The 57,671-nt window shown below is 57.9% G+C and carries 49 protein-coding genes and 1 riboswitch (2 of these 50 only partly in view); of the genes, 21 read left to right on the top strand and 28 right to left on the bottom strand.

Features of this window, described 5'->3' with window-relative positions; genetic code table 11:
* From nadC to hofC, 4 genes are all read left to right on the top strand, one after another.
* On the top strand, window positions 1-444 hold the 3' portion of the coding sequence (nadC, locus tag ACUW6V_RS13510; RefSeq protein ID WP_454038475.1) for a carboxylating nicotinate-nucleotide diphosphorylase. The gene continues 447 nt to the left of window position 1, outside the view; the window shows 444 of its 891 coding nt (coding positions 448-891); the start codon falls outside the window, past its left edge; the stop codon is at window positions 442-444.
* A gap of 252 nt (window positions 445-696) precedes the next feature.
* Window positions 697-1,131: a prepilin peptidase-dependent pilin gene (gene ppdD / locus ACUW6V_RS13505; protein ID WP_004388382.1), complete on the top strand. Its 435-nt coding sequence runs from the start codon at window positions 697-699 to the stop codon at window positions 1,129-1,131.
* 14 nt (window positions 1,132-1,145) lie between these two features.
* Window positions 1,146-2,528 carry a type II secretion system protein GspE gene (gene gspE, locus ACUW6V_RS13500; protein ID WP_454038474.1) on the top strand — a complete coding sequence of 461 codons (1,383 nt, stop codon included), beginning with the start codon at window positions 1,146-1,148 and terminating at the stop codon, window positions 2,526-2,528.
* Window positions 2,521-3,720: a protein transport protein HofC gene (gene hofC / locus ACUW6V_RS13495; protein ID WP_454038473.1), complete on the top strand. Its 1,200-nt coding sequence runs from the start codon at window positions 2,521-2,523 to the stop codon at window positions 3,718-3,720. The genes gspE and hofC overlap by 8 nt, the downstream gene beginning before the upstream one ends.
* 39 nt (window positions 3,721-3,759) lie before the next feature.
* Here the strand turns inward: hofC and ACUW6V_RS13490 are convergent, their stop codons facing one another.
* On the bottom strand, window positions 3,760-4,803 hold the full coding sequence (locus tag ACUW6V_RS13490) for a GMP reductase (protein ID WP_007892866.1): 1,044 nt from the start codon (window positions 4,801-4,803) through the stop codon (window positions 3,760-3,762).
* A gap of 263 nt (window positions 4,804-5,066) precedes the next feature.
* On the opposite strand from ACUW6V_RS13490, the gene coaE reads away from it, so the two are divergent.
* The 3 genes from coaE to yacG are packed head-to-tail and all read left to right on the top strand — an operon-like array spanning window position 5,067 to window position 6,640.
* Window positions 5,067-5,687, top strand: a complete 621-nt coding sequence (gene coaE / locus ACUW6V_RS13485; protein ID WP_105578382.1) for a dephospho-CoA kinase — start codon at window positions 5,067-5,069, stop codon at window positions 5,685-5,687.
* Window positions 5,687-6,430, top strand: coding sequence for a cell division protein ZapD (zapD, locus tag ACUW6V_RS13480; protein WP_004388387.1), 744 nt, complete (start codon window positions 5,687-5,689; stop codon window positions 6,428-6,430). The genes coaE and zapD overlap by 1 nt, the downstream gene beginning before the upstream one ends.
* 9 nt (window positions 6,431-6,439) lie before the next feature.
* Window positions 6,440-6,640: a DNA gyrase inhibitor YacG gene (yacG, locus tag ACUW6V_RS13475; RefSeq protein WP_007864373.1), complete on the top strand. Its 201-nt coding sequence runs from the start codon at window positions 6,440-6,442 to the stop codon at window positions 6,638-6,640.
* Here yacG and mutT read toward each other — a convergent pair.
* The 23 genes from mutT to leuO form a co-directional block, all read right to left on the bottom strand.
* Window positions 6,637-7,029, bottom strand: coding sequence for an 8-oxo-dGTP diphosphatase MutT (mutT, locus tag ACUW6V_RS13470; protein ID WP_012125760.1), 393 nt, complete (start codon window positions 7,027-7,029; stop codon window positions 6,637-6,639). The genes yacG and mutT overlap by 4 nt on opposite strands.
* Window positions 7,030-7,089: 60 nt before the next feature.
* Window positions 7,090-9,795: a preprotein translocase subunit SecA gene (gene secA / locus ACUW6V_RS13465; RefSeq protein ID WP_012125761.1), complete on the bottom strand. Its 2,706-nt coding sequence runs from the start codon at window positions 9,793-9,795 to the stop codon at window positions 7,090-7,092.
* A gap of 57 nt (window positions 9,796-9,852) precedes the next feature.
* Entirely contained in the window at window positions 9,853-10,356 is a 504-nt protein-coding gene (secM, locus tag ACUW6V_RS13460) for a secA translation cis-regulator SecM (RefSeq protein WP_071601446.1), read from the bottom strand.
* A gap of 277 nt (window positions 10,357-10,633) precedes the next feature.
* Entirely contained in the window at window positions 10,634-11,551 is a 918-nt protein-coding gene (gene lpxC / locus ACUW6V_RS13455) for a UDP-3-O-acyl-N-acetylglucosamine deacetylase (protein WP_004388392.1), read from the bottom strand.
* A 101-nt stretch (window positions 11,552-11,652) separates the two neighbouring features.
* The gene (gene ftsZ / locus ACUW6V_RS13450) at window positions 11,653-12,804 is read right to left on the bottom strand and encodes a cell division protein FtsZ (protein WP_004388393.1); all 1,152 of its coding nucleotides are present in this window, start codon (window positions 12,802-12,804) and stop codon (window positions 11,653-11,655) included.
* Between the two features lie 63 nt (window positions 12,805-12,867).
* Entirely contained in the window at window positions 12,868-14,124 is a 1,257-nt protein-coding gene (gene ftsA, locus ACUW6V_RS13445; protein ID WP_004388394.1) for a cell division protein FtsA, read from the bottom strand.
* Entirely contained in the window at window positions 14,121-14,951 is an 831-nt protein-coding gene (ftsQ, locus tag ACUW6V_RS13440; protein ID WP_004388395.1) for a cell division protein FtsQ, read from the bottom strand. Before ftsQ ends, ftsA begins: the two co-directional genes overlap by 4 nt.
* Window position 14,952: 1 nt before the next feature.
* Window positions 14,953-15,873: a D-alanine--D-alanine ligase gene (locus tag ACUW6V_RS13435; RefSeq protein ID WP_097649879.1), complete on the bottom strand. Its 921-nt coding sequence runs from the start codon at window positions 15,871-15,873 to the stop codon at window positions 14,953-14,955.
* The gene (gene murC / locus ACUW6V_RS13430) at window positions 15,866-17,332 is read right to left on the bottom strand and encodes a UDP-N-acetylmuramate--L-alanine ligase (protein ID WP_007892894.1); all 1,467 of its coding nucleotides are present in this window, start codon (window positions 17,330-17,332) and stop codon (window positions 15,866-15,868) included. The genes ACUW6V_RS13435 and murC overlap by 8 nt, the downstream gene beginning before the upstream one ends.
* Before the next feature lie 67 nt (window positions 17,333-17,399).
* Window positions 17,400-18,467 (bottom strand): undecaprenyldiphospho-muramoylpentapeptide beta-N-acetylglucosaminyltransferase, encoded by a 1,068-nt coding sequence (gene murG, locus ACUW6V_RS13425; protein WP_069681575.1) that lies wholly within the window; start codon window positions 18,465-18,467, stop codon window positions 17,400-17,402.
* The gene (ftsW, locus tag ACUW6V_RS13420) at window positions 18,464-19,708 is read right to left on the bottom strand and encodes a cell division protein FtsW (protein ID WP_004386400.1); all 1,245 of its coding nucleotides are present in this window, start codon (window positions 19,706-19,708) and stop codon (window positions 18,464-18,466) included. The genes murG and ftsW overlap by 4 nt, the downstream gene beginning before the upstream one ends.
* Window positions 19,708-21,024, bottom strand: coding sequence for a UDP-N-acetylmuramoyl-L-alanine--D-glutamate ligase (gene murD, locus ACUW6V_RS13415; RefSeq protein ID WP_004386401.1), 1,317 nt, complete (start codon window positions 21,022-21,024; stop codon window positions 19,708-19,710). The genes ftsW and murD overlap by 1 nt, the downstream gene beginning before the upstream one ends.
* 2 nt (window positions 21,025-21,026) lie before the next feature.
* Window positions 21,027-22,109 (bottom strand): phospho-N-acetylmuramoyl-pentapeptide-transferase, encoded by a 1,083-nt coding sequence (gene mraY / locus ACUW6V_RS13410; RefSeq protein WP_004386403.1) that lies wholly within the window; start codon window positions 22,107-22,109, stop codon window positions 21,027-21,029.
* The gene (murF, locus tag ACUW6V_RS13405; protein ID WP_454038472.1) at window positions 22,103-23,461 is read right to left on the bottom strand and encodes a UDP-N-acetylmuramoyl-tripeptide--D-alanyl-D-alanine ligase; all 1,359 of its coding nucleotides are present in this window, start codon (window positions 23,459-23,461) and stop codon (window positions 22,103-22,105) included. The genes mraY and murF overlap by 7 nt, the downstream gene beginning before the upstream one ends.
* Window positions 23,458-24,945, bottom strand: coding sequence for a UDP-N-acetylmuramoyl-L-alanyl-D-glutamate--2,6-diaminopimelate ligase (gene murE, locus ACUW6V_RS13400; protein WP_038879633.1), 1,488 nt, complete (start codon window positions 24,943-24,945; stop codon window positions 23,458-23,460). Before murE ends, murF begins: the two co-directional genes overlap by 4 nt.
* Window positions 24,932-26,698 (bottom strand): peptidoglycan glycosyltransferase FtsI, encoded by a 1,767-nt coding sequence (locus tag ACUW6V_RS13395; protein ID WP_007783870.1) that lies wholly within the window; start codon window positions 26,696-26,698, stop codon window positions 24,932-24,934. Before ACUW6V_RS13395 ends, murE begins: the two co-directional genes overlap by 14 nt.
* 15 nt (window positions 26,699-26,713) lie before the next feature.
* A complete protein-coding gene (ftsL, locus tag ACUW6V_RS13390; RefSeq protein ID WP_004386407.1) occupies window positions 26,714-27,079 on the bottom strand; it encodes a cell division protein FtsL in 366 nt (121 codons plus the stop codon).
* Window positions 27,076-28,017, bottom strand: a complete 942-nt coding sequence (rsmH, locus tag ACUW6V_RS13385) for a 16S rRNA (cytosine(1402)-N(4))-methyltransferase RsmH (protein WP_007847244.1) — start codon at window positions 28,015-28,017, stop codon at window positions 27,076-27,078. The genes ftsL and rsmH overlap by 4 nt, the downstream gene beginning before the upstream one ends.
* A gap of 3 nt (window positions 28,018-28,020) precedes the next feature.
* A complete protein-coding gene (gene mraZ, locus ACUW6V_RS13380; protein ID WP_004386409.1) occupies window positions 28,021-28,479 on the bottom strand; it encodes a division/cell wall cluster transcriptional repressor MraZ in 459 nt (152 codons plus the stop codon).
* A 579-nt stretch (window positions 28,480-29,058) separates the two neighbouring features.
* Window positions 29,059-30,063 (bottom strand): catabolite repressor/activator, encoded by a 1,005-nt coding sequence (cra, locus tag ACUW6V_RS13375; RefSeq protein WP_004386410.1) that lies wholly within the window; start codon window positions 30,061-30,063, stop codon window positions 29,059-29,061.
* Between the two features lie 178 nt (window positions 30,064-30,241).
* Window positions 30,242-30,733, bottom strand: a complete 492-nt coding sequence (gene ilvN, locus ACUW6V_RS13370) for an acetolactate synthase small subunit (protein ID WP_004386411.1) — start codon at window positions 30,731-30,733, stop codon at window positions 30,242-30,244.
* A gap of 2 nt (window positions 30,734-30,735) precedes the next feature.
* The gene (gene ilvI / locus ACUW6V_RS13365; protein WP_004386412.1) at window positions 30,736-32,460 is read right to left on the bottom strand and encodes an acetolactate synthase 3 large subunit; all 1,725 of its coding nucleotides are present in this window, start codon (window positions 32,458-32,460) and stop codon (window positions 30,736-30,738) included.
* A 398-nt stretch (window positions 32,461-32,858) separates the two neighbouring features.
* A complete protein-coding gene (leuO, locus tag ACUW6V_RS13360) occupies window positions 32,859-33,803 on the bottom strand; it encodes a transcriptional regulator LeuO (protein ID WP_007864271.1) in 945 nt (314 codons plus the stop codon).
* A 616-nt stretch (window positions 33,804-34,419) separates the two neighbouring features.
* Here leuO and leuL point away from each other — a divergent pair.
* The 5 genes from leuL (at window position 34,420) to leuD (ending at window position 39,286) form a co-directional block, all read left to right on the top strand.
* A complete protein-coding gene (gene leuL / locus ACUW6V_RS13355) occupies window positions 34,420-34,506 on the top strand; it encodes a leu operon leader peptide (RefSeq protein WP_100207198.1) in 87 nt (28 codons plus the stop codon).
* Between the two features lie 98 nt (window positions 34,507-34,604).
* Window positions 34,605-36,176 (top strand): 2-isopropylmalate synthase, encoded by a 1,572-nt coding sequence (gene leuA, locus ACUW6V_RS13350; RefSeq protein WP_007847237.1) that lies wholly within the window; start codon window positions 34,605-34,607, stop codon window positions 36,174-36,176.
* The gene (gene leuB, locus ACUW6V_RS13345; RefSeq protein WP_004386417.1) at window positions 36,176-37,267 is read left to right on the top strand and encodes a 3-isopropylmalate dehydrogenase; all 1,092 of its coding nucleotides are present in this window, start codon (window positions 36,176-36,178) and stop codon (window positions 37,265-37,267) included. Before leuA ends, leuB begins: the two co-directional genes overlap by 1 nt.
* Before the next feature lie 2 nt (window positions 37,268-37,269).
* The gene (leuC, locus tag ACUW6V_RS13340) at window positions 37,270-38,670 is read left to right on the top strand and encodes a 3-isopropylmalate dehydratase large subunit (RefSeq protein ID WP_080321739.1); all 1,401 of its coding nucleotides are present in this window, start codon (window positions 37,270-37,272) and stop codon (window positions 38,668-38,670) included.
* Between the two features lie 10 nt (window positions 38,671-38,680).
* Window positions 38,681-39,286: a 3-isopropylmalate dehydratase small subunit gene (gene leuD / locus ACUW6V_RS13335; protein ID WP_004386419.1), complete on the top strand. Its 606-nt coding sequence runs from the start codon at window positions 38,681-38,683 to the stop codon at window positions 39,284-39,286.
* Between the two features lie 171 nt (window positions 39,287-39,457).
* Here leuD and ACUW6V_RS13330 read toward each other — a convergent pair whose 3' ends face one another.
* Window positions 39,458-40,636: a sugar efflux transporter gene (locus ACUW6V_RS13330; protein WP_109996238.1), complete on the bottom strand. Its 1,179-nt coding sequence runs from the start codon at window positions 40,634-40,636 to the stop codon at window positions 39,458-39,460.
* Window positions 40,637-40,755: 119 nt separating this feature from the next.
* The gene (sgrT, locus tag ACUW6V_RS13325; RefSeq protein WP_007847224.1) at window positions 40,756-40,920 is read right to left on the bottom strand and encodes a glucose uptake inhibitor SgrT; all 165 of its coding nucleotides are present in this window, start codon (window positions 40,918-40,920) and stop codon (window positions 40,756-40,758) included.
* Between the two features lie 86 nt (window positions 40,921-41,006).
* On the opposite strand from sgrT, the gene sgrR reads away from it, so the two are divergent.
* The 4 genes from sgrR (at window position 41,007) to thiQ (ending at window position 46,095) form a co-directional block, all read left to right on the top strand.
* On the top strand, window positions 41,007-42,671 hold the full coding sequence (gene sgrR, locus ACUW6V_RS13320) for an HTH-type transcriptional regulator SgrR (protein ID WP_454038471.1): 1,665 nt from the start codon (window positions 41,007-41,009) through the stop codon (window positions 42,669-42,671).
* 35 nt (window positions 42,672-42,706) lie between these two features.
* Window positions 42,707-42,808: riboswitch (TPP riboswitch) on the top strand.
* A gap of 32 nt (window positions 42,809-42,840) precedes the next feature.
* Window positions 42,841-43,824 carry a thiamine ABC transporter substrate binding subunit gene (gene thiB, locus ACUW6V_RS13315; RefSeq protein ID WP_454038470.1) on the top strand — a complete coding sequence of 328 codons (984 nt, stop codon included), beginning with the start codon at window positions 42,841-42,843 and terminating at the stop codon, window positions 43,822-43,824.
* Window positions 43,800-45,410 carry a thiamine/thiamine pyrophosphate ABC transporter permease ThiP gene (thiP, locus tag ACUW6V_RS13310; RefSeq protein WP_454038469.1) on the top strand — a complete coding sequence of 537 codons (1,611 nt, stop codon included), beginning with the start codon at window positions 43,800-43,802 and terminating at the stop codon, window positions 45,408-45,410. The genes thiB and thiP overlap by 25 nt, the downstream gene beginning before the upstream one ends.
* Window positions 45,394-46,095, top strand: a complete 702-nt coding sequence (thiQ, locus tag ACUW6V_RS13305) for a thiamine ABC transporter ATP-binding protein ThiQ (protein ID WP_076728611.1) — start codon at window positions 45,394-45,396, stop codon at window positions 46,093-46,095. The genes thiP and thiQ overlap by 17 nt, the downstream gene beginning before the upstream one ends.
* Here thiQ and ACUW6V_RS13300 read toward each other — a convergent pair.
* Both ACUW6V_RS13300 and araC read right to left on the bottom strand, forming a co-directional pair.
* Window positions 46,089-46,859, bottom strand: a complete 771-nt coding sequence (locus ACUW6V_RS13300; protein ID WP_454038468.1) for a DedA family protein — start codon at window positions 46,857-46,859, stop codon at window positions 46,089-46,091. The two genes, thiQ and ACUW6V_RS13300, sit on opposite strands and share 7 nt — an antisense overlap.
* Before the next feature lie 116 nt (window positions 46,860-46,975).
* On the bottom strand, window positions 46,976-47,821 hold the full coding sequence (gene araC, locus ACUW6V_RS13295) for an arabinose operon transcriptional regulator AraC (RefSeq protein WP_004386427.1): 846 nt from the start codon (window positions 47,819-47,821) through the stop codon (window positions 46,976-46,978).
* 339 nt (window positions 47,822-48,160) lie between these two features.
* Between araC and araB the strand changes: the two genes are divergently transcribed.
* The 5 genes from araB to rapA all read left to right on the top strand — a co-directional run.
* Entirely contained in the window at window positions 48,161-49,873 is a 1,713-nt protein-coding gene (araB, locus tag ACUW6V_RS13290) for a ribulokinase (protein WP_454038467.1), read from the top strand.
* A 10-nt stretch (window positions 49,874-49,883) separates the two neighbouring features.
* Entirely contained in the window at window positions 49,884-51,386 is a 1,503-nt protein-coding gene (gene araA, locus ACUW6V_RS13285) for an L-arabinose isomerase (protein ID WP_029039497.1), read from the top strand.
* Window positions 51,387-51,471: 85 nt separating this feature from the next.
* Window positions 51,472-52,167 carry an L-ribulose-5-phosphate 4-epimerase gene (araD, locus tag ACUW6V_RS13280; RefSeq protein ID WP_004386431.1) on the top strand — a complete coding sequence of 232 codons (696 nt, stop codon included), beginning with the start codon at window positions 51,472-51,474 and terminating at the stop codon, window positions 52,165-52,167.
* A gap of 133 nt (window positions 52,168-52,300) precedes the next feature.
* Window positions 52,301-54,661: a DNA polymerase II gene (gene polB, locus ACUW6V_RS13275; protein WP_454038466.1), complete on the top strand. Its 2,361-nt coding sequence runs from the start codon at window positions 52,301-52,303 to the stop codon at window positions 54,659-54,661.
* Between the two features lie 133 nt (window positions 54,662-54,794).
* Window positions 54,795-57,671, top strand: the 5' portion of a protein-coding gene (rapA, locus tag ACUW6V_RS13270) for an RNA polymerase-associated protein RapA (protein ID WP_454038465.1). Its footprint extends 30 nt past the window's final position; 2,877 of the gene's 2,907 nt are visible here — the first part of the coding sequence; its start codon is at window positions 54,795-54,797; the stop codon falls past the right edge of the window.

Raw genomic sequence — 57,671 nt, 5'->3', positions numbered from 1 at the left:
GACACCCGCAAAACCATTCCGGGCCTGCGCAGCGCGCTGAAATACGCGGTACTGTGCGGCGGCGGCGCCAACCATCGCCTTGGCCTCTCCGATGCGTTTCTTATTAAAGAAAACCATATTATCGCTTCCGGCTCGGTGCGCCAGGCGGTGGAAAAAGCGTTCTGGCTGCACCCTGACGTGCCGGTAGAAGTCGAGGTGGAATCGCTTGATGAGCTGGACGCCGCGCTGAAAGCCGGTGCCGATATCATCATGCTCGACAACTTTACCGTCGATCAGATGCGTGAAGCGGTAAAACGTACTGCGGGCCAGGCACGGCTGGAGGTTTCCGGCAACGTCACGCTGGAAACGCTGCGCGAATTCGCAGAAACCGGTGTGGATTTCATCTCTGTGGGTGCATTGACTAAACATATTCGCGCGCTCGACCTCTCCATGCGTTTTCGCTGACTCATGCCGGGCAGGTTTTCGCCTGCCCTCTCCTTTCCTTGCCGTTATCTTCCTGTGTCCTCTCTTTTTTGTCTCCGTGTTTTTTCAACACTCTGTTGTTTATGAAAGGATTTGCGAGATGTTACGCAACCGCGTTGCAGTTTCATGTAACAACATAATCTTCTTCTGAAGACAGATTCCTGAATCGGTTTCTTTGTCTGGAGCAGCCTTTTACGGCCTGCCAGAGTGGCGTCACCCAAACAAGGAGGAACCATGAACAGACAGGGCGGCTTTACACTCATTGAACTGATGGTGGTGATCGGCATAATCGCCATACTTAGCGCCATTGGCGTACCGGCATATCAGAATTACCTGCGCAAAGCAGCGCTGACGGACATGCTGCAAACCGTTATCCCTTATCGCACCGCTATTGAGCTGTGCGCTATCGATCGCGGTGGGCTTAGCAGCTGTGATGCAGGCGCAAACGGCATTCCGGCCCCCAAAACCACCCGTTATGTGAGCGAAATGACTATCGCACAAGGCGTGATAAGCGCCACCGGGCAGGATAGCCTTAACGGCTTATCGGTGACGCTCACACCGCAGTGGAACACCACTAACGGTATGGAAGGCTGGAAGCGAACCTGTGATACCAGCGATACCGCATTGAAGCAGGCCTGCGAAGACGTCTTTCGCAGCTCGTTACCTTAAGCGAGGACGCTGCAATGCCAATCGATTACCTGCATACGTTATGCCAGCGCTATAACGCTCTGGTACTGGATATCGATGACGCCACGGTGCATATCGCCGTGGCGGGCGAACCCAGTAATGAGCTGATGGATGCGCTACGTTTTTCCACGCACCGGCATATTGATATTGAATGCTGGAGCCCCGAACGGCTGGAAAAAGAACGGCAACTGGCGGCAGAGCCGTTACGCCAGAAAGCTCAGGAGGAAACCGCTTCTGTGGTGGAGCTGGTTAACCAGACGCTGCAACAGGCGCTACAGCGGCGCGCTTCCGATATCCACTTTGAGCCTGCCGAAGCGCACTACCAGGTAAGATTTCGTATCGACGGCGTTTTACATCCATTGCCGCCGCTACCTGCAGCGCTTGCGGATGCGCTGACGGCGCGTCTGAAAGTGCTGGGTAATCTTGACATTGCGGAGCGCAGGCTCCCGCAAGACGGACAATTCAGCATCGAGCTTGGCGGGCGAACAGTCTCTTTTCGCATCTCTACCCTGCTTTGCCGCTGTGGCGAAAAGGTGGTTTTGCGTCTGTTACAGCAAACGGAACAACCACTGGAAGTCCAGGCACTGGGGCTGTCGCAGGCGCAGCAGACACTTTTTTGTCAGGCGTTACAGCGCCCTCAAGGGTTAATCCTGGTGACTGGCCCGACAGGGAGCGGTAAAACCGTCACGTTGTACACTGCGCTCAATACACTTAATGCACCACAGGTAAATATCTGTAGCGTGGAGGACCCCGTCGAAATTCCTGTAACGGGCCTGAACCAGACGCCGGTGCTGCCGAAGGCCGGACTGACTTTTCAGGCGGTGCTACGGGCGTTGCTCAGGCAAGATCCTGACGTAATCATGATTGGTGAGATTCGCGATCTCGAAACTGCTGAAATTGCGGTTAAAGCGGCGCAGACCGGGCATCTGGTGCTCTCCACGCTTCACACTAACTCTACAACCGAAACCCTGGTGCGGCTTGAACAGATGGGTTTGCCGCGCTGGATGCTTGCCTCCGCACTTGAGCTGGTCATCGCACAACGGCTGGTCAGGAAGCTTTGTCCTTACTGCCGCGTCTTTTCACAGGAACCAGTGACGCTCCCGGCTTCGCTCTGGCCGCGCCCGATTCATCCCTATAAGGCCTGTGGGTGTGAGCGCTGTTACGGCGGTTATTACGGGCGTATCGCGCTTTTCGAGCTGCTCAGCATTAATGCCGCGCTGCGCCAGACTATCGCCAGCGGCGCACCGCCTGAAGAGATCGCTTTACAAGCGCGGGCGCAGGGCATGACCACTCTGTTTGAGCATGGGTTACAGGCTGTTGAAGCGGGGCTGACGACGCCTGAAGAGCTTTATCGCGTTTCGGGTATGCCGCATGGATAACTTGTTATGGCGCTGGCGCGGCGTTAATAAAGAAGGCGCAAGCTGCGAAGGCATGGTCTGGGCGTCAGATAAAATCAACGCATCGCTGCAGCTGATGGATGACGAGGTGCAACATTTCATGCTTAAGCGCGCCAGCATAAACCCACGCCACTGGGGCAGCGAACATAAAATTCTGGCAATCCGCCAGTTGGCGGCCCTGCTCCAGGCAGGCGTCAGCCTGACGCAAGGGTTGATGATGCTGGCAAGCCAGCATCCCATCGCACAATGGCGCGCACTTCTTGGGGAGCTTGCGAAACAGCTCGGTCGAGGCGTCGCCTTTTCTGAAACCTTGCGCCAGTGGCCGGCCGTTTTTCCACCACTTTATATCCTGCTTATGCGCACCGGTGAAATGACCGGGAAGCTTGACGTATGCTGCCAGCAGCTGGCGCAACAGCAGGAAGATCAGCAAAAACTGCGTAAACAGGTCATTAAAGCGCTGCGCTATCCGGCCTTTATTTTTAACGTCGCGCTGTTGCTGACACTCGGGATGACCTGCTTTGTTCTCCCGCAATTCACGGCTATCTACCGCTCTTTCAACACGCCGCTGCCGCTGGTGACGCGCGCTGTTATCGCATTGTCTGAAGCTTTGATACAGCACGCCGCCTTGTGGCTCAGTGTTCTGGTGATTACGCCTGTGGTCATTATCAGGCTTCGCCGCAGACCACAATGGCAGCTACGTGAGGCCGCATGGCTGCTGAAGATGCCGCTTTTTGGCGCGCTGATTAGCGGCCAGCAGTTAAGCCAAATCTATACGGTGCTGTCACTCATGCAGCGCGCCGGTATTCCGTTACTGCAAAGCCTGGGAAGTGTAGAAGAGACGCTGGCATCGCCGCTGTGGCAACAGGCTGTCGGGCGTGTTAAAGCAAGCATCGCCGGTGGCCTGTCGTTCTGGAAGGCTCTGGAACAGGAATCCGTTTTTACCGCCCTGTGTATTCAACTGGTTCGCACTGGCGAAGAAACCGGCTCGCTGGATCTGATGCTGGAGAAACTTGCCGAATGGCATCTCGGTCAAACCTCTGAGCGCGCACAAACGCTGGCGGCCACGCTGGAGCCGCTCATGATGATGGTTATCGGATTAATCGTCGGTACGCTGGTGGTGGCGATGTATCTGCCGATTTTCCGGCTCGGGGATGCGATGAGTGGAATGAATTAATGCTGGCGCAAGAAGTGCGCCAGCATAATGTTCAGCCCCTCAGAGACTGTTGAATACGCGGTTTTCCTGCTCCAGCACACGAATAAACGTGGTGCGCTTGGTCAGTTCTTTCAGACGAGAGGCACCGACATAGGTACAGGCAGAACGCAGGCCGCCCAGGATGTCGCGCGCGGTGTTTTCTACCGGCCCACGCAGAGGCAGTTTAACCGTTTTGCCTTCTGCAGCACGATACTGCGCTACACCGCCAACGTGACGATTCATGGCGGACTCAGAGCTCATACCGTAAAAGAGCATGAATTTTTCACCGTTCTGCTCAACGACCGTACCGCCGCTTTCGTCATGACCGGCCAGCATTCCGCCCAGCATGACAAAATCTGCGCCGCCACCGAAGGCCTTGGCCACATCGCCTGGTACAGTGCAGCCACCATCGCTGATGATCTGGCCGCCGAGGCCGTGTGCAGCATCCGCACATTCGATTACCGCAGAAAGCTGCGGATAACCCACACCGGTTTTTACGCGTGTGGTGCAGACAGACCCCGGACCAATACCGACTTTAACGATATCGGCACCCGCGAGGATCAGTTCTTCGCACATTTCACCGGTGACGACGTTACCGGCGATAATCGCTTTATCAGGCCAGGCGGCACGTGCTTTAGCAACGAACTGCACGAAATGCTCTGAATAGCCGTTCGCAACGTCAATACAGATAAACTTTAAGGACGCAGAAAGCGCGAGGATTTCCTTGGTTTTTTCAAAATCAGCGTCGGAAGTGCCCGTAGATACCATGACGTGCTTCAGCACATCCGGAGAAACGGCCTCAATAAACCCTGCCCAGTCCTGAACGCTGTAATGTTTATGCACCGCCGTCAGGATATCGAAACCGGCCAGCGCCTGCGCCATTGCGAAAGTCCCGACGGTATCCATATTGGCAGCGATGATCGGAACACCGGACCATTGAACGCGGGAATGTTTAAAAGTGAACTGGCGCTCAAGTTCAACGTCAGAGCGGCTTTTGAGAGTGGAGCGTTTCGGGCGGATAAGAACGTCTTTAAAACCTAACTTCAAATCTTCTTCAATACGCATGTGCGATTCCTGGTTAATGGCGATGAGCACAGAACATGTGCGGCGGGACAACAGCCAACTCCAGTGACGTTATCATACGCACTAATAATGGCGCCGCAAGACTGCGAAAGCGCGCTTTTTTACGCTACAATCCTATAAATTTACCTTGCGCACGAGGTCGATAAGCGAGCCCGCTAGTGACGTTAATTCGTTCTGCGCAACTATTTGAATAGACTGTTTTTTATATTATCACGCATACTTCAACACTTTGGGATGACGGCTTTATGGTTTATACGGTAGCACTGACGGGCGGTATCGGAAGCGGCAAAAGTACAGTCGCTGACGCCTTTGCCCGTCTCGGTGTTACCGTTGTTGATGCCGACATCATCGCACGCCAGGTGGTGGCGCCTGGTACGCCCGGATTACAGGCCATTATTGCGCGTTTCGGCTCGACCATTTGTCACGCCGACGGCACGCTTAATCGCCGCGCACTTCGCGAAATCATCTTCTCAAGCCCGCAGGAAAAAGCCTGGCTGAATGGCCTCCTGCACCCGCTTATTCATCAACAGACGCAGACTGAAATAGCACGCGCCACGTCGGCCTATGTGCTGTGGGTCGTTCCGCTGCTGATTGAAAACCAATTACACAGCAAAGCTAACCGTGTGCTGGTGGTGGATGTCACCCCCGAAACACAGATACAGCGCACTATGCAGCGCGATGGGGTTTCTCGCGAGCATGCTGAGCTTATCCTCAACGCACAGGCCACACGTGAAGCCCGGTTAGCGGTCGCTGATGACGTCATAGATAATAACGGCTCGCCGGAAACGATAGAGGCTGATGTGGCGCGCCTGCATCAGCGCTATCTGCAACTGGCGGCGCAGGCCGTACCACAGGAAAATAAGTAATGCAGACTCACGTTCTTTTTGAACATCCCCTGAATGAAAAAATGCGCACCTGGCTGCGTATCGAATTTCTCATCCAGCAAATGAAAGCGCTGCTGCCTGTCAGCGATCATGCCTCTGCGCTGCACTTCTTTCGCAACGTCGGCGATTTGCTGGACGTCTTTGAGCGTGGTGATACCCGCACTGAGCTCTTAAAAGAGCTGGAACGTCAGCAGCGTAAACTGCAAAGCTGGGCAGAAGTGCCGGGGGTGGATAACGAGCGCATTGAGTCACTGCGCCACGAACTGAAAGCACGCAGCAGTATGCTGATGGCCGCCCCCCGCCTCGGGCAAACATTGCGTGAAGATCGTCTTATCGCTCTGGTGCGCCAGCGACTGAGCATTCCGGGCGGCTGTTGCAGCTTCGATTTACCACTGCTGCACGTCTGGCTCTGCTCGCCGCAGGAAGAACGTGACGTTCAGGTCAATAGCTGGCTGGCCACGCTACAACCGCTGACGTATACACTGGATATGATCCTCGATCTTATTCGCCAGTCAGCGCCGTTTCGCAAACAAACCAGCCTGAACGGTTTTTATCAGGATAACGGCGATGATGCCGACCTGCTGCGCCTGCAACTTCCGCTTCAGGAAGCGCTTTACCCACAGATTTCCGGCCACAAAAGCCGTTTCGCGATCCGCTTTATGCCGCTCGACAGCGAGCATGGCCGCGTACCGGAACGGTTCGATTTTGAACTGGCCTGCTGTTAAGGAATTATGATGTCAGATGCTACTATTGTTAACTGCCCGACCTGCGGCAAAGAAGTCATCTGGGGCGAAAAGAGTCCGTTTCGTCCTTTCTGTTCAAAACGCTGCCAGCTTATCGATCTGGGTGAATGGGCCGCTGAAGAGAAACGTATTCCCAGCAGCGGCGATCGCTCCGACACCGACGGCTGGAGCGAAGAAGAAAACCAGCCTTAAGACTGCGCGCGAAGCTTAGCAATCACAGGCTCGTTGGCGGGCGGAAATGCCTGCGCATCCAGAGCCTGTTGATGCACCCAATGCCCCGGTTGCCCCTCTTTGCCCCACGGCTCTCCTTCCCAGCTTTCTACCAGGTAAAACCACAGGCTGATGTGGCGGTCCGGGAATTCATAATCCAGCGTTTCAAACAGCGTGGCGGAAGTTACGGTTATGCCGGTCTCTTCCTGAAGCTCGCGGCGAAGCGCCGCTTCAGGCGTTTCGCCCGCTTCAATTTTACCGCCAGGGAATTCCCATTTATTCGCCATATGCGCATCGGCGGCACGTTGCGTAATAAAGATTTCGCCTTTTGCGTTACGCACGATACCTACCGCAATCTGTAATTTTTTCATGCATTTCTTCCTGTAAAAAAGGCGCAGATATCTGCGCCTTTTATGTCGGTTAACAACCGGTTAGCTTAAGCGGCCGTGGCACTGCTTATACTTTTTACCGGAGCCGCACGGGCAAGGATCGTTGCGGCCGACTTTACGCTCGCCGGTCTGCTCAGCGAGTGCTGCAGCGGCAGCGGTTTCGTCGTCCTGATGGCTGAGCTGCTGCATCTGCGCCAGGCGCTCCGCCTCTTCGCGGCGCTGCTGCTCCATCGCTTCCACTTCTTCCGGCATGCGCACCTGCACTTTGCTGATGGTGCTGATTACTTCATATTTCAGCGATTCCAGCATAGCCGCAAACATGGCAAACGATTCGCGCTTATATTCCTGCTTCGGATCTTTCTGTGCATAACCGCGCAGATGAATACCCTGACGCAGGTAGTCCATCGCCGCCAGGTGCTCTTTCCAGAGGGAGTCCAGGGTTTGCAGCATCACGCCTTTTTCGAAGTGACGCATCATCTCTGCGCCTACGACTTCCTCTTTACGCGCATACACTTCTTTCGCGCTTTCCAGAATACGTTCACGCAGCGTTTCTTCGTGCAGCTCTGGCTCTTTATCCAGCCACTGCGCAATCGGCAGTTCCAGATCGAAGTCGTTTTTCAGGCGCTCTTCCAGACCCGGAATATCCCACATCTCTTCCAGCGACTGTGGCGGGATATGGGCATCAATGGTCGCCTTGAAGACATCTTCACGGATGCTGTTGATGGTTTCGCTGATATCCGCCACATCCAGCAGTTCGTTACGCTGGGTGTAGATAGCGCGACGCTGGTCATTGGCCACGTCATCATATTCCAGCAGTTGCTTACGGATATCGAAGTTGCGGCTTTCCACTTTGCGCTGCGCGTTGGCGATGGCCTTGGTCACCCACGGGTGTTCAATCGCTTCGCCCGGCTTCATGCCCAGTTTACGCATCATGTTGGCGACGCGATCCGAGGCGAAAATACGCATCAGCGCATCTTCCATGGAGAGGTAGAAACGGGAAGAACCCGGATCGCCCTGACGGCCAGAACGGCCACGCAGCTGGTTATCGATACGACGCGATTCGTGGCGCTCGGTACCGATGATGTGCAGGCCACCTGAGGCCAGCACCGCGTCGTGGCGTTTCTGCCAGTCGGCTTTGATCTGCGCAATCTGTTCTTCACTCGGCGCTTCCAGCTCGGCGACTTCCGCCTGCCAGCTACCGCCCAGCATGATGTCGGTACCACGGCCTGCCATATTGGTGGCGATGGTAACCGCACCCGGGTAGCCCGCCTGCGCAACGATATCCGCTTCGCGGGCGTGGAATTTGGCGTTCAGGACGTTGTGTTCGATGCCTGCTTTGGTGAGCGCCTGAGAGATAACTTCAGATTTCTCAATAGAGATGGTCCCCACCAGAACCGGCTGGCCTTTGGCGGTGCGCTCTTTGATATCTTCAATGATTGCGTCGATTTTCTCGGCTTCGGTCATGTAGACCAGATCCGGCAGGTCTTTACGAATCATCGGACGGTTGGTCGGTACCACGACGGTATCGAGCTTATAGATAGAGCTGAATTCAAACGCTTCGGTATCTGCCGTACCGGTCATCCCCGCCAGTTTTTCATAGAGACGGAAATAGTTCTGGAAGGTGATAGAAGCCAGCGTCTGGTTTTCATTCTGGATCTCCACGCCCTCTTTGGCTTCCACCGCCTGATGCAGACCATCAGACCAGCGGCGACCCTGCATGGTACGACCGGTGTGTTCATCGACGATAATGACTTCGCCATCTTTAACGATGTAATCAACGTCGCGGGTAAAGAGCACGTGCGCGCGCAGCGCGGCAGTCACGTGGTGCATCAGCATGATGTTGCCCGGCGAGTAGAGCGATTCGCCTTCATCCATGATGCCTTCTTTCACCAGCAGCTCTTCGACTAACACCAGACCGCGCTCGGTCAGGTTAACCTGACGCGCTTTTTCGTCCACAGAGAAGTGGCCTTCGCCCTGGAACGTATCGGAGTCTTCTTTCTCCTGACGTACCAGATGCGGGATGATTTTGTTCACTTTCTTGTAAAGCTCGGAGCTGTCTTCGGCCGGGCCGGAGATAATCAGCGGTGTACGCGCTTCATCGATAAGAATGGAGTCAACTTCATCCACCAGCGCGTAGTGAAGCTTACGCTGCACGCGCTCTTCCGGGCTGAACGCCATGTTATCGCGCAGATAGTCGAAACCATATTCGTTGTTGGTGCCGTAGGTGATATCCGCAGCGTAGGCTTCGCGTTTTGCCGGTGCCGGCATGCCGGACATGTTAACCGCAACGCTCATGCCTAAAAATTCAAACAGCGGGCGGTTGTTTTCGGCGTCACGCTGCGCCAGATAGTCGTTGACGGTCACTACGTGAACGCCTTTGCCGGTCAGCGCGTTCAGATAAGCTGGCAGCGTCGCGGTCAGGGTTTTACCTTCACCGGTACGCATCTCCGCGATGCAGCGATCGTTAAGCACCATGCCGCCCAGCAGCTGAACGTCAAAGTGACGCATGCCGAAGACGCGCTTGCTTGCTTCACGCACCACCGCGAACGCTTCCGGCAGCAGGTTTTCCAGCGTTTCGCCTTTTTCCAGACGCGCGCGGAACTCTGCGGTTTTCGCTTTCAACTCTTCATCGGAGAGTTTCTCCAGCGCTGGTTCCATGCCGTTAATAAGCGCAACGACCTTACGCATACGACGTAAAGTACGATCGTTACGACTCCCAAATACCTTGGTTAACATTTTGATCAACATAATAAATTCTCTGAAGCCTCGCACAGGCAAAAAGTAAATGAATAAGAATGAAAATACTCAGGCGAGGAGACGAGGACCGGCGCGGATACCCTGTACCTGGCGAATCCAGGCAGAGACCGTAAAAGAAAGAGGAGGAAGCAAACGCGGTGCGGGCTGCACCTGCGCGGCGGCAGGCTGTAAATCCTGCGTTAGCATCGCGCTCAGGGTGTCCAGCAGCGCGAGATGCTGTGCATTTAGCGGCAGGCTTTCTTCCATCGCCATCGGCAGCGCCTGAGGCGCCATGGCGAAAGAGAGATGACGGATAACGGTGCGAATGGCGTGCTGCTGCCAGTAATCCACACCGAATGACGCAGAGCGACGCGAGGTTTCACTAATCAGCGCCAGTGAATCAAAACTGCGTAGCGTACCGGTATGGCTGGTGCTGGCCTCGGCAGGCGCGGCGGGTTCAGCGTTGTTATTAAGCGCAGGCAGGCCAAGACTGGCCGCGACCATCCCCAAAAGGAGATGCGGCCAGAAATAGCGTCTTCCAAACTGTCGCCAACGCGTGAATATACCAGGCACTGTAACCCACCGGATAACGCCGGCTTTTGCCCGCGTTATGTTGTCTGTTAATAAGGGGATAAATATTACCATCTTTCCCGCGAGGCGGCAGCAGTATCACTGCGATACCTTACGCAATCCGCACAAGAAACCAGCAGTTAATCATCAAGAGGGAGATGGTAAAGCAGGGTAAAAGGCGAAGAGAAAAATGGCTGTTTAAGAGCAATAAAAAACGACTGGTGAACACAGGCCGGAGAGAGTACCTGGTCTACCAGTCGTCTTTAGTCAGACTATGCTGTTACGCCAGCACCAGCGACGGCGCTTTGAAAGCCAGAGGCAGTTCAGCCTCGTCTTCATAGGTGACATATTCCCAGGCTTCTTGTTTCGCAAGAACCGCCTGCAGCAATTTGTTGTTCAGCGCATGACCAGACTTATAGGCGGTAAACGCGCCGATAATGTTGTGGCCACACATGAACAGGTCACCAATCGCATCCAGCATTTTGTGACGAACAAATTCGTCTTCAAAACGCAGGCCGTCTTCGTTCAGTACGCGATAATCGTCAACAACGATGGCACAATCGAAGCTGCCGCCCAGGCACAAACCACGGGACTGCAGATATTCGATATCACGCATGAAACCGAAAGTACGAGCGCGGCTAATCTGGCGCATAAACGCGTCTGCAGAGAAATTCATGCAGTAGCGCTGGTTGCTCGCATCAATCGCCGGGTGGTTGAAGTCGATGGTAAAGTCCAGCGAAAAACCGTTGTACGGTTTAAATTCCGCCCACTTATCGCCATCTTCAACACGCACGGTTTCTTTAATGCGCACGAATTTCTTCGCCACATTCAGCTCATCAATACCTGCGTCAACGAGCAGGTAAACGAACGGTGCAGCACTGCCATCCATAATCGGGATTTCAGGCGCATCCACTTCGACGATGATGTTGTCGATACCGAGGCCAGCCAGCGCGGCGTTCAGGTGCTCAACGGTAGAAATCCGCACATCATGCTCATTCACCAGGCACGTACAGAGCATGGTATCACGCACAGATTTGGCATCGGCCGGGAAGTCTACCGGAGGATTCAAGTCGGTGCGACGATAGATGACCCCGGTATTTGCCGGCGCAGGGCGCAGCGTCAGGGTGACTTTTTTGCCGGTATGTAAACCGACGCCAGTCGCCTGAACGATACGTTTAAGAGTCCTTTGTTTGATCATCGTATAATCTCGCCAAATAATTCACCTTACCGATAGTGTACATCACAACCGGTGGGCCATTTTAGCACAAAGAGCGAATATGCCCAACTTCCGGCTTATTCTTAATCAGCCTGCTTACGCAGAAACGCCGGAATATCCAGATAATCTGGCTCTTTTGCCGTCTGCGGCGTCGGGTCGTTAACCACTTTAGAAGCCGGTTTCTGCTCCTGGGTCAGCGGCGCCATACCGTGTTGCTGATAACGATCCATTGCAGGCTGCTGCGTCTGCTTATTGGTCACCAGCGTGATTTCAGGACGCTTATCCATGCCGATACCGGTCGCAACCACAGTCACGCGCAGTTCGTCGTTCATATCCGGGTCGAGAGACGTACCGATAACCACAGTCGCGTTATCTGATGCGAAGGCACGGATGGTGTTACCCACGGTTTCGAACTCATCAAGACGCAGGTCAAAGCCCGCCGTGATGTTGACCAGAACGCCGCGCGCGCCGGACAGATCGATATCTTCCAGCAGCGGGCTGGAGATCGCCATTTCGGCCGCTTCTTCTGCACGGTCTTCGCCGCTTGCCACACCCGAGCCCATCATGGCGTAGCCCATTTCAGACATCACGGTACGCACGTCCGCGAAGTCGACGTTCATCAGACCCGGACGCGTAATCAGCTCGGCGATACCCTGCACCGCGCCTTTCAGCACGTCGTTCGCAGCACCAAACGCGTCCAGCAGAGAGATCCCACGACCCAGCACTTTCAGCAGCTTGTCGTTAGGAATGGTGATCAGGGAGTCGACATGACGGGAGAGCTCGGCAATACCCTGCTCGGCAAAAGCCATACGCTTCTTGCCTTCAAAGTTAAACGGCTTGGTCACGACAGCCACGGTCAGAATGCCGAGGTCTTTCGCCACTTCAGCGACAACCGGCGCAGCACCGGTGCCCGTACCGCCGCCCATACCGGCTGCGATAAACACCATGTCAGCGCCATCTAACGCGGCACGCAGCGCTTCGCGGTCTTCTTCCGCAGCGTTACGACCGACTTCCGGGTTTGCGCCCGCACCCAGACCTTTAGTGATGCCGCTACCAATCTGGATGGTCTGGCCGACTGCGGTTTTACGCAGTGCCTGGGCATCGGTGTTGACTGCGAAGAACTCAACACCTTCGATGCGCTCGCGCACCATATGTTCTACGGCATTACCGCCGCCGCCACCGACGCCGATGACTTTAATCACCGCGTCGTTGGTCAGTTCCATAGGTTCAAACATAATGTCTCTCCGTTTTGTGCCTTTCGCCTGAGACCGATAATTTTGTCTGGTCTCTGAAAAAAATTAAAACTCTTTTCGCAGCCAGCTGTTGATCCGTTTGATCCACGAGCCGACTGAAGTCCGTTTTTCCACTTCCGCCTCACCGCTTAAATGCGATTCTTTACCATAGTGAAGTAAACCCACCGCCGTGGAGTAGTAAGGCTCCTGGGCGTAATCGGTAAGGCCAGTAATATTTAAGGGTTGTCCGATACGCACCTGCGTATGGAACACCCGCTGCGCACACGCCGCCAGACCTTCAATTTGCGCCGCGCCGCCGGTTAATACAATCCCCGCCGCAAGATGATGTTTCACGCCTTGCTGGCGAAGCTGCTCCTGCAATTGCAAAATTTCTTCGTTGACCAGATTAAGCAGCTCGGTATAACGCGGTTCAATCACTTCTGCCAGCGTCTGGCGCTGCAGGCTGCGCGGCGGACGACCGCCCACGCTCGGCACTTCAACGCTCTCGTCTTTACCGACCAGCGACCCGAGCGCGCAGCCATGGCGCACTTTAATCGCCTCGGCATCGCTCGGCGGTGTGCCGAAAGCATATGCGATATCGCTGGTCACCACGTTACCGGCATACGGAATCACTTTAGTATGACGCAGCGCACCGCCGGTGTAGACCGCGATATCCATTGTACCACCGCCGATATCCACCACGCAGACGCCCAGCTCACGCTCATCTTCCGTTAAGACGGAGTAGCTTGAGGCCAGGCCCGCGAAAATAAGTTGGTCAACTTTCAGGCCGCAACGTTCCACTGCCTTGACGATGTTTTTCGCCATGTCATTGTGGCAGGTGATTAAATGTACTTTCGCCTGCATGCGAACGCCGGATAAGCCAACCGGGTTTTTAATCCCTTCCTGGTAATCAATAGCGTATTCCTGAGGAATCACATGCAATACGCGATGTTCATCGCGTACGCGTACTGATTTTGCGGTATGGACAACATTTTCAACATCTTCCTGCGTCACTTCCTCTTCGGAGATCGGCACCATGCCGATTTCGTTCTGGCAGCTAATATGCTTGCCGGAAAGCGCCAGATAGACGGAAGATATCTGGCAATCCGCCATCAGTTCGGCCTGATCTATCGCGCGCTGAACGCACTTCACCACCGATTCCAGATCGTTAACGCCGCCTTTGTCCATCCCGCGGGACGGACAGCTTCCCACGCCAATGATATTGATCATACCGTCGGGCAGAACTTCCCCTACCAAAGCGGCGACCTTCGCAGTGCCAATCTCCAGTCCAACTACCAGTTTTCTGTCCGTCGCCTTAATCATTGTTGCTCTGCCTGTGCCTGATTCTGTTGCTGATTAGTTTCCTCAGTGGGGGCCGGCTCCCAGCCGACCGCCGCGCCGGAGTCGTAGCGTAAATCGACATAGCTTATCTGCTTATGGTCAGTTTGCGCTTGCTGTTGCAGAACCGGGTACAGCTCTACAAAGCGTTCCAGGCGTTTCATTGTGTCATCCCGGCCAAGATTGAGCTTGATATTATTGCTCAACGTCACCTGCCAGGAGCGACGCGCGGTCATCGCCGCTTCCTTCAGTGTAAATTTATCTTTCGCCAGCACCTGGCCCATGGCGCGAAAACCTTGCAGCACTTCGTTCTCACTACCTTCAGGGCCATAGAGCAGCGGTAAGGTCTGCTTACTGGCGCGATCGGACGGCACGCTGAAGGACGTTCCGTCGGTGTCGATCATGTGCTGGTCATTCCAGCGTGCTATCGGCACATATTCAACCAGATGAATCTTCAATTCGTCCGGCCATTGCTTTCTTACGCTTGCCTGCTTGATCCACGGCAAACGTTCTATCTGATTCTGGATGATATTCACGTCCTGCGTCATAAACGTGCCTGGCGCGCCCAGCGCCAGGATGGACTGGCGAATATCATCATTGCGGGTGTAATGGCGCTCGCCCGTTACCACCAGCTTTGAAAGCGGCAGGCGCTGGGCGTCTTCCATCCACCCCAGCACCATCCAGCCGCCGAATATCACGGTTAACACGACCGCCAGCAGAAAGACGATACCTGCGAGACGGGTCCCATTATTACGGCGCGAAACCGTATTTTCTTCAGGACGATTTTTCGTGTTCAGCGCAGCCTGCGACATATCAGTTCGCCAGCTCCAGAATACGCACCACCAGTTGCGAGAAGCTCATCCCCGCCTGACGCGCCGCCATTGGCACCAGACTATGGCTGGTCATGCCAGGCGCGGTGTTTACCTCAAGCAGATAAAACTCACCGTCGCTGTCCTGCATCACGTCCACGCGGCCCCAGCCCCGGCAGCCCAGCACACGCCAGGCGTTCATCACCAGCGCCTGTAACGCCTGCTCGCGTTCGGCATCAATGCCCGCCGGACAAAAATATTGCGTCTCGTCCGAGAGATACTTCGCCTCGTAGTCGTAAAACACGCCAGCAGGCTGAATGCGGATCGAAGGCAGAATTTCATCGCCGAGGATGGCGACCGTAAATTCCGGGCCGCTCAGCCATTTCTCCACCAGCACTTCGCTGTCGTGTTCAAACGCCAGTTCGAGCGCGGGCAGTAACGCTTCTGCGCTGTCCACTTTCGACATGCCGACGCTTGAGCCTTCACGGCTCGGCTTTACGATAACCGGCAGGCCCAGCGCCGCGATACGCGCGCTTAATGCCTCGCTAAGGCCACCGGTGATATCCCGACGCTCCAGGGCCACCCACGGCGCTACCGGTAAACCCGCGCCCTGCCAGAGCAGTTTGGTGCGCAATTTATCCATGGTGATGGCCGACGCCATCACGCCGCTGCCGGTATAAGGCAGGCCGAGATACTCCAGCATCCCCTGCAGCGTACCGTCTTCACCGCCGCGACCATGCAGCGCGATAAAGACTTTATCGAAACCTTCTTCTTTCAGCGTCGTCACGCACACATCGCGCGGATCGACAGCGTACGCGTCAACGCCCGCCTCTTTCAGGCCCGCAAGCACCGCGCTGCCGGATTGCAGGGAAACGTCACGTTCCGCCGAGTGACCGCCCAGCAGTACAGCGATTTTTTCAGCCATGCGCGTTCTCCTCGGGTTGCAGCTTCGCTTCCGCCAGCTGGCGCGCGATTTTACCGATATTGCCCGCGCCCTGAACCAGAATCAAATCGTTGCCCGACAGTACCGGTGCCAGCATCGCGGCGACCTGCGCCGGATCGGAGACCAGAATCGGGTCCACTTTGCCGCGCGCACGGATAGTACGGCACAGCGAACGGCTGTCGGCGCCCGGAATCGGCGCTTCGCCCGCCGGATAGACATCCAGCATCAGCAGCACATCCACCTGCGACAGAACATTAGCGAAATCGTCATAGAGATCGCGCGTGCGGGTATAACGGTGCGGCTGGAAAATCATCACCAGATTTTTCTCCGGCCAGCCTGCACGGGCGGCGCGCACGGTCGCATCCACTTCTGTCGGATGATGGCCGTAGTCATCGACCAGCATCGCCGTGCCGGATTTACCGTTGACGTTTGCCAGCGGGAACTCGCCCAGGAAGTCAAAACGACGTCCGGTGCCCTGGAAGCTTTCCAGCGCGCGCAGAATGGCATCGTCTTCAATCCCCTCTTCCGTCGCTACGGACACCGCCGCCGCCGCGTTCAGCGCGTTATGGCGGCCTGGCGCGTTCAGCGTTACGTGCAGTTCCGGCTTGTCCTGACGCACCAGCGTGAAGTGCCCCTGCGCGCCGGTCTGGCGATAATTTTCCACACGTACATCGGCATCTTCGCTGAAACCATAAGTGGTAATTTGACGCCCGACGCGCGGCAGCAGCTCGCGGATCACCGGGTCATCAACACACATCACCGCACGGCCATAAAACGGCAGGTTATGCAGGAAGTTAATAAACGTCTGTTTCAGGTTCTCAAAGTCGCCATGATAGGTGTCCATATGGTCGGCTTCGATATTGGTCACAATCGCGACCATCGGCTGCAAATGCAGGAATGACGCGTCACTCTCGTCAGCTTCGGCAATCAGATAACGGCTGTTGCCGAGGCGCGCGTGCGTCCCCGCCGCTTTCACCAGACCGCCGTTAACGAACGTCGGGTCGAGGCCCGCTTCGGCATAAATACTCGATACCATCGCAGTGGTCGTCGTTTTGCCATGCGTACCGGCAACCGCGATACCGTGACGAAAACGCATCAGCTCCGCCAGCATCTCGGCGCGGCGGATAACCGGAATACGCGCCTCATGCGCCGCCACGATCTCCGGGTTATCCGCAGAGATAGCGCTCGACACCACCACCACGCTCGCGTCGAGCACGTTTTCCGGGCGATGGTTGAAATAAATGGTGGCGCCCAGCGCCGTCAACTGCTGCGTGACAGCGTTCGGCGCCAGATCGGACCCGCTGATCTGGTAGCCTTCATTCGCCAGCACTTCCGCAATGCCGCCCATGCCGGCGCCGCCGATGCCAACGAAGTGAATGTGCCGGACGCGACGCATCTCGGGCACGATAGAACGCAGTTTCGCCAGTTGTTGTGTATTCATTCTTTAAAAGCCTTTGGCAAACGCCATAACATCATCAATCACGCGGAACAAACATTATCCGCAATCGTCACGCGCGGGCGACCGCGCGTACTTCATCTGCGACCCTTTCGGTCGCGTCGGGAATGGCGGCCGCTCTTGCCCGCTCAGCCATTTCAAGCAGCGTGGCGCGATCCCACCCTTTCAGCGTCTCGCTTACCGCGTCGACGGTAAACTGCGGCTGCTCCAGAATCTTCGCCGCACCCGCTTTCTCAAGCGGCAGCGCATTCCAGTATTGCTGCCGGTCTTTATGCTGAAACGGCACAAACAGCGCCGGCAGCCCGGCGGCGGCGATTTCGCTCACCGTCAGCGCGCCGGAGCGGCATACCACCACATCCGCCCACGCGTAGGCTGCCGCCATATCATCGATAAATTCGGTCACTTTATGCTGCGGCTGGCTCGCAGCCGCGTACGCCTGCTGAACCTCCGCCTGCGCGCCTTTACCGCTCTGATGCCAGATAGTCACGGCATCGCTCAGACGCGCCGCGACCTGCGGCATCGTCTGGTTCAGGATGCGCGCGCCCTGCGAGCCGCCAACCACCAGCACGCGCACCGGACCTTCACGGCCCGCGAGACGCGCCTGCGGCAGCGGCAGCGCCAGCACGTCGGTGCGCACCGGGTTGCCCACCACTTCCGCCTTCGGGAACGCGCCGGGGAACGCCTGCATCACGCGGCTCGCGATTTTCGCGAGCCATTTGTTGGTCAGCCCCGCGATGCCGTTCTGCTCATGCAGGACGACAGGAATACCGAGCGACCACGCCGCCAGCCCGCCAGGGCCGGATACATAGCCGCCCATGCCCAGCACCACATCGGGCTTAAAACGTTTCATGATCGCCCGCGCCTGCCGCCAGGCGTTAAAAATACGCACCGGGGCCAGCAGCAGCGCTTTCACACCTTTTCCACGCAGGCCGGAGATCCGGATAAAATCGATCTCAATGCCGTGTTTCGGCACCAGGTCTGCTTCCATGCGATCGGCGGTCCCCAGCCAGCGAACCTGCCATCCCTGCGCCATCAGATGGTGCGCTACGGCAAGGCCTGGAAAGACGTGTCCGCCCGTTCCGCCCGCCATCACCATCAGCCGCTTTGGTTGACCACTCATCGTGAACCTCGTGTAAACGCCTGCGCTTTCTCCAGACGCGTTTCATAATCTATGCGTAACAACAACATAATCGCCGTCGACATAATCAACAGGCTCGAACCGCCGTAACTGATAAGCGGCAGCGTCAGGCCTTTGGTCGGCAGCATACCCGCCGCCGCGCCGACGTTAACCAGCGCCTGGAAACTAAACCAGATACCGATAGAACAGGCCAAAAAGCCCGCGAAACGCTGATCGGTTTCCAGCGCGCGACGCCCTATCGACATGGCGCGAAAAGCCACGAAGAATACCATCAAAAGCGCCAGTACCACACCGATATATCCCAGTTCTTCCCCAATAATGGAGAAGATGAAGTCGGTATGCGCTTCGGGTAAATACTCCAGTTTCTGCACCGAATTCCCAAGCCCCTGCCCCCACAACTCGCCGCGGCCAAACGCCATCAGCGACTGGGTCAGCTGGTAGCCGCTACCGAAGGGATCTTCCCACGGGTTCCAGAACGACGTTACGCGGCGAATACGGTAAGGCTCGGCAAGGATCAGCAGCACGACCGCTGAAATGCCCATGCCGATAATCGCGATGAACTGCCAGAGCTTGGCGCCTGCGAGAAAGAGCATCGCAAGCGTCGTCACAAATAGCACTACCACCGTACCGAGGTCAGGCTGTGCCAGCAGCAGTACCGCCATCACCAGAATGACGCCCATCGGTTTTAAGAAGCCGCGCAGGTTGTTGCGCACTTCATCGACCTTACGCACCAGGTAGTTCGACAGATAACAAAAGAGCGATAGCTTGGAGAATTCCGCCGGCTGAATACGCAGCGGGCCGAGCGCAATCCAGCGCGACGCACCGTTCACCGAACTGCCCACCACGAGCACGATAAGCAGCATCACAATTGAGGCGATAAGCATCGCCGCGCTGTGGCGCTGCCAGAACTCCATCGGCAGGCGCAGCGTAATCAGCGCCAGGCCAAACGCCAGCAGCAGATAGATACCGTCACGCTTGGCGAACAGGAACGGATCGTTCGCCAGACGCTGACCAACCGGCATCGACGCTGACGTCACCATGATGAAGCCAATCGCCGCCAGCCCCAGCGTCAGCCAGAGCAGCGTACGGTCGTACATCACAAGGCTGGTGGTGTCTTTCTCGCGAGAGCCCATCACCCAGCCGCGAAGCGCCCGGAAAATCCAGGCAAGAATGCCCATTCCGGGGAACCGCGGCAGGCGAAGGCGTGGGAGCGATAAGCGCATCAGCCAAGCTCCTTCGCAAGACGCGTAAACACGTCGCCGCGCTGTTCGAAGTTTTTAAACTGATCGAGGCTCGCGCAGGCGGGCGAGAGCAGGACCATGTCGCCTGGCTGAACGCGTCCGGCGATGACTTTCATCGCCTCTTCCATGGTGTCCATGCGCTCGGAGATTTCAGGGCGCAGCGCCGCCAGCGCGTCGCCGTCACGGCCAAAGCAATACAGACGCACACGATCGCCCGTCAGGTAATGCGCGAGCGGCGAGAAATCGGCGGATTTGCCGTCGCCGCCCAGCAGCAAATGCAGCGTGCCGTCGAGATGCAGGCCGTTGAGCGCCGCCTCGGTGCTGCCGACATTGGTGGCTTTGGAATCGTTAATCCAGCGCACGCCGTTATGCTCATAAGCGAGCTGGAAACGGTGCGCCAGGCCGCCAAACGTCGTCAGCGCTTTCAGGCTACTGGCGCGCGGCAGGCCTGCGGCATCCGCCAGCGCCAGCGCCGCCAGGGCGTTGGTGTAGTTATGCTGGCCAACGAGCTTCATCTCTTTCACGTTAAGGACTTTCTCGCCCCGCACGCGCAGCCAGATTTCGCCCTGCTGACGGTTAAGGTGATAATCCCCGACATCAATGCCGAAGCTCACGCAGCGCTCGTCCGCGCCGCGTACCGGCATGGTCAACGCGTCGTCGGCGTTTACCACGCACACCGTCGCGTTTTCATATATCCGTAACTTCGCCGCACGATACTGCTGCAACCCGAGCGGATAACGATCCATATGATCTTCGGTGACGTTAAGAATGGTCGCGGCGGCGGCCTTCAGGCTAAAGGTGGTTTCGAGCTGGAAGCTGGAAAGCTCAAGCACATACAGCTCGCGGCCCTCTTCCAGCAGCATCAGCGCGGGCAGGCCAATATTGCCACCCACGCCCACGTTAACACCCGCCGCTTTCGCCATTTCGCCCACCAGCGTCGTTACGGTGCTTTTGCCGTTCGAGCCGGTAATGGCGATGACAGGTGCCTGCGCTTCGCGACAGAACAGTTCGATATCGCCAACAATCTCAACGCCTGCTTCTGCCGCCGCGCTCAGCGCCGGATGCGCGAGAGCGATGCCAGGGCTTGCGACGATCAGATCGGCGTTCATCAGCCAGTTTTCATTGAGCGAGCCGAGATGGCGCTCCACCTCTTCCGGCAGCTTATCCAGCCCCGGCGGGGAGATTCGGGTATCCATCACGCGCGGCGTCACGCCGCGCGCCAGGAAAAAGTCCACGCAGGAAAGGCCGGTTAACCCAAGCCCGATGATGACGACTTTTTTACCCTGATAATCTGCCATGTTTAACGTACCTTAAGCGTAGCCAGGCCAATCAGCACCAGCATCAGCGAAATCACCCAGAAGCGCACGATCACGCGCGGCTCCGGCCAGCCTTTTAGTTCATAGTGGTGATGAATCGGCGCCATGCGGAAAATGCGCTGTCCGCGCAGCTTAAAGGAGCCCACCTGCAGGATGACCGACAGGGTTTCCACCACGAAAACGCCGCCCATAATCACCAGCAGGAACTCCTGACGCAGCAGCACGGCGATTATGCCGAGCGCGCCGCCTAAGGCCAGCGAGCCGACATCACCCATAAAGACCTGCGCCGGATAGGTGTTAAACCACAGAAAGCCCAGACCCGCGCCGACAATCGCGGTGCAGACAATCACCAGCTCACCCGCGTGACGCAGATACGGAATATGCAGGTAGCTTGCGAAATTCATGTTACCTGTCGCCCACGCCACCAGCGCGAAACCGCCTGCCACCAGTACGGTAGGCATAATGGCGAGGCCGTCCAGACCGTCCGTCAGGTTTACCGCGTTGCCGGTCCCGACAATCACGAAATAAGCGAGCAGCACATAGAAAATGCCGAGCTGCGGCATCACGTCTTTAAAGAACGGCACCACCAGTTCTGTTGCAGGCGTACCTTTACCGGTGATGTAGAGCGCAAACGCCACCGTCAGGGCAATCAGCGACATCCAGAAATATTTCCAGCGGGCGATCAGGCCTTTGGTGTCTTTACGCACCACCTTGCGGTAATCATCAACGAAGCCCACCGCGCCGTAACCGACCAGCACAAACAGCACGCACCAGACATACGGATTCGACGGATAAGCCCACAGCAGCACCGACACCACAATAGAGGTGAGGATCATGATGCCGCCCATGGTCGGCGTGCCGCGTTTGCTGAAATGCGACTCCGGGCCGTCGTTACGCACAACCTGCCCGAAGGAAAGCTTCTGTAAATGCGCGATCAGGCGCGGTCCCATCCATAACGAAATAAACAGCGCGGTCAGCAGGCTGACGATGGCGCGAAACGTCAGATACGAAAAGACGTTAAAGCCGGAATAATATTTGACCAGATGCTCGGCCAGCCACACTAACATGTCCTGTTCTCCTGTAATGCGCGCACCACCTCTTCCATGGCAGCACTACGTGAACCTTTCACTAAAAGGGTAATAATGGAATGCTCGTTGATAAGCGTCTTCAGGCGTGCAATCACGGCCTGCTTATCGCGGAAATGTTCGCCTACGCCGCTGGCGCGGCTGATGCCTTCGCTGAGGGTGCCGACGCTCAGGACTTTATCGATGCCTGCGGCTTTCGCCGCTTCGCCCACCTGCTGATGGCAGGCTTCGGCTTCATCGCCAAGCTCCGCCATGTCGCCCACCACCATCACGCGATAGCCGGGCATTTCAGAGAGCACCTGCGCGGCCGCGGTCATAGAGCCGACGTTGGCGTTGTAGCTGTCATCCAGCAGTAACTGGTTTTCAGCGAGATGCACCGGGAACAGACGCCCTGGCACTGCTTTGAGCTTCGCAAGACCGGCTTTAATCGCCTCAAGCGGCGCGCCGACGGCCATCGCCAGTGCCGAGGCGGCGAGCGCGTTAGCGATGTTGTGACGCCCTGGCAGCGGCAGCAGAACGTCCACGTCGCCCGTTGGCGTACGCAGCGTAAACTCCGTGCCGTGGCTGGTGATATGAATATTGGTGGCGCTGAAATCGCTGGTATCGAGATTTGGCGAGAAGCGCCAGACCTTGCGATCGCCAATGACGCTCTGCCAGTTCAGCCAGTCGTTATTATCAGCGTTCAGAATCGCGATGCCGTTTGCCGGCAAGCCAGTGAAGATTTCACCCTTGGCTTTAGCCACGCCCGCGAGCGAGCCGAAACCTTCCAGATGCGCCGCCGCCAGGTTATTGACCAGCGCGGCTTCCGGGCGCGTCAGGCTTACGGTCCAGGCGATTTCGCCCTGATGGTTCGCACCAAGCTCAATCACCGCGTATTCGTGCTCCGGCGTGAGACGCAGCAGCGTCATCGGTACGCCGATGTCATTATTCAGATTGCCTGCGGTGTAGAGCGTGTTGCCGCACTCGCCAAGAATAGCGGCGGTCATCTCTTTCACCGAGGTTTTACCGGAAGAGCCCGTCAGCGCGACCACGCGCGCGGGCACCTGTTGTCTGACCCACGCCGCCAGTTCGCCAAACGCCAGACGCGTGTCGGCGACCACCAGCTGCGGCAGGTCGATATCCAGCTTGCGGCTCACCAGCAGCGCGCCCGCGCCGCCCGCCTGCGCCTGGTCGGCAAAATCGTGCGCGTCGAAACGCTCGCCTTTCAGCGCCACAAACAGGCAGCCTGGCGTCAGTTTGCGGGTGTCGGTCGTAACCGCGTCGATATCAGCATTGGCGCCGTGCAGCTCGCCATTCAGAATGGCGGCAAGCTGGCTCAGAGATACGCGAATCATGCCACTGCTCCCAGCAGACGCGCCGCAGTGACGCGATCGGAATAATCAAGTCGGCGGGTGCCGACAATCTGGTAATCCTCGTGGCCTTTACCCGCCAGCAGCACGACGTCGTTTTCCGCCGCCTGCATAATGGCGTTGGTCACGGCTTCGGCGCGGCCTTCAACGACCCGCGCGCGGCCCGCATCCAGCATGCCGGTCAGGATATCGGCGATGATCGCCTTCGGATCTTCGGTGCGTGGGTTGTCATCAGTGACCACCACGACATCGGCGAATTGCTCGGCAATCGCGCCCATCAGCGGACGTTTGCCTTTATCACGATCGCCGCCGCAACCGAACACGCACCAGAGCTTGCCGGCGCAGTGCAGACGCGCGGCCTGCAGCGCTTTTTCGAGCGCGTCTGGCGTGTGCGCGTAATCGACCACCACGGTCGGTTTGCCCGGCGCGCTGAAGACTTCCATGCGCCCGTTAACCGGCTGGAGGCGCGGCGCGCTTTCGAGCAGCGCGGCGAGCGGGTAACCGAGCGCCAGCAGCGTGCCGAGCGCCAGCAATAGATTGCTGACGTTAAACGCGCCCATCAGGCGGCTTTCGATTTCGCCATCTCCCCATGAGGAGCTAAAGCGCAGCGTCGCGCCGCGGTCGTGATACTCCACCGCATCCGCGCGCAGCCAGCGGCCATGACAGCCCGGATTAATGTTGTTTTCCATTGATACCGCGACGGCATCCGGCAGCTTCGCCAGCCACCGGCGGCCCACTTCATCATCGGCGTTGATCACCGCCTGTCCGTAATGGTGTGCGGAAAACAGTAGCCATTTTGCCGCTTCGTAATGTTCCATATCGCCGTGATAGTCGAGATGATCGCGGCTTAAATTGGTAAATACCGTGGCGGCGAATTTCAGTGCCGCCACGCGATGCTGTACCAGACCGTGGGACGAGACTTCCATCGCGGCCACGGTCGCGCCCTGAGAGGCGAGCCCTGACAGCACATGCTGAACGTCCACCGCAGAGCCGGTGGTATTTTCCGTCGGGATCACTTTGCCAAGCAGCCCGTTGCCCACGGTACCCATGACGGCGCTGGTTTCGCCCAGCCGTTGGCACCACTGCGCGATAAGCTGCGTGGTGGTGGTTTTACCGTTGGTGCCCGTCACGCCAATCAGGCGCAGACGCTCGGATGGCTCATCATAAAAACGCCCCGCCAGCGCCGAGAGACGCTCGTTCAGCTGGCTTAAATAGATAACCGGCACGCCGTGGATCTCACGGACTTCGCCGTCCGTCGCCTCGCCTTTCGCTTCGGCGACGATGGCAGCTACACCTTGCGCTATCGCCTGCGGGATATACCGACGCCCGTCCGCCTGATGACCGACCACCGCCACAAAGAGATCCCCCGCCGCCGCCACGCGGCTGTCCAGGGTCATCTCCCGCAGAGCTCGCGCAGGCAGACCAGCTACCCACGGAGCGAGAAGGTCGCGCAAATTACGATCTGCCACCTGTTCCCTCTTCTCGATTAATTACGAATTCACTTTTTTCGCCCGTTGTCAGCGCATCCGGCTCGATGTTCATGGTGCGCAACACGCCGCCCATGATGGCACCGAAGACCGGCGCGGAAACGGCGCCGCCGTAGTATTTGCCCGCCTGCGGATCGTTAATCACCACCACCAGCGCGAAACGCGGATTGCTGGCAGGTGCAACGCCTGCGGTGTAAGCAATGTATTTGTTGATATAACGCCCGTCCGGCCCGACTTTTTTCGCCGTACCGGTTTTAATCGCAATGCGGTAGCCCTTGATCGCCGCCTTCACCCCGCCGCCGCCAGGCAGCGCCACGCTTTCCATCATATGCACCACGGTGCGCACGATAGATTCCGGGAAAATGCGCTCGCCCGGCACGGGCGGATCGACTTTAGTAATCGACAGCGGGCGGTAGACGCCGTAGCTGCCGATGGTCGCGTAGACTCGCGCTAACTGTAACGGGGTTACCATTAGCCCGTAGCCGAATGAGAAGGTGGCCCTCTCTATGTCAGACCACCGTTGTTTTTGTGGGAATAAGCCACTGCGTTCTCCGACCAGCCCCAGATTGGTCGACTTTCCAAGTCCAAAGCGTGAGTAAGTATCCACTAACGCTGAGGAGGGCATCGCTAACGCCAGTTTAGAAACCCCGACGTTACTCGACTTCTGTAACACCCCGGTAAGGGTCAGCTCGCTGTAGCGGGCGACGTCTTTAATCTCGTGACCGTTAATGCGGTACGGAACGGTGTTGAGCACCGTATTTTCCTGAACCACGCCGCGTTGCAGCGCCGTCATGACCACCATCGGTTTCACCGTAGAACCTGGCTCGAAAACGTCCGTAATGGTGCGGTTACGCATTACGTCTTTCGGCGTGCCGGTGATGTTGTTCGGGTTATAAGAGGGGCTGTTGGCCATCGCCAGCACTTCGCCGGTGTTTACATCCACCAGCACGGCGCTGCCGGATTCCGCCTTGTTGAACGCGACGGCGTTGTTTAGCTCACGGTAAACCAGCGCCTGGAGGCGTTCGTCAATGCTGAGCGCCAGGTTGTGCGCCGCCTGGCTGTCGGTCGAGGAGATATCCTCAATGACGCGGCCATAGCGGTCTTTACGCACGATACGCTCGCCGGGCTGGCCGGTGAGCCATTTATCGAAGCTTTTTTCGACGCCCTCGATCCCCTGGCTGTCGACGTTGGTAAAGCCGATGAGGTGAGCGGTCACTGCGCCGGAAGGATAGTAACGGCGCGACTCTTCGCGCAGGTGAATACCAGGGAGCTTAAGCTTTTTGATGTAATCGCCAATGTCCGGGTTGACCTGGCGCGCGAGATAGATAAAGCGGCCTTTCGGGTTGGCGTTTACGCGCGCGGCCAGTTGATCGAGCGGAATTTTCAGCGCGTCGGAGAGCGCCTTCCAGCGGTTGTCGAGCGTAATGCCGCCTGCGTCGTGCAGCTCTTTCGGGTCAGCCCAGATAGCTTTTACCGGCACGCTGACCGCGAGCGGTCGGCCGGAGCGGTCGGTTATCATGCCTCGCGCGGTAGAAACCTCCTGCACGCGCAGCGAGCGCATATCCCCCTGACGCACCAGCATATCCGGGTCAATAATCTGCAACCAGGCGACGCGCGCCAGCAGAAACGCCAGAGCCAGCAAAATGCAGCCGCAAAGCAACGCAAAACGCCAACTGATAAAGTTGGCCTGTTCTTCCTGACGTTTTGGTTTAAGCGTCTTTGCTGCTGCTTTCATTCGCCTGGTCAGTCCTTATTTCTGCACCACAATATTTTCCTGCGAGGGATCGACATGCTGCATTTGCAGCTTTTCCGTTGCGATCCGTTCTACCCGGCTGTGATCGCCGAGCGCGTTTTCTTCAAGGATCAGGTTGCGCCATTCGATATCCAGCGCATCGCGTTCCAGCACCAGTTGCTCACGCTGCGCGGTCAGCAGGCGAGTGTGGTGCGCGGTGGTGACCACGAAAATCGCAGTCACGATAATGGCAATAAACAGAAAGAGCGGCAGTTTCCCGTAGCGCAGAAGATCGCCGCCGATCACGGCAGGCAGCGCATGACGTTCCGTGCTGCTAAGCGATCCGGTTACTTTGCTTAAGGTCTCTGTCACCCGGCTTATCATGCGCCCGTCCTCTCGGCGACGCGCAGTACGGAGCTGCGCGCGCGCGGGTTCTCAGCCACTTCCGCCTCGCCCGGCATCAGCTTGCCGAGCGCACGCAGTTCGCGACCACCGAGCTTTTGCAGTTGCGCTTCGGTCATCGGCAAGCCTGCCGGCACCTGCGGGCCGCGGCTCTGCTCGCGCATAAAGCGTTTCACCAGGCGATCTTCCAGCGAGTGGAAGCTGATAACCGAAAGCCGTCCGCCCGGCGCCAGCACCTCGACCGCGCCTTTCAGCGCCTGCTCAATCTCTTCAAGTTCGCTGTTCACCCAGATGCGCACCGCCTGGAAAGTGCGGGTGGCGGGGTGTTTGAACTTATCTTTCACCGGCGTCGCGGCTGCCACGACTTCTGCCAGCTCTTTGGTACGTGTCATGGGCAGTTCGCGGTTGCGCTCGACAATGGCGCGCGCGATACGTTTAGCAAAGCGCTCTTCGCCGAAGGTTTTCAGCACCCAGGCGATATCCGCTTCTTCCGCGTTGCGCAGCCATTCGGCGGCAGATTGCCCACGGGTAGGATCCATGCGCATATCGAGCGGGCCATCGCGCATAAAAGAAAAACCGCGCTCAGGGTCGTCAAGTTGCGGCGATGAAACGCCGAGATCGAGAAGGATGCCGTCGATTTTGCCCTGTAACTCGCGTTCGCGAACGTAATCGCCGAGCGCTGAGAAAGGGCCATGAATGATGGAGAAACGCGGATCGTCAATGGCAGCGGCCGCCGCGATCGCCTGCGGATCGCGATCGATCGCCAGTAATCGGCCCTGTTCGCCCAGCTGTGAAAGGATAAGGCGCGAGTGTCCGCCGCGGCCAAAAGTGCCGTCAATGTAAATGCCGTCCGGACGTATATTCAGGCCATTGACGGCCTCGTCCAGGAGCACCGTCGTATGTTTATAATTTTCCATCATATTTTATAAAGACAAATCCTGCAGCCGTTCCGACAACACTTCAGAAGATGACTGCTCAGCGTCGATATCTTCCCTGACCTGTTGATGCCAGGTCGCTTCGTCCCACAGCTCAAACTTATTGAACTGCCCGACCAGCATCACTTGTTTGGTCAATCCGGCGTGTTGCCGTAAAACGGGTGCTAATAAAAGACGGCCCGCACTGTCCATCTGGCATTCGCTGGCATGGCCCAGCAGCAGGCGCTGCACGCGACGTTCTGCGGGGTTCATGCTCGACAGACGCGACAATTTTTGTTCAATAATGACCCATTCGGGCAGGGTATAAAGCAACAGGCAGGGATGGTGAATATCAATGGTGCAAACCATCTGGCCGGACGAGGCGTCGTTCAATAAATCGCGATAGCGCGTCGGAACGGATAACCGCCCTTTGCTGTCGAGATTCACCAACGTTGCGCCACGAAACATTAAAGCCTCACTGAGCTCTGCCCTTTTTCACCACTTTATCCCACAAAATCCCACCCACCGGAGTTTACGGAGCGGAGGAAAAGCTTGTCAAGCCAGCACCGGGGCAGCCTTCAACAAAAGATTCGGCGCTGACAAAGAGAAAGCGGCAAATAAAATCCCTGCCATGCTAACGAGGCAAAATTAACGCTATGAATATTTGTAAGAAAAAAGACGAATACACACAGGACCGTTAAAAACCACTTAATACGATCGGTGAAGAGGACTAAGTGTTGAGTTTGCGACGCGAGCGGCATTTTAAGGGAAAAGCCCTGGAGTTAACAGCGTCTGCTGTGGTTTAGCGCGCTTTTCTCAACCGTTCGGGAAACGCCTGAAAATAAAAACCATACGCCTGCGGCTTAAGACATCTGGCCGGTTACAAATTTACACACAAGAAATGATTGGTTACCACTTATACGGTAGCTCGCACCGTTTCTTCATCTTCAGGAGAGGGAGTGTCAGAATGTGTAAAAAGGTGCCGGAATTATCTGAATCCAAAGAAAAGGCAGCCGAAGCTGCCTTTTTGTCTTTTTGTACTTAGCTTTAACGACGGCTTAAACTGCCGCGCCGGTATAGATTACGGCGAATACGGGTGAGACCAGGCCGTGGTTTGCGTGGCTCATCGAGGCTTGCCAGCACCAGCTCCAGCACGCGCTCCGCGACATCGCGATGGCGCTGCGCCACGGCAAGAACCGGGCATTGCAGGAAATCGAGCAGTTCGTTATCGCCAAACGTCGCGATAGCGAGCTCTGACGGCAAGCGCCCTTCGCGCTTCAGCGTCACGTCCATTACGCCCTGCAATAAAGCGAAAGAGGTGGTGAACAGCGCCTGTGGCATCGGGTGCGTTTCCAGCCATTTTTCAAACAGCGCGGCGGCGGCTTCACGCTCGTAGCTGTTGGCATAAAGGAAATGCACTTCGCGCGGGTCATCTTTCCACGCGGTGCGGAAGCCTTGCTCGCGCAGAAAACTTACCGAGAGCTCCGGCAGCGCGCCCAGATAGAGGACGGTTTCAGCCGGGAACGTGCGCAGCTCGCTTGCCAGCATTTCCGCATCGTCCTGATCGGCACCGACGACGCTGGTGAAGTGTTCGCGATCCAGCGCCCGGTCCAGCGCCACGATCGGAAATGCGTCGTTCGCCCAGCGCTGATAAAACGGATGTTCAGGCGGTAAAGAAGTGGAAACGATGATAGCGTCAACCTGGCGTTGCAGCAGATGCTCAATGCAGCGCATTTCGTTATCGGGCTGATCTTCAGAACAGGCGATAAGCAGCTGATATCCGCGCTGGCGCGCCTGGCGCTCAAGATAGTTGGCGATGCGGGTATAGCTGGTGTTTTCAAGATCGGGGATAACAAGGCCAATCGAGCGTGTTCTTCCTGCGCGCAGGCCTGCGGCGACGGCGTTCGGGTGGTAATTATGCTCACGCACCACCGCCATCACTTTCTCAACGGTTTTATCACTCACACGGTACTGCCGGGCTTTTCCATTAATGACGTAGCTCGCCGTGGTGCGCGACACGCCAGCCAGCCGCGCGATTTCATCCAGTTTCACGTTTACCCCTTAACAAGAGTGTTACTCCATAACCTTTCAAGGGTTATAAGTTAAAATCCTTAACATCTAAGCGCAGAATAGTACCCTGAGCAACTGCTTTTGCGCGCGCCTGTCGCGCCCGCTGCAAAAAAAAAGCCCGGCAGGTGCCGGGCGGATGCATAACAAGGCAATAACAGGACTAACGCATGATCTTTTCGCCGCGGGAGAGGCCCACTACGCCAGAGCGCGCCACTTCCACAATTTTCGCCACATCGCGAATGCTTGCGAGAAACGCGTCGAGCTTTTCGCTGGTACCCGCCAGCTGCACGGTATAAAGCGACGGCGTGACGTCGATAATCTGCCCCCGGAAAATCTCCGCGCTGCGTTTCACTTCTTCACGCCCGTAACCGCTTGCCTGAATTTTCACCAGCATGATTTCGCGCTCGACATGCGCGCCCTGCCCCAGCTCGCTGACGCGCAGCACGTCCACCAGTTTATGCAGCTGCTTTTCGATCTGCTCAAGGACTTTTTCGTCACCGACCGTCTGGATGGTCATCCTGGAGAGTGTCGGATCGTCGGTCGGTGCTACGGTCAGGCTTTCGATGTTATAGCCGCGCTGTGCGAAAAGCCCAATCACACGAGACAACGAGCCCGATTCGTTTTCCAGCAATACTGATAATATCCGGCGCATAATCAGGTTCTCTCCGTTTTGCTTAACCACATTTCATCCATTCCACCGCCGCGAACCTGCATCGGATAAACGTGCTCGGTGCCGTCCACGGTGACATCGACAAACACCAGCCGGTTATTGCGCACATGTTCCAGCGCCTCGCTGAGTTTGCTTTCCAGCTCTTCCGGGCGGGTGATGGAAATCCCGATATGGCCGTAAGCCTCCGCCAGTTTGACGAAATCCGGCAGCGATTCCATATAGGACTGCGAGTGGCGTCCAGAGTAAATCATGTCCTGCCACTGCTTCACCATGCCCAGATAGCGGTTGTTGAGGTTAAGGACCAGTACCGGCAACTCATATTGCAGCGCGGTGGAAAGCTCCTGAATATTCATCTGGATACTGCCGTCGCCGGTCACACACACGACGGTCTCTTCCGGTAACGCGAGCTTCACGCCGAGCGCCGCCGGCAAGCCGAAGCCCATCGTCCCAAGCCCACCAGAGTTTATCCAGCGGCGCGGTTTATCAAAGGTGTAATGGAGCGCCGCAAACATCTGATGCTGGCCTACATCGGACGTCACGTAGGCATCGCCTTTGGTCAGACGATACAGCGTTTCGATAGCCGCCTGCGGTTTAATGCTGCCGCTTTCGCGGTCGTAATTCAGGCACTGACGGGCGCGCCACTGTTCAATCTGCTGCCACCAGTCGCGAATATCGTCCAGCGGCTGCTGGCTCTCTTCCTGGCCCAGCAGTTCCAGCATCTGGCTCAGCACCTGGCGCGCATCGCCGACAATCGGTACATCCGCCGCCACGGTTTTAGAGATAGACGTCGGGTCGATATCGATATGCAGCACGGTGGCGTTCGGGCAGTACTTCGCGAGGTTATTGGTCGTGCGATCGTCAAAGCGCACACCGACTGCGAAAATAACGTCCGCATTATGCATCGTCATGTTCGCTTCAAAAGTGCCGTGCATTCCGAGCATCCCCAGCGCTTGACGGTGCGTGCCCGGAAAGGCGCCCAGCCCCATTAATGAAGAGACCACCGGCACGTTGAGTTTTTCCGCCACGGCGCGCAGTTCATTTTCACAGGCGGCGGTAATCGCGCCGCCGCCCACGTACATGACCGGCTTTTTCGCGGCGATAAGCGTCTGCAGGGCGCGTTTGATCTGCCCTTTATGGCCCTGCGTTGTCGGGTTGTAAGAGCGCATGCTGACGGTTTCCGGCCAGACATACGGCAGCTTTTTCGCCGGGTTGAGGATATCTTTCGGCAAATCGACCACCACCGGGCCTGGTCTGCCGCTGGCGGCGAGCCAGAACGCCTTTTTCAGCACCGTCGGGATATCTTCGGTTTGCTTCACCAGGAAACTGTGTTTAACCACCGGGCGGGAGATCCCCACCATGTCGCATTCCTGAAATGCATCGTAGCCAATCAACGAGGTTGCGACCTGGCCTGACAGCACCACCAGCGGAATGGAGTCCATATAAGCCGTAGCGATACCGGTAATCGCGTTGGTGGCGCCAGGGCCGGAAGTCACCAGCACCACGCCCACCTCACCGGTCGCGCGCGCCAGACCATCCGCCATATGCACCGCGGCTTGCTCATGGCGCACCAGCACATGATCAATTCCGCCAACGGTATGTAGCGCGTCATAAATATCAAGTACCGCGCCACCGGGGTAACCGAATACTTGCTTTACGCCCTGATCGATAAGCGATCGGACGACCATCTCGGCTCCAGACAACATCTCCATGGTTTGCCTCCAGGCTTTTGTTTACGGACTGACGGCAGAAGTCATTTTCCGCACGGTCACTGGTACAGGTGTGATGCCCTGTCGTTAATTATCGTTATGGGTTTCCCCTAACATAACCGCTGAAAATGAGGCAGGCAATTAGCAATCAGGCGTCGCCGGGCGCGCCAAATGGCGTCGCGACGCTGAAGAAAAGCGATTAAACGGAGAGATATGCTGAATATAAGCGGCGCTTATGACCGTTAATTTCGCAACGCCCATTTCTGACAGTGATAAATCAAAAAAAACGGCGGGAAGGGAATGCGCCACGAAGCAGGGATTAATAACAGAATAAAATATCACGAAAGAGAGCATCTACAGAAAAACGGGCGGCTACTGCCACCCGTTTTTTTCAGCGTCGGTTATCGCCGACAGACATTCGATAACAGCTCTTCCATCCACTGATGGCCCTTATCGCGCCCGGCCGCTTCATGCCAGGAGAGATAACAGGTACGGCTGTTTAATTTAAACGGCAGCGGCATAATTTGCAGTTGCAGCGACTGCTCATAATCCTGCGCCAGCCAGCGCGGCGCGATGGTAATAAGATTCGTGCGCGATACGACATTTAATACGCTGGTCAGTGCCATACCCTGATAAGCGATGGCGGCCTGTTTTTCTGCGGTGTCATACCACGGCAAACTAAAAGAGCTAAAACGATCTAACGCCACCACCGCATGCTGCTCTTTAAATACTTCACTTTCACGTAACAAATTATCTTTACGCGGATGGCTCTTACTGCTTACCAGCACCATTTCATCTTTAAATAGCGGTACGCAGGTAAACTCCGGGCGACGGAATTCATCGTAACCAATGACAAATTCTGTCTCCTGGTATCGCAGTTGATGTTCGATATTCTGATTTAAAGAAGATTTAAAGACTAAATGAATATTAGGCGCGATATTCATTACGCTGTTGTAAATAATAGACGTCAGGAGATTATCCAGCGGACTGCACACGCAAAGATTAAACAGTCTTTCGCTGCTGAGCGGTTCAAAACCAGAGCCAGGCAGCTCATTTTGCACCAGCTGAAGCGCCTGACGAATCGATCCGAACAGCTGACACGCCCTGACCGTGGGCTGAATACCGCGCCCGTAGCGTACAAAGAGTTCGTCATTAAACATCACTTTAAGGCGCGCGACCGCATTACTGACAGCGGGTTGAGACATTCCCAGCATATGCGCGGCGCGGGTGATGTTTTGCTCCTGCATGACCGCATCAAAAACCGTCAATAAATTCAGATCGACCGTGCGTAATTGCGGTTTCAGCCCTTCAGACGCGGGCAAGTGTTCAATATGCTCACCAGACATAATCTACTCCACTGATACATTATTCCCTTTGCATGCATTACCCAGAACATTCCGTTTATCATGTAGCAATTTCAGGCAAAAGAGGAGGTTCAAAAACTCATAAAAAGTTGCTGTTTTGAATTAAAAGTTCATTAATAGACAATAAAAATAAATCTCCTGATATTTTAGGACTTTGTTTATCATGGTACTTTTCTTACAGCCCGATCAAATCATAAAAAAGACGAATAAACAATAATTCACTTAATGAATTATCAATTAAGTTTTCGTAAATACTTCACTTTTTTAATAAATGCGACGGCGTGCTTTGAATTATTCACGCTCAAATGTCATCACATCCTCACTCGCGCTTTTAATTCATTGATATGATAAATAATCTAACGCAATTAAACCGATAAAAAGGAACTAAAAATGCGCATCCAAAGGGCTTCAACACTTACGCCTCGCTTAACGTATACATATATTTTATATAACTGCGATTACTCAGCATAATCCACTAAATCCGCATCTGGCGTCGCCCGTTTGGGTTAACTGTAGAATTACGGACAGGGGGTTGACATGGTCTGTGGTATCAAGTACCACTAAAAGCCTGTTAACGCATTTATTCGGGACATGATTCATGATTCGCATCGTTCGTTTCGCTGGTCTACTACTACTAAACGCATCCTCAGTGCGCGGTAGACTGGTGCGCGACGTTCAGCGGTAACGCTTGAGTCAGGTCATCAGAAATAAAAAAACCCGCGCCGCTGCGCGGGTTTTTTTATGCTCACGCAAGGCGCCCCAGGACAAAAAAGGACACCAACCATGAGCCAGCAAGTCATTATTTTTGATACCACATTGCGTGACGGTGAGCAGGCGCTCCAGGCGAGCCTGAGCGTAAAGGAAAAACTGCAAATCGCGCTGGCGCTTGAGCGCATGGGTGTCGATGTCATGGAGGTCGGTTTTCCGGTCTCTTCGCCGGGCGATTTCGAGTCGGTCCAGACCATTGCCCGTCAGGTAAAAAACAGCCGCGTCTGCGCCCTGGCGCGCTGCGTGGAAAAAGATATCGATGTGGCCGCCGAATCCCTGAAAGTTGCCGAGGCGTTTCGTATTCACACTTTCATCGCCACCTCGCCGATGCACATCGCGACCAAACTGCGCAGCACCCTGGATGAAGTGATTGAGCGCGCCGTTTATATGGTAAAGCGCGCCCGCAACTATACCGACGACGTCGAATTCTCCTGCGAAGACGCAGGCCGCACGCCGATTGCCGATCTGGCGCGCGTGGTGGAAGCCGCCATCAACGCGGGTGCCACCACCATTAATATCCCGGACACCGTCGGCTACACCCTGCCGTTCGAATTCAGCAATATCATCAGCGGCCTGTACGAGCGCGTACCGAACATCGATAAAGCGGTTATTTCCGTTCATACCCATGACGATCTGGGCATGGCCGTCGGCAACGCCCTGGCCGCCGTGCAGGCGGGCGCGCGCCAGGTGGAGGGCACGTTAAACGGTATCGGCGAACGCGCGGGCAACTGCGCGCTGGAAGAAGTCATTATGGCTATCAAGCTGCGCCAGAACCTGATGAACGTCCACACCCGCATTAATCACCAGGAGATCTGGCGCACCAGCCAGACGGTGAGCCAGATCTGCAACATGCCGATCCCGGCGAACAAAGCGGTGGTCGGCTCTGGTGCCTTCGCCCACTCGTCCGGCATCCACCAGGACGGCGTCCTGAAAAACCGCGAAAACTACGAAATCATGACGCCGGAATCCATCGGCCTGAATCAGGTGCAACTGAACCTGACGTCCCGCTCCGGCCGCGCCGCCGTGAAGCATCGCATGGAGGAGATGGGCTACCACGAAAACGACTACAACCTGGATGACCTGTACGATGCCTTCCTGAAACTGGCCGACAAAAAAGGCCAGGTGTTTGATTACGATCTGGAAGCGCTGGCCTTTATCAATAAACAGCAGGAAGAGCCGGAGCATTTCCGTCTGGAATATTTCAGTGTGCAGTCCGGCTCAAACGCCATGGCGACCGCCTCTGTGAAGCTCGCCTGCGGCGAGGAGATCAAAGCCGAAGCCGCCAACGGCAACGGCCCGGTCGATGCCGTCTATCAGGCTATCAACCGCATTACCGATTACGACATTGAGCTGGTGAAATATCAGTTAGGCGCAAAAGGCCACGGCAAAAACGCGCTGGGCCAGGTGGATATTGTGGTCAGCTACAACGGCCGCCACTTCCACGGCGTAGGTCTGACGACCGATATCGTCGAATCCTCCGCCCGCGCGATGATCAACGTGCTGAACAACATCTGGCGCGCCGGTGAAGTCGAGAAAGAATTGCAACGCAAAGCACAGAATAAAGAACACAATCAGGAAACCGTGTGATGTCTAAAAATTATCATATTGCAGTTTTGCCGGGCGACGGTATTGGCCCGGAAGTGATGGCGCAAGCCCTGAAAGTACTGGATGCTGTTCGTGGTCGTTTTGATATGCGTATTACCACCAGCCATTACGACGTTGGCGGCATCGCCATCGATCGCCACGGCAACCCGCTGCCGCAGGCAACCGTGGAAGGCTGCGAGCAGGCCGATGCTATTCTCTTTGGCTCGGTCGGCGGCCCGAAGTGGGAAAATCTGCCGCCAGCGCAGCAGCCGGAGCGCGGCGCGCTGCTGCCGCTGCGTAAACACTTCAAACTGTTCAGCAACCTGCGCCCGGCGAAGCTCTACCCGGGGCTGGAAGAATTTTGCCCGCTGCGCGCCGATATCGCCGCCAACGGCTTTGACATCCTCTGCGTGCGCGAGCTGACCGGCGGTATTTATTTCGGCCAGCCGAAGGGCCGTGAAGGCAGCGGCATGCATGAAAAAGCGTTCGACACCGAGGTCTACCACCGTTTTGAAATCGAACGCATCGCCCGCATCGCGTTTGAGTCGGCGCGCAAACGCCGTAATAAAGTCACCTCGATTGATAAAGCGAACGTGCTGCAAACCTCGCTGCTGTGGCGTGAAATCGTCAATGAAATTGGTAAAGAGTACCCGGACGTCGAGCTGGCGCACATGTACATCGACAACGCCACCATGCAGCTGATTAAAGATCCATCGCAGTTCGACGTGCTGCTCTGCTCCAACCTTTTCGGCGATATTCTCTCTGACGAATGCGCCATGATCACCGGCTCTATGGGGATGCTGCCTTCCGCGAGCCTCAACGAGCAGGGCTTCGGCCTGTACGAGCCGGCAGGCGGCTCCGCGCCGGATATCGCCGGGAAAAACATCGCCAACCCGATAGCTCAGATCCTCTCGCTGTCGCTGCTGCTGCGCTACAGCCTGGAAGCCGACGACGCGGCGACGGCGATTGAAAACGCGATTAACCGCGCGCTCGCAGAAGGCGTGCGTACCGGCGACCTGGCCCGCGGCGGCCAGGCTGTCAGCACCGATGAAATGGGCGATATCATCGCCCGCTATGTGGCCGAAGGGGTGTAACCATGGCAAAGACCTTATACCAGAAGCTGTTTGACGCTCACGTGGTTCATGAAGCCCCGAACGAAACGCCGCTGCTCTACATCGACCGTCATCTGGTGCATGAAGTCACCTCGCCGCAGGCGTTTGACGGCCTGCGCGCCCATGGCCGTCCGGTGCGCCAGCCGCGTAAAACCTTCGCCACGATGGATCACAACGTCTCCACCCAGACCAAAGACATCAACGCGTCCGGCGAAATGGCCCGTATTCAGATGCAGGAGCTGATTAAAAACTGCAACGAGTTCGGCGTTGAGCTGTACGATTTGAACCATCCGTATCAGGGCATCGTACATGTGATGGGCCCGGAACAGGGTATCACCCTGCCGGGCATGACCATCGTCTGCGGCGATTCCCACACCGCGACCCACGGCGCGTTCGGCGCGCTGGCGTTCGGCATCGGCACTTCGGAAGTGGAGCATGTGCTGGCAACCCAGACGCTCAAACAGGGCCGCGCGAAGACCATGAAAATCGAGGTCAATGGCCGCGCCGCGCCGGGTATCACCGCGAAAGATATCGTGCTGGCGATTATCGGTAAAACCGGCAGCGCCGGCGGCACCGGCTATGTGGTGGAATTCTGCGGCGACGCTATCCGCGCGCTCAGCATGGAAGGCCGCATGACGCTGTGCAACATGGCGATCGAAATGGGTGCCAAAGCGGGCCTGGTGGCACCGGATGAAACGACCTTCAGCTATGTTAAAGGCCGTCTGCATGCACCGAAAGGCCAGGATTTCGACGAGGCCGTGGCGTACTGGAAAACCCTGAAAACCGACGACGGCGCGCAGTTTGACGCGGTTGTCACGCTCAATGCCGAAGAGATAGCCCCACAGGTCACCTGGGGCACCAACCCAGGCCAGGTGATCGCCGTAAGCGACGCCATTCCCGATCCGGCCTCGTTCGCCGATCCGGTTGAGCGCGCCTCCGCCGAGAAAGCGCTGGCCTATATGGGCCTCAAGCCCGGCGTGCCGCTGACCGATGTGGCTATCGATAAAGTGTTTATCGGCTCCTGCACCAACTCGCGCATTGAAGATCTGCGCGCCGCGGCTGAAATTGCCCGTGGTCGTAAAGTGGCACCCGGCGTTCAGGCGCTGGTGGTGCCAGGCTCAGGCCCGGTGAAAGCGCAGGCGGAAGCCGAAGGGCTGGATAAGATTTTCATTGAGGCTGGTTTTGAATGGCGTCTGCCTGGCTGCTCGATGTGTCTTGCGATGAATAACGACCGCCTGAACCCGGGCGAGCGCTGTGCGTCCACCAGCAACCGTAACTTTGAAGGCCGTCAGGGCCGCGGTGGGCGCACGCACCTGGTCAGCCCGGCGATGGCCGCCGCCGCCGCTGTAACCGGCCGTTTCGCCGATATCCGTAGTCTGAAATAAGGGGAACACCATGGCAGAGAAATTTACCCAACACACCGGTCTGGTGGTTCCGCTGGATGCGGCGAACGTGGATACCGACGCGATTATCCCGAAGCAATTCCTGCAAAAGGTGACGCGCACCGGCTTCGGCGCGCATCTGTTTAACGACTGGCGTTTTCTGGATGATAAAGGCCAGCAGCCGAACCCGGAATTTGTGCTGAATTTCCCGGAGTATCAGGGTGCGTCTATCCTGCTGGCGCGTGAAAACTTCGGCTGCGGCTCGTCGCGCGAGCACGCGCCGTGGGCACTGACCGATTACGGTTTCAAAGTGGTGATTGCGCCGAGTTTCGCCGATATTTTCTACGGCAATAGCTTTAACAACCAGCTGCTGCCGGTGACGCTTAGCGATGAAGAAGTGGATGAGATGTTTGCGCTGGTGAAGGCCAACCCCGGCATTCGCTTTGAAGTGGATTTAGAAGCGCAAGTGGTGAAAGCGGGCGACAAGTCTTACAGCTTCAGCATCGACGCGTTTCGTCGCCACTGCATGCTGAACGGACTGGACAGTATCGGCCTGACGTTGCAGCACGAGGACGCCATCGCGGCGTATGAGAAAAAACAGCCCGCGTTTATGGGGTGATTTTTTACGGTTTACCTGGTGTTTACGGCGGGAGCGCGTGGCTTACCCGCCCTACGAAAATACATTTAAGAGTTTGTAGGGCGGGCAAGCACAGCGCACCCGCCACACCCTTCCCTCGCCCGGTTTACCGTAGGGCGGGCAAGCACAGCGCACCCGCCATCAGACAATGACTTACACGTCTTTCACCCGACTCGTCAGCCACAATGCCACCAGCGCAACCCCGGTCATCACCGGGTATACCGCGTAATGCCCGAAACTCTCCACCAGCGCGCCTTGCACCACACCCGCCAGGATCACACCCGTCGAAATACTGTTGCTGAAAAGCGTGGTAGCGGAACCCGCGCGCCCCGGCATCAGATCCTGAAACCAGATCATCCCAAGCCCGGCGACAATCCCGATAAACAGCGCGTTAAAGAGCTGCAACCCAAGCAGCGCCTCGCGACTGTGAAAGAGATTTAGCCCGGCGTAGAACAGCACGCCCGCAGCCACCGCCAGCAGCATCATTGGCTTTTTACCGAACCGCTTCACGTAAAACCCGGCCAGCAACATCGCCGGGATCTCAAGCCCCGCCGCGGTGCCCATCAGCACGCCCGCGAGGCTCTCCGGCAACCCTAACTCCTGGCTCACCCACAGCGGCATATCGATGATATACATCGTATTGCAGGTCCACATCAGCACAGAGGCGATAAACAGCATCCGTACGTTCTTGTCCTTCCAGCCGCTGACCTGCGTGATGGCCACATCGGCAGGCTGCTCAATGCGCGCCACTGAAGGCAGCGCGAAAAAGATAATCGCCAGGCTCAGGATAAAAATCCCGGCGGCGATTAAAAACATGGTGGTAAAGCCGAAACTCAGCGCCAGCATAAACGACAGCGGCGGCCCGATAACCCACGCGAGCGAGAGCTGCGCGCGCATGACCGAACTGAACATCACCGCCTCGCGGGCAGAGTTATCGGCATACTCACGCGCCAGCGCGAAAAGCTGCGGCATGGCGGTATTCGCGAGCGACGCCAGCAGCACGCCTGCGGTAATCAGCGTCAGGTAGTGACGGTTAAAGGCGAACAGCACACAATTGCCGACCGCCATCAGGCAGCAAAAAAGGATCAGCTTGCGTCGGTCGCCCCGGCTGTCGGAGCGCTTCGCCAGTAGCAGGCTGACGGCAATCCCGGCAATCGCGTTCACCGTATAAAACAGCCCGACCCAGAACGGCGGCGCGCCGACTTCGCGGCTTAAAAACAGGCTCAGCGTCGGCGCCTGCAACGCGCCTGCCACGCCCATCATGAACGCGACGACCATAAAAGCGAGATAGACGACATTAAGCCGTCGGACAAACGTAAGAAACCACAGCATCGGGCGCATCCTTTCAGTTGAGGCGGGCGAAATCGTGCTCATAATAGACGAAAAAAGCCAGCAGTAGCACACTGCTGGCAGGTGAAAAGCACCAATACTCAGTTACACGTGATGTCCGCTTAGCGGCGCTTAAACGTCACCGGGAATGTCACATCCCACTGCATGATCTCATCCAGCATTCGTTGCGGCGTTTTACCGTTCAGGCGGGCCAGCCATGAGCCGGAAAGACGTTGCGTTGCGCTGAAATACTGCTGATAAAACCTGCATGTTGACGACGTTTTCATAAGCCCCTCCGCTTTCATCGAAGAGAAGTATTGCCGTAATATAGGGAATATTAAATTGATGAGTTTCGAGCGGGAGTTCCCCTTTTATGCCTTCAGGTCGTCTGCAACAGCAATTCATCCGTTTGTGGCAATGCTGTGATGGCAAGCCGCAGGAAACGACGCTCAACGAACTGGCCGAGCTGCTGAGTTGCTCGCGCCGCCACATGCGCACGCTGCTGAACGCCATGCAAGCGCGCGGCTGGCTGACATGGGAAGCCGAGGCCGGACGCGGCAAACGCTCCAGGCTCCAGTTCCTCTATACCGGACTCGCGCTTCAGCAGCAGCGGGCGGAAGATCTGCTGGAGCAGGACAGGATCGATCAGCTGGTGCAGATCGTCGGCGACAAATCCACGGTGCGTCAGATGTTACTTTCACACCTGGGCCGCAGTTTCCGCCAGGGACGCCATATTTTGCGCGTGCTCTATTACCGCCCGCTGCAAAATCTGCTGCCCGGCAGCGCCTTGCGCCGTTCAGAAACCCATATCGCCCGGCAGATTTTCAACGGTCTGACGCGCATAAACGAGGAAAACGGGGAACTGGAAGCTGACATCGCGCACCACTGGCAGCGTATTTCCGCTTTCCACTGGCGCTTTTTCTTACGCCCCGGCATCCATTTTCATCATGGCCGCGAGCTGGACATGCTTGATGTCATCAGCTCGCTCCAGCGCATCTGCGCCCTGCCGCTCTACGCGCATATCCGTGAAGTGGTCTCTCCCACCGCCTGGACGCTGGATATTCATCTGAGCGAGCCCGACGACTGGCTGCCGTGGCTGATGGGCAGCGTGCCGGCGATGATCCTGCCGCGGGAGTGGCCGGAGCTGCCGAAATTCGCGAGCCAGCCCGTCGGCACTGGCCCTTACGCGGTGGTACGCAATAACAGCAACCAGCTTAAGATCCGCGCTTTTGATGACTACTTTGGCTATCGCGCGCTGATTGATGAGGTGAACTTCTGGGTGCTGCCGGAGATAGGCGAAGAACTGAGCTGCGCCGTTCAGCTTGAAGGCCCGACGCGCGACGCCGACGAAAAAGCCGTAGAAAGCCGCCTCGAAGAAGGCTGCTACTACCTGCTGTTTGATTCCCGCTCGCGCGTGGGCGCGATGCCGGAGGTGCGCCGCTGGATAAGCTCGCGCTTTACGCCTGCCCGCCTGCTGCACCGTGCCGCGCCGCACTATCAGCGCCTCTGGTTTCCGGCTTACGGCCTGCTGCCGCGCTGGCACCACGCGCCGCAAATTCCTGAGGCGCAGAAACCCGCCGGGCTGGAGCGTCTGACGCTCACCTTCTATGGCGACCACAATGAAAACCGCATTATCGGCGCGTTGTTGCGCGACATTCTGGCGCAGGAGCAGGTGGAGCTGGAATTGCGGGAAGTGAGCTATGAGGAGTGGTATCAGGGCGATATCACCAGCGATCTGTGGCTTAACAGCGCCAACTTTACGCTGCCGCTCGATTTCTCGCTGTTCGCGCACCTGTGCGAAGTGCCGCTCATTCAGCGCTGCATCCCGCTCGACTGGCAGGGCGACGCGCAGCGCTGGCGCACCGGTGCGCTGAACCTGCCGCAGTGGTGCCGCACGATGCTGGAGCGCCAGGATATTCTGCCGCTGATCCATCACTGGCTGATGCTCCAGGGCCAGCGCAGTATGCGCGGCGTGCGCATGAACACGCTCGGCTGGTTTGATTTTAAATCCGCCTGGTTTGCGCCGCCGGAGCCGTAACCCTTTCGCAACATTACGCAAATCATTACAATGGGCCGTTCTCAACGGGGTGCTGCCGGCTGACCGGTGCGCTGAGATAATACCCGTCGAACCTGATCCGGATAACGCCGGCGAAGGGATTTGAGGCTACCGCTCAAAATCCTTTGCCCCCATTTGATAAAGGTGCAAAGTGTTAAAAAAACTGCTTCCTCTGCTGGCGCTCGCCGCCGCTCCGGCTTTCGCCAAACCTGTCCTGACCGTCTACACCTATGACTCCTTCTCCTCGGAGTGGGGCCCTGGCCCGAAAATTAAAACCGCCTTTGAAGCCGACTGCGGCTGCGAGCTGAAATTCGTGGCGCTGGAAGATGGCGTCTCGCTGCTTAACCGTCTGCGCATGGAAGGCAAAAACAGCAAAGCCGATGTGGTGCTGGGCCTGGATAACAACCTGCTTCAGGCCGCGACCACGACCGGGCTGTTCGCCAAAAGCGGCGTTCCGGCGGGTGAGGTTAACGTGCCGGGCGGCTGGAACAACGACACCTTTGTGCCGTTCGACTACGGCTGGTTCGCCTTCGTTTATGACAAAAACAAACTGAAAAATCCGCCGAAAAGCCTCAAAGAGCTGGTTGAGAGCGATCAGAAATGGCGCGTCATCTATGAAGATCCGCGCACCAGCACGCCGGGGCTGGGCCTGCTGCTGTGGATGCAGAAAGTTTACGGCGATAAAGCGCCGGACGCCTGGCAGAAGCTCGCTGCAAAAACCGTTACCGTCACCAAAGGCTGGAGCGAAGCCTACGGCCTGTTCCTGAAAGGCGAAGGCGATCTGGTGCTGAGCTACACCACCTCGCCCGCCTACCACATTATTGAAGAGAAAAAAGAGAACTACGCCGCCGCGAATTTCAGCGAAGGCCACTACCTGCAGGTGGAAGTCGCGGCACGCACCGCCGCCAGCAAACAACCGGCGCTGGCGGAGAAATTCCTGAAGTTCATGGTTTCGCCTGCGTTCCAGAATGCAATTCCTGCCGGCAACTGGATGTACCCGGTGACCAACGTCGCGCTGCCGGAAGGCTTTAACGCGCTGACCCGGCCGCAGACCACCCTGCAATTCACCTCACAGGAAGTGGCCGCACAGCGCGCGCAATGGACGAGTGAATGGCAACGCGCCGTGAGCCGCTGATCCCCGGCTGGCTCTGGCCCGGCCTCACCGCCGCCCTGCTGATGGCGGCGGTGGCGCTGGCGGCGTTCGCAGCACTCTGGACACACGCGCCGCACACCGATGCACGCGCGCTGCTGCACGACAGCTATCTGTGGCACGTGGTGCGCTTCTCATTCTGGCAGGCGTTTCTCTCCGCGCTGATTTCCGTCGTGCCTGCGATCCCACTCGCCCGCGCGCTCTACCGCCGCCGCTTTCCGGGGCGGCGAATGCTGCTGCGACTGTGCGCCATGACGCTTATCCTGCCGGTGCTGGTGGCGATTTTCGGCCTGCTTAGCGTCTACGGGCGCAGCGGCTGGCTCGCCGCGCTCTGCTCGACGCTCGGCATCGAATGGACGTTCTCGCCTTATGGATTACAGGGCATCCTGCTGGCGCATCTCTTTTTTAATATGCCGATGGCGACCCGTCTGCTCTACCAGACGCTGACGCAGATCCCCGGCGAACAGCGCCAGCTCGCGGCGCAGCTCGGTATGCGCGGCTGGGACTTCTTCCGGCTGGTGGAGTGGCCCTGGCTGCGCCGCCAGATCCCGCCGGTGGCGGCGCTCATTTTTATGCTCTGCTTCGCCAGTTTCGCCACGGTGCTGGCGCTCGGCGGCGGGCCGCAGGCGACAACCATTGAGCTCGCCATCTACCAGGCGCTGAGCTATGACTACGATCCGGGCCGCGCGGCGCTGCTGGCGCTTATCCAGATGGGCTGCTGCCTGTCGCTTATCCTGTTAAGCCAGCGGCTCAGCAAGGCGATCCCGGTCGGCGCGACGCTGGCACGCGGCTGGCGCAACCCGGAGGATTCGTGGCGCAGCAAGCTTACCGATTCAGCGCTGATTGGTGCCGCGCTGCTGCTTCTCCTGCCGCCGCTGCTGGCGGTGCTGGTGGATGGCCTGGGCGGCGATATAAGCCATGCGCTGGCCGACCCGGCGCTGTGGCGCGCGCTCTGGACGTCGCTGCGTATCGCGCTCTGCGCGGGGGGGCTGTGCGTTATCCTGACCATGATGCTGCTCTGGAGCACGCGCGAGCTGTACCTGCGCCAGCGTCGTCTTGCCGGGCAAAGCCTTGAGCTCTGCGGCGTGCTGATCCTCGCGATGCCGGGCATCGTGCTGGCGACCGGGTTTTTCCTGCTGCTGAACGCCACCCTCGGCCTGCCGGAACGCGCCGATGCGATTGTGATTTTCACCAATGCCCTGATGGCGATTCCTTACGCGCTGAAAGTGCTCGATAACCCGATGCGCGATATCGCCGCGCGTTACGGCGCGCTCTGCGCGTCCCTTGAGATACGCGGCCTGAACCGGCTGCGGCTGGTGGAAACTCGCGCGCTGCGGGTGCCGCTCGCCCAGGCGATGGCGTTCGCCTGCGTATTGTCGATTGGCGACTTCGGCGTCGTGGCGCTGTTTGGTAATGAGGATTTCCGCACGCTGCCCTTTTATCTCTACCAGCAGATCGGCGCGTATCGCAGCGACGCTGGCGCGGTCACGGCGCTGCTGCTGCTGCTGCTCTGTTTCCTGCTGTTCACCTTGATTGAAAAACTTCCGGGGCGCCATGCTGACACTGACTGATCTCACCTGGCTGTATCACCACCTGCCGATGCGCTTTACGCTGGACGTGCGCGAGGGCGAACGCGTGGCGGTGCTGGGGCCAAGCGGCGCGGGCAAAAGCACGCTGCTCAATCTGATTGCCGGTTTTCTCGCGCCCGCCAGCGGCACGCTCACTATCAACGGCGCGGATCACACCCGCACGCCGCCGTCAAAACGCCCGGTGTCGATGCTGTTTCAGGAAAATAATCTCTTTAACCATCTGACGGTGCGCCAGAACATTGCGCTCGGGCTGTCGCCCGGCCTGCGGCTGAACGCGCAGCAGAAGCGTCAGGTCGAGGCGATAGCCGACAACATGGCGATTGGCGATCTGCTGGAGCGGCTGCCGGGCGCGCTCTCCGGCGGCCAGCGTCAGCGGGCGGCGCTGGCGCGCTGTCTGGTGCGAAAGCGCCCCGTTCTGCTGCTGGATGAGCCGTTTTCCGCGCTCGATCCGGCGCTGCGTCAGGAGATGCTGACGCTGCTGGAAACCTTATGCGAGGAGGAAGGCACGACGCTGCTCATGGTGTCGCACAGCGTCGAGGATGCGGCGCGTATCGCCGCGCGCAGTCTGGTGGTCGTTGAAGGACGCATCGTCTGGGACGGCCCCACCGCGCAGTTGCTGAGCGGCGAGGCCAGCGCGTCGGCGCTGCTCGGCATTACGCCTCACTGAGCGCCGGTCACCACTTTCCACAGAATGCTGCGATACACCGGCATCAGCGGGTGGCTCTGAATGGCGAACAGCGCCACGGCCGCCGCCACCGCCACGCCGGGAGCCAGCCAGTGCAGACGCGGGCGCGGCAGATAGCGCGTGAGGCGATCCTGCGTTTTACCGCTGCGCCACCAGCGCCAGAGCAGCCACGCCGCCAGCCAGACCAGCAGCGCCACGCCGCCGAGCAGCCATTTAAACGCACCGCTTTTCATCTCCGGCGGAATGTCGATAGCGGCACCCGCGAGAATGCCCGGCAGAAAGTAAAACGGCGGCCAGAGCAGGCAGCCGACGATATTCGGCGGAAGGAATTTACGCACCGGCAGATCGAGCATTCCCGCCACCATCGGCACCAGCGGACGCGTCGGCCCGACAAAGCGCCCGACGAGAATGGTAAACATGCTGTGCTGATGCAGCGCGTGTTCGGTTTTATCGAGCAGCGCCTTGTGCTTTTTCAGGAAGGACCAGCGGTGCAGCGGTTTCTTAAAGCGCCAGCCGAGCCAGAATGAGATCCAGTCGCCAAGCAGGCAGCCAATAATCCCCACGGCCCAGGCCTCATAGAAATTGACCTCGCCGCTGCCGATGAGCGCGCCCAGGGCTGCCATCAGTACGGTGCCGGGCAGCAGTAACCCGACCAGCGCCAGGGATTCGAGGAACGCTACCAGCGCAATAGCAATCAGCGAATAGGCGACTGACTGAGTGATAAAGTGTTCCAGAAAGGCTTCCATAACGCATCCGGTAAAGTGTGGAACAGAGGATTCTCCTGAGCGCTATGCCCTGCGTCAAGCCATCCTTCTTTAACCATACTTTACTTTACCGGGCATGACACGAAACCCACGTTGCGTTATTCGCATCCGGCGCGGAATTCACTCGGGCTCGCCCCGGTGCATTTCTTAAACACACGCGAGAAATAGAGCTGATCTTCAAAGCCCACGTTGCGCCCGACGCTCGCTATCGGCATGCGTGTGGTGCTGAGCAAAAGCTTCGCCTGGCTGATGCGCTGATCTTCGCGCCAGCTCAGCACGCTGACGCCCAACTGCTGACGGAAGAGATGCGACAGGCGCGACGGCGACAGGCAGACATGCTGGGCGACGCTTGCGATATCAAAATGGCTGTCGGCCAGGTGATCGCTGATGTACTGGCAGGCGTCGCGCACGCGGCTGTCGAGCGGCGCTTTCAGCGATTCGCTAATCGCCTCGACGCGGCGCAGCAGCAACTGTTCCAGCAAGTTTATCGCGAGCAGCTCGGCATAGCGCCCCGGCCCCTGCGCGGCGTCGATAATCGCCTGAAACAGCGAAGAAAACTGTTCGTGATGCGCCTCATCCGGGCGGTAAAAACCGGTATTGGCGAAAATAGCGGGCCAGTTCAGCCACTCGTGCCAGTAGGCGCGCGGGCGGAAATAGACCCACTGGTGATACCACTCTTTCGCCTCCGGGTTGCGGCCATAGTGGTGCACTTCGCCCGGCGGGAACAGCAGCATATCGCCGGGGCGGCAGAGATATTCCTTACCCTGATTTTTCACCACCCCTTCGCCGCGCACCGTCAGGTTGAGAATATAACCTTTCATGCCGAGCGGCCGGTCAATGAAAAAATCGAGCCAGCCGTCGGCCTCAATCGGCGTCAGTCCGGCCACGAGATGGGCGTTAAACGAGTAACCAGGCAGCAGAGGATCGTTTTGCGTTTCAGCCATTTTCACGGCGCTCCGAAGCGAGAGTGAAGAAACCATTTGTCCATATCGTTATTTTCGCCAGCGGCGGCAGGCACCTGAGTGCCTGGCACAACAGCGGCGGCGGCTTAAGCCCGCTTTATTACAGAAAATAACCTGTATTGCCTTCGCTGTCAGGCTTTTTAATCCATAACCGAAGTGTCTATAAGCGCGGCAGAAATGTCCACATCGAATATTTGCGTGGCGTCACAAATTCTCGCTTCACAGCATTTTCGTCCATAAGTTCAGCGGATCCACCCTGACCCTTTTGGCGGGGTAAAACTAATGTTCTCTCCATGTTTGTTTATCGCATGGAGTATGAAGATGGCTATTGCGCTGGGACTCGATTTTGGCAGCGACTCGGTGAGAGCTTTGGCGGTGGACTGCACCACCGGTGCCGAGCTTGCCACCAGCGTGGAGTGGTATCCACGCTGGCAGGAAGGGCGCTATTGCGACGCGGCCCGTAACCAGTTCCGCCATCATCCGCGGGATTACATTGAATCAATGGAAGCGGCGTTAAAAACCGTGCTGGCGGCACTCTCGCCAGAGCAGCGCGCCGCCGTGGTTGGCATCGGCGTTGACAGCACCGGCTCCACGCCCGCCCCGATTGACGCCGACGGTAACGTGCTGGCGCTTAATCCGGAGTTTGCCGACAACCCCAACGCGATGTTCGTGCTGTGGAAAGATCACACCTCGGTGGAGGAAGCGGAAGCAATCACCCGCCTGTGCCATACGCCCGGCAAAACGGACTATTCGCGCTACATCGGCGGGATTTACTCCAGCGAATGGTTCTGGGCCAAGATCCTGCATGTGACGCGCCAGGACAGCGCCGTCGCGCAGGCCGCCGCCTCGTGGATTGAGCTGTGCGACTGGGTACCTGCCCTGCTCTCCGGCACCACCCGCCCGGCGGATATTCGCCGCGGCCGTTGCAGCGCCGGTCATAAATCGCTGTGGCATGAAAGCTGGGGCGGCCTGCCGCCGGCAAGCTTCTTCGATGAGCTTGATCCGCTGATTAACCAGCATCTCGACTACCCGATGTTCACCGACACCTTCACCGCCGACATCCCGGTGGGCAACCTGTGCGCCGACTGGGCGCAGCGCCTCGGCCTGTCGGAAAGCGTGGTGATTTCCGGCGGCGCGTTTGACTGCCATATGGGCGCGGTCGGCGCGGGCGCACAGCCGAATACGCTGGTGAAAGTGATCGGCACCTCCACCTGCGACATCCTGGTGGCGGAGAAAGCGGACGTCGGCGAGCGCGCCGTGAAAGGTATTTGTGGTCAGGTGGATGGCAGCGTGGTGCCGGATTTCATCGGCCTCGAAGCCGGGCAATCCGCCTTCGGCGATATCTACGCCTGGTTTGGCCGCCTGCTCGGCTGGCCGCTGGATACGCTCGCGAAGCAGCATCCGGAACTGAAACCCCAGATTGAAGCCAGCAAAAAACAGCTGCTGCCTGCGCTTACGGAAGCCTGGGCGAAAAACCCGTCGCTCGATCATCTGCCGGTGATCCTCGACTGGTTTAACGGCCGCCGCACGCCGTTCGCCAACCAGCGCCTGAAAGGCGTCATTACCGATCTTAACCTCGCCACCGACGCGCCGCTGCTCTTCGGCGGGCTTATCGCCGCCACCGCCTTTGGTGCGCGCGCCATTCAGGAGTGCTTTGTCGATCAGGGCATCGCGGTGAATAACGTGATGGCGCTCGGCGGCATCGCCCGTAAAAACCCGGTGATTATGCAGGTCTGTTGCGACGTACTAAACCGCCCGCTGCAAATCGTCGCCTCCGATCAGTGCTGTGCGCTGGGCGCGGCCATTTTCGCCGCCGTCGCCGCAGGCGCTCATGCCGATATCCCGCAGGCGCAGCAGGCGATGGCAAGCCAGATTGAAAGCACGCTACAGCCGCAGCCGGAGAGCGCCGCGCGCTTCGAACAACTCTACCGCCGCTTCCAGCAATGGTCGCAAAGCGCGGAACAACACTATCTCCCTTCAGCCGCTACCCCGCAGTCTGCCGAGCGCGCAGGCCAGGCGGCCCTGACACATTAAGGACACGATGATGACAATTTTCGATCAGTATGAAGTGTGGTTTGTGATTGGCAGCCAGCACCTTTACGGCCCTGAAACGCTGCGTCAGGTCAACCAGCACGCCGAACAGGTGGTGAACGCGCTGAACGCTGAAGCGAAGCTGCCGTGCAAACTGGTGTTGAAGCCGCTCGGCACCACACCGGACGAGATCACCGCCATTTGCCGCGACGCCAACTATGACGACAAATGCGCGGGTCTGGTGGTCTGGCTGCATACGTTCTCGCCGGCGAAGATGTGGATCAACGGTCTTTCCATCCTTAATAAACCGCTGCTGCAATTCCACACCCAGTTCAATGCGCAGATCCCGTGGGGCAGCATCGACATGGACTTTATGAACCTGAACCAGACCGCGCACGGCGGCCGCGAGTTCGGCTTCATCGGCGCGCGGATGCGTCTGCAACATAGCGTGGTGACCGGCCACTGGCAGGACAAACAGTCTCAGGGGCGTCTTGGCGCGTGGATGCGCCAGGCGGTATCGAAACAGGATACCCGTCACCTGAAAGTGGCGCGCTTTGGCGACAACATGCGTGAAGTCGCCGTGACCGAAGGGGATAAAGTTGCCGCGCAGATCAAGTTCGGCTTCTCGGTGAACACCTGGGGCGTGGGCGATCTGGTAGCCGTGGTTAACGACGTCAGCGAAGGCGATATCAACGCGCTGGTGGATGAATATGAAAGCAGCTACCGCCTGACGCCCGCCGCGCAAATTAACGGCGATAAACGCCAGAACGTTCTTGATGCGGCGCGCATTGAGCTTGGCATGAAGCGCTTCCTGGAGGACGGCGGTTTCCACGCCTTCACCACGACGTTTGAAGACTTGCACGGACTGAAACAGCTGCCGGGCCTCGCGGTACAGCGCCTGATGCAGCAGGGTTACGGCTTTGCGGGCGAAGGCGACTGGAAAACCGCCGCGCTGCTGCGCATCATGAAAGTGATGTCGACTGGCCTTGAAGGCGGCACCTCCTTTATGGAGGACTACACCTATAACTTCGAGAACGGCAACGACATGGTGCTCGGCTCCCATATGCTGGAAGTCTGCCCGACCATCGCCACGCCGGAAAAACCGATCCTCGACGTGCAATATCTCGGCATTGGCGGTAAAGCCGACCCGGCGCGCCTGATCTTCTCCACCTCCACCGGTCCGGCCGTCAACGCCAGCCTTATCGATCTGGGCGATCGTTTCCGCCTGCTGGTGAACTGCGTCGACGCGGTAAAAACCCCGCACGACCTGCCGAAGCTGCCGGTGGCCAACGCGCTGTGGAAAGCGCAGCCGGATCTGCCGACCGCGTCTGAAGCCTGGATCCTCGCCGGTGGCGCGCACCACACCGTCTTCAGCCAGGCGCTGACGCTCGACGATATGCGCCTGTTCGCGGAGATGCATGACCTTGAACTCGCCGTGATCGACAACGAGACCCGCCTGCCCGCGTTTAAAGACGCGCTGCGCTGGAACGAAGTCTATTACGGCTTCAAACGTTAACCCCCAGTGCCCGGTGACGCGTCGTGCGCCGGGCCTGTGACTTCGCAGGCTCGCTCGCGACACGTCATCCGGCGTGGAGAGAGGTATGTTAGAAGAACTCAAGCGTCAGGTGCTGGAAGCCAATCTGGCGCTGCCAAAGCATAATCTGGTGACGCTCACGTGGGGCAACGTGAGCGCCGTTGACCGCGAGCGCGGCCTGTTTGTTATCAAGCCCTCGGGCGTCGATTACAGCGTGATGACCGCAGAAGATATGGTGGTGGTCAGCATCGAGACCGGCGAAGTCGTCGAAGGCACGAAAAAGCCATCGTCCGATACGCCCACCCATCGCCTGCTCTATCAGCAGTTCCCGACGATCGGCGGCATTGTGCATACCCATTCGCGCCACGCGACGATCTGGGCGCAGGCGGGGCTGCCGATCCCGGCGACCGGCACCACGCATGCCGATTACTTTTACGGGGAGATCCCCTGCACCCGTAAAATGACGGATGACGAGATCAACGGCGCGTATGAGTGGGAAACCGGCGTAGTGATCGCCGAAACCTTCCGCCAGCGCGATATCGATCCGGCTCAGATGCCCGGCGTGCTGGTGCATTCCCACGGCCCGTTCGCCTGGGGTAAAGATGCGGTCGACGCGGTACATAACGCGATCGTGCTGGAAGAGATCGCCTATATGGGGATCTTCTGCCGCCAGCTCGCCCCGGAACTGCCGCCAATGCAGCAGACGCTGCTGGATAAACACTATCTGCGCAAACACGGCGCGAAAGCGTATTACGGGCAGTAAACCGCGCCCGGTGGCGCGACGCTTACCGGGCTTGCGGTCAACCTGTAATACCACCGCGTACCTGTATAAAACCCCAGCAAAACAGACGCAACCAGGCTATAATCACGCCTGGTTTTTTATGTGAGTACGCCGCGTGTCTGAAGCGTATCAGGGGTTTATTTTAAGCCGTCACTGGCGGGATACACCGCAGGGAACGGAGATCGAATTCTGGCTTGCGACAGATGCCGGGCCGCTGCGCGTCTGCCTGCCGCCGCAGGAGTCCGTCGCGTTTATTCCCGAAGCCGAACGCGCGCGCGCCGAAAGCCTGCTTGCGCAGGAGAACGACGCGCGCTTCGCGGCACTTTCACTGAAAGATTTTCAGCGTCAGCCTGTGTGCGGCCTTTATTGCCGCTCGCACCGCCAGCTGATGCGGCTTGAAAAGCTGCTGCGCGAAAACGGCGTCACGGTCTATGAGGCGGATATTCGCCCGCCGGAGCGCTTTCTGATGGAGCGGTTTATCACGGCACCCGTGTGGGTCAGCGGCGAGCGTCAGGGCGAGCGGCTGATTAACGCACGCCTGAAGCCGAGCCCGCACTATCGCCCGCCGCTCGAATGGGTGTCGCTGGATATCGAAACCAACCGCCACGGCGAGCTTTACTGCATTGGTCTTGAAGGCTGCGGCTCGCGCGTGGTCTACATGCTCGGGCCGGAAAACGGCAATTCCCGCGGCCTTGATTTCGAGCTGGAATATGTCGCAAGCCGCCCGCAACTGATTGAAAAACTCAACGCCTGGTTTGCAAGGCATGACCCGGACGTGCTGGTCGGCTGGAACGTTATCCAGTTCGATCTGCGGATGCTGCAAAAACATGCTGAGCGCTACGGCGTGCCCTTACGGCTTGGGCGCGGTAACAGCGAGCTGGAGTGGCGCGAGCACGGCTTTAAAAATGGCGTTTTTTTCGCGCAGGCCGCGGGGCGGTTAATCATCGACGGCATTGAAGCGCTAAAATCCGCCTTCTGGAATTTTTCATCGTTTTCGCTGGAGGCGGTGTCTCAGGAGCTGCTCGGCGAAGGCAAAGCCATCGACAACCCGTGGCAGCGCATGGATGAGATCGACCGGCGCTTCGCGGAGGATAAACCCGCGCTCGCCACCTACAACCTGAAAGACTGCGAGCTGGTAACGCGCATCTTCCATAAAACGGAGATCATGCCGTTTCTGCTGGAACGCGCCACGGTGAACGGCCTGCCGGTGGACCGCCACGGCGGCTCGGTCGCGGCATTCAGCCACCTCTATTTTCCACGCATGCACCGCGCGGGTTTTGTCGCGCCCAATCTCGGCGCGGTGCCGCCGCAGGCCAGTCCCGGCGGCTATGTGATGGATTCACAGCCCGGCTTGTATGACTCGGTGCTGGTGCTGGATTACAAAAGCCTTTATCCGTCGATCATCCGCACCTTTTTAATTGATCCGGTGGGGCTGGTGGAAGGGCTGGGCGCGCCGGAACCCGCGGCAAGCGTGGAAGGCTTTATCGGCGCCTGGTTTTCGCGCGAGACGCACTGCCTGCCGGAGATCGTCACGCAGATCTGGCAGGGGCGCGAAGAGGCTAAACGCCTCGGCAACAAGCCGCTCTCTCAGGCGCTGAAAATCATCATGAACGCGTTTTACGGCGTGCTCGGCACCAGCGCGTGCCGGTTCTACGATCCGCGCCTCGCCTCCTCGATCACCATGCGCGGCCACGAGATCATGCGTCAGACCAAAGCGCTGATCGAAGCGCAGGGCTATACGGTGATTTACGGCGATACCGACTCCACGTTCGTCTGGCTTAAACGGGCGCATAGAGAAGACGAGGCCGCAGAGATAGGCCAGCGGCTGATTGCACACGTTAACGCCTGGTGGCAGCGTCACCTTAAAGAGAGTATGGGCCTTGAGAGTGCGCTGGAGCTGGAGTACGAAACTCACTTCAGCCGTTTTCTGATGCCGACCATTCGTGGCGCGGAGATGGGCAGCAAAAAACGCTACGCCGGGCTGATTCAGGAAGGGGACAGCCAGCGCATGGTTTTTAAAGGGCTGGAAACGGTGCGCACCGACTGGACGCCGCTCGCGCAGCAGTTCCAGCAAAATCTCTACCTGCGTATTTTTCGCCGCGAGCCGTACCAGGACTACATTCGCGACACTATCGCGCGGCTGATGGCGGGCGAACTGGACGATCAACTGGTCTACCGCAAACGCCTGCGCCGCCCGCTCAGCGAATACCAGCGCAACGTGCCGCCGCACGTGCGCGCCGCACGGCTTGCCGATGAGCATAACGCGCGCCTCGGGCGTCCGGCGCAGTACCAGAACCGCGGCACGATTAAATATGTCTGGACAATGAACGGCCCGGAACCGGTGGATTATCAGCAGGGCGCGCCCGACTACGATCACTATTTAACGAAGCAGTTACAGCCCGTCGCGGACGGCATCCTGCCTTTTATGGAGGATGACTTTGCTACACTCATGACAGGGCAGATGGGGCTTTTTTGACACGTGACGAACGTCCTGCCATCCAGTACCATAGCGCCCTTTTCACATCATCCTGATTGCGACCCCCCGCCTGTACGCAGGCGGGAGTCATACTATTGCCTGCAAATCTGATAAGAGAATAGAGCCGATATATATGCCTTTTACACTTGGTCAACGCTGGATCAGCGATACGGAAAGCGAACTGGGACTGGGCACCGTGGTGGCTATCGACGCCCGCATGGTGACTCTGCTTTTCCCGGCTACCGGTGAAAATCGTCTGTATGCCCGAAATGACTCCCCGGTCACCCGCGTAATGTTCAACCCGGGCGATACCGTGACCAGCCACGAAGGCTGGCAGTTGAAAGTGGATGAAGTAAAGGAAGAAAACGGCTTACTTATTTATATCGGCACCCGTCTGGATACGCTTGAGGAAAATGTCGCGCTGCGTGAAGTGTTCCTCGACAGCAAACTGGTGTTCAGCAAACCGCAGGACCGCCTGTTCGCCGGTCAGATTGACCGAATGGACCGCTTTGCCCTGCGCTATCGCGCCCGCAAATACCAGAGCGAACAGTACCGGATGCCGTGGAGCGGCCTGCGCGGCCAGCGCACGAACCTTATCCCGCACCAGCTCAATATCGCCAATGACGTGGGCCGCCGCCACGCGCCGCGCGTGCTGCTGGCCGATGAAGTGGGTCTCGGCAAAACCATCGAGGCCGGGATGATCATTCATCAGCAGCTGCTTGCAGGCGCAGCCGAGCGCGTGCTGATTGTCGTGCCGGAAACGTTGCAACACCAGTGGCTGGTGGAGATGCTGCGCCGCTTCAACCTGCGCTTCTCGCTGTTTGATGACGAACGTTACGCCGAAGCCCAGCATGAATCCGACAACCCGTTCGACACCGAACAACTGGTTATCTGCTCGCTGGATTTCGTGCGCCGCAACAAGCAGCGCCTTGAGCATCTGTGCGATGCCGAGTGGGATCTGCTGGTGGTGGATGAAGCTCATCACCTGGTCTGGAGCGAAGACGCCCCGAGCCGTGAATATCAGGCGATTGAACAGCTGGCCGAACGCGTGCCAGGCGTACTGCTGCTGACCGCGACGCCGGAACAGCTCGGTATGGAGAGCCACTTCGCGCGTCTGCGCCTGCTGGACCCAAACCGTTTCCACGATTTCGCGCAGTTTGTCGAAGAACAGCAGAACTATCGCCCGGTGGCGGACGCCGTGGCGCTGCTGCTGGCGGGCACGCATCTGAGCGATGAACAGCTCAACACCTTAAGCGAACTGATTGGCGAACAGGATATTGAGCCGCTCCTGCAAACCGCGAACAGCGACCGCGACGGCGCTGAAAGCGCGCGCCAGGAGCTGGTCTCCATGCTGATGGATCGCCACGGCACCAGCCGCGTACTGTTCCGTAATACCCGCAACGGCGTGAAAGGCTTCCCGCAGCGCGAACTGCACACCATTAAGCTGCCGCTGCCGACGCAGTACCAGACCGCGATTAAAGTCTCCGGCATCATGGGCGCGCGTAAATCTGCCGAAGAGCGCGCGCGCGATATGCTCTACCCGGAGCAGATTTATCAGGAATTTGAAGGCGACAGCGGCACATGGTGGAACTTTGACCCGCGCGTGGAGTGGCTGATGGGCTATCTGACCAGCCACCGCTCGCAGAAAGTGCTGGTGATTTGCGCCAAAGCCGCCACCGCCCTGCAACTGGAGCAGGTGCTGCGCGAGCGAGAAGGCATCCGCGCCGCCGTGTTCCATGAAGGCATGTCGATTATCGAGCGCGACCGCGCGGCGGCCTGGTTTGCTGAAGAAGATACCGGCGCGCAGGTGCTGCTGTGCTCGGAAATCGGCTCCGAGGGCCGCAACTTCCAGTTCGCCAGCCAGCTGGTGATGTTCGATCTGCCGTTCAACCCCGATCTGCTGGAACAGCGTATCGGCCGTCTGGACCGTATCGGCCAGGCGCATGATATCCAGATCCATGTGCCGTACCTTGAGAAAACCGCGCAATCCGTGCTGGTGCGCTGGTATCACGAAGGCCTGGACGCGTTCGAACACACCTGCCCTACCGGACGCGCCATTTATGACAGCGTCTGTGAGCAATTGATTGGTTATCTGGCCGCCCCGGAGAACACCGAAGGCTTTGACGCGTTGATTCAGGCGTGCCGCAAACAGCACGATGAGCTGAAAGCGCAGCTTGAGCAGGGCCGCGACCGCCTGCTGGAGATCCACTCCAACGGCGGCGAAAAAGCCCAGCAGCTGGCTGATGCCATCGCTGAACAGGATGACGATACGGGACTGGTGAATTTCGCCATGAACCTGTTCGACATCGTCGGCATTAATCAGGACGATCGCGGCGAACATATGATTGTGCTGACGCCCTCCGATCACATGCTGGTGCCGGATTTCCCCGGCCTGCCGGAAGATGGCTGCACCATTACGTTTAACCGCGACGTGGCGCTCTCGCGCGAAGACGCGCAGTTCATCACCTGGGAGCACCCGCTTATCCGCAACGGTCTGGATCTGATCCTCTCCGGCGATACCGGCAGCTGCACCATTTCGCTGCTGAAAAACAAAGCGTTACCGGTCGGCACGCTGCTGCTGGAACTGATTTACGTAGTCGAAGCCAAAGCGCCGAAGCAGTTGCAGCTTAACCGCTTCCTGCCGCCGACGCCGGTCCGCATGCTGCTTGATAAAAATGGCAATAACCTGGCAGGCCAGGTGGAATTTGAAAGCTTCAACCGCCAGCTCAGCGCCGTGAACCGCCATACCGGCAGCAAGCTGGTGAACGCGGTGCAGCAGGAAGTGCATGCGATTCTGCAGGGCGGCGAAGCGCAGGTGGAGAAAGCGGCGCGCGAGCTTATCGACGCGGCGCGTCAGGAAGCCGATGACAAACTCTCCGCCGAGCTGTCGCGTCTCGAAGCGCTGCGCGCCGTGAACCCGAACATTCGCGACGACGAACTGGCGGCGATTGAGCATAACCGTCAGCAGGTGCTGGAGAATCTTAACCAGGCGAGCTGGCGACTGGATGCG

Source organism: Cronobacter sp. 153480017-3, from assembly GCF_053627815.1.
The sequence above is the reverse complement of the archived record's forward strand: the minus strand, read 5'-3'. Positions and strand labels throughout refer to the sequence as shown.

What these genes read in the sequence shown, in the direction of transcription:
- ppdD (WP_004388382.1), top strand. Translation starts at nt 697, where the DNA reads ATGAACAGACAGGGCGGCTTTACACTCATTGAACTGATGGTGGTGATC.
- gspE (WP_454038474.1), top strand. Translation starts at nt 1,146, where the DNA reads ATGCCAATCGATTACCTGCATACGTTATGCCAGCGCTATAACGCTCTG.
- hofC (WP_454038473.1), top strand. Translation starts at nt 2,521, where the DNA reads ATGGATAACTTGTTATGGCGCTGGCGCGGCGTTAATAAAGAAGGCGCA.
- ACUW6V_RS13490 (WP_007892866.1), bottom strand. Translation starts at nt 4,803, where the DNA reads ATGCGTATTGAAGAAGATTTGAAGTTAGGTTTTAAAGACGTTCTTATC.
- coaE (WP_105578382.1), top strand. Translation starts at nt 5,067, where the DNA reads ATGGTTTATACGGTAGCACTGACGGGCGGTATCGGAAGCGGCAAAAGT.
- zapD (WP_004388387.1), top strand. Translation starts at nt 5,687, where the DNA reads ATGCAGACTCACGTTCTTTTTGAACATCCCCTGAATGAAAAAATGCGC.
- yacG (WP_007864373.1), top strand. Translation starts at nt 6,440, where the DNA reads ATGTCAGATGCTACTATTGTTAACTGCCCGACCTGCGGCAAAGAAGTC.
- mutT (WP_012125760.1), bottom strand. Translation starts at nt 7,029, where the DNA reads ATGAAAAAATTACAGATTGCGGTAGGTATCGTGCGTAACGCAAAAGGC.
- secA (WP_012125761.1), bottom strand. Translation starts at nt 9,795, where the DNA reads ATGTTGATCAAAATGTTAACCAAGGTATTTGGGAGTCGTAACGATCGT.
- lpxC (WP_004388392.1), bottom strand. Translation starts at nt 11,551, where the DNA reads ATGATCAAACAAAGGACTCTTAAACGTATCGTTCAGGCGACTGGCGTC.
- ftsZ (WP_004388393.1), bottom strand. Translation starts at nt 12,804, where the DNA reads ATGTTTGAACCTATGGAACTGACCAACGACGCGGTGATTAAAGTCATC.
- ftsA (WP_004388394.1), bottom strand. Translation starts at nt 14,124, where the DNA reads ATGATTAAGGCGACGGACAGAAAACTGGTAGTTGGACTGGAGATTGGC.
- ftsQ (WP_004388395.1), bottom strand. Translation starts at nt 14,951, where the DNA reads ATGTCGCAGGCTGCGCTGAACACGAAAAATCGTCCTGAAGAAAATACG.
- ACUW6V_RS13435 (WP_097649879.1), bottom strand. Translation starts at nt 15,873, where the DNA reads ATGGCTGAAAAAATCGCTGTACTGCTGGGCGGTCACTCGGCGGAACGT.
- murC (WP_007892894.1), bottom strand. Translation starts at nt 17,332, where the DNA reads ATGAATACACAACAACTGGCGAAACTGCGTTCTATCGTGCCCGAGATG.
- murG (WP_069681575.1), bottom strand. Translation starts at nt 18,467, where the DNA reads ATGAGTGGTCAACCAAAGCGGCTGATGGTGATGGCGGGCGGAACGGGC.
- ftsW (WP_004386400.1), bottom strand. Translation starts at nt 19,708, where the DNA reads ATGCGCTTATCGCTCCCACGCCTTCGCCTGCCGCGGTTCCCCGGAATG.
- murD (WP_004386401.1), bottom strand. Translation starts at nt 21,024, where the DNA reads ATGGCAGATTATCAGGGTAAAAAAGTCGTCATCATCGGGCTTGGGTTA.
- mraY (WP_004386403.1), bottom strand. Translation starts at nt 22,109, where the DNA reads ATGTTAGTGTGGCTGGCCGAGCATCTGGTCAAATATTATTCCGGCTTT.
- murF (WP_454038472.1), bottom strand. Translation starts at nt 23,461, where the DNA reads ATGATTCGCGTATCTCTGAGCCAGCTTGCCGCCATTCTGAATGGCGAG.
- ACUW6V_RS13395 (WP_007783870.1), bottom strand. Translation starts at nt 26,698, where the DNA reads ATGAAAGCAGCAGCAAAGACGCTTAAACCAAAACGTCAGGAAGAACAG.
- ftsL (WP_004386407.1), bottom strand. Translation starts at nt 27,079, where the DNA reads ATGATAAGCCGGGTGACAGAGACCTTAAGCAAAGTAACCGGATCGCTT.
- rsmH (WP_007847244.1), bottom strand. Translation starts at nt 28,017, where the DNA reads ATGATGGAAAATTATAAACATACGACGGTGCTCCTGGACGAGGCCGTC.
- mraZ (WP_004386409.1), bottom strand. Translation starts at nt 28,479, where the DNA reads ATGTTTCGTGGCGCAACGTTGGTGAATCTCGACAGCAAAGGGCGGTTA.
- ilvN (WP_004386411.1), bottom strand. Translation starts at nt 30,733, where the DNA reads ATGCGCCGGATATTATCAGTATTGCTGGAAAACGAATCGGGCTCGTTG.
- ilvI (WP_004386412.1), bottom strand. Translation starts at nt 32,460, where the DNA reads ATGGAGATGTTGTCTGGAGCCGAGATGGTCGTCCGATCGCTTATCGAT.
- leuO (WP_007864271.1), bottom strand. Translation starts at nt 33,803, where the DNA reads ATGTCTGGTGAGCATATTGAACACTTGCCCGCGTCTGAAGGGCTGAAA.
- leuL (WP_100207198.1), top strand. Translation starts at nt 34,420, where the DNA reads ATGATTCGCATCGTTCGTTTCGCTGGTCTACTACTACTAAACGCATCC.
- leuA (WP_007847237.1), top strand. Translation starts at nt 34,605, where the DNA reads ATGAGCCAGCAAGTCATTATTTTTGATACCACATTGCGTGACGGTGAG.
- leuB (WP_004386417.1), top strand. Translation starts at nt 36,176, where the DNA reads ATGTCTAAAAATTATCATATTGCAGTTTTGCCGGGCGACGGTATTGGC.
- leuC (WP_080321739.1), top strand. Translation starts at nt 37,270, where the DNA reads ATGGCAAAGACCTTATACCAGAAGCTGTTTGACGCTCACGTGGTTCAT.
- leuD (WP_004386419.1), top strand. Translation starts at nt 38,681, where the DNA reads ATGGCAGAGAAATTTACCCAACACACCGGTCTGGTGGTTCCGCTGGAT.
- ACUW6V_RS13330 (WP_109996238.1), bottom strand. Translation starts at nt 40,636, where the DNA reads ATGCTGTGGTTTCTTACGTTTGTCCGACGGCTTAATGTCGTCTATCTC.
- sgrT (WP_007847224.1), bottom strand. Translation starts at nt 40,920, where the DNA reads ATGAAAACGTCGTCAACATGCAGGTTTTATCAGCAGTATTTCAGCGCA.
- sgrR (WP_454038471.1), top strand. Translation starts at nt 41,007, where the DNA reads ATGCCTTCAGGTCGTCTGCAACAGCAATTCATCCGTTTGTGGCAATGC.
- thiP (WP_454038469.1), top strand. Translation starts at nt 43,800, where the DNA reads ATGGCAACGCGCCGTGAGCCGCTGATCCCCGGCTGGCTCTGGCCCGGC.
- thiQ (WP_076728611.1), top strand. Translation starts at nt 45,394, where the DNA reads ATGCTGACACTGACTGATCTCACCTGGCTGTATCACCACCTGCCGATG.
- ACUW6V_RS13300 (WP_454038468.1), bottom strand. Translation starts at nt 46,859, where the DNA reads ATGGAAGCCTTTCTGGAACACTTTATCACTCAGTCAGTCGCCTATTCG.
- araC (WP_004386427.1), bottom strand. Translation starts at nt 47,821, where the DNA reads ATGGCTGAAACGCAAAACGATCCTCTGCTGCCTGGTTACTCGTTTAAC.
- araB (WP_454038467.1), top strand. Translation starts at nt 48,161, where the DNA reads ATGGCTATTGCGCTGGGACTCGATTTTGGCAGCGACTCGGTGAGAGCT.
- araA (WP_029039497.1), top strand. Translation starts at nt 49,884, where the DNA reads ATGACAATTTTCGATCAGTATGAAGTGTGGTTTGTGATTGGCAGCCAG.
- araD (WP_004386431.1), top strand. Translation starts at nt 51,472, where the DNA reads ATGTTAGAAGAACTCAAGCGTCAGGTGCTGGAAGCCAATCTGGCGCTG.